The sequence below is a fragment of the Mycobacterium sp. E1214 genome (genome assembly GCF_001666755.1).
Taxonomy (GTDB): Bacteria; Actinomycetota; Actinomycetes; order Mycobacteriales; family Mycobacteriaceae; genus Mycobacterium.
Genome location: NZ_LZJC01000095.1, coordinates 1 through 55,059, shown reverse-complemented (window position 1 = coordinate 55,059; position 55,059 = coordinate 1). Strand labels below are relative to the sequence as shown.

Genomic DNA, 55,059 nt, shown 5'->3' with positions numbered 1-55,059 from the left:
CGTCGACCTCATGCAGCGCCTGAGTGCCGGGCAGCGCTGGGGCCTGGCCGCGAAAGGCTATGCGGCCAAGGGAGGATGGGGCCCCGGGGTGCGGGGCGAGTACCTGGTCCGGCAGTTCGGCATCGTGCCGACGCCGTCGGGGCAGTGGGGCGTGGCGCTGGCGGCCGAGGTGCACGACGGCGTCTTCGAGACCGGCGTCGCGGTGCTCGACACTTTGTCGGAGTGGCTGCTGAGCCGGCTGCCCGGGTTAGCCCGTTATTGAGGGGACGACCGCCTCGATCAGATGCGGTCCCGGCTCGGCGAAGGCCGCGCGCAGGGCTTCGGTGAACTCCTCGGCGGTGCTGGCGCGCCGGGCCGGCACGCCCATGCCCTCACTGATCTTCACGAAATCCATTGTGGGCCTTGCCAAATCCAGCAGGTTCAGCGCCTTGGGCCCGGGTGCCGATCCGGCGTCCACCCGCGCCAGTTCGATCCGCAAGATGTCGTAGGCGCTGTTGTTGTAGACCACGGTCGTGACGTCGAGGCGCTCCCGCGCCTGGGTCCACAGTCCCGAGATCGTGTACATCGCCGAGCCGTCGGACTCCAGGCACAGCACCGGTCGACCGGGCGCTGCCACCGCAGCCCCGATCGCGGCGGGAATGCCGTAGCCGATCGCCCCACCGGTCAGCGTCAGCCAGTCGTGGGCCGGCGCTCCCGCGGTGGCCGTCGGCAACAGCACCCCGGACGTGTTGGCCTCGTCGACCACGATCGCCCGCTCGGGCAGCAGCGCCCCGATCACGGCGGCCGCCGATGCGGCCGTCAAAGCGCCGGTGGGCTTTTCGGGGCGCGACGCGGCCGCCACCGACGCGCTCGTTCCGGGTGCCACCTCGTCGGCCACCGCGCTCAGCGCCTCGGCGGCGCCGCTGTGCTCGGCGAGCAGGTGCACCTCGCAGCCGGCGGGCACGAGGTCGCTCGGCATGCCCGGGTAGGCGAAGAACGACACCGGCGATTTCGCGCCGGCCAGCACGAGGTGCTTGGCGCCGTCGAGTTGCGCGGCGGCGGCCTCGGCGAAGTACGCGAGGCGCTCGACCGCGGGAACACCGGCGCCGCGTTCCAGCCGGGTGGGGAACGTCTCACACAGCAACCGCGCCCCGGTCGCCTGCGCGATGCGCGACGCGGCGGCCAAGCCGGGGCCGCGGGTGGCGTCACCGCCGATCATCAGCACGGTGGGCTCCCCCGAGCGCAGCACCTCGACCACCTCGAACGCCAACCGCGGCTCGGCGCCCGCCGGCTGCGCGGGCAGCGGCCCGGCCGGCCGCGCCCCGTCGGACCAGGACACGTCCGCGGGCAGGATCAGGGTGGAGATGCGCGGACCCGACCGGCTCGCCGCGATGGCCTCGGCCGTGTCGGTGGCGACGGCGGCGGTGCTCGTCGTGCGGCGCGCCCACCCCGACACCGTGCCCGCGACGGCGTCGATGTCGGATTCCAGTGGGGCGTCGTACTTTTTGTGATAGGTGGCGTGGTCGCCGACGACCACCACCATCGGCACCCGGGCCCGCCGTGCGTTGTGCAGGTTGGCCAGGCCGTTGCCCAGCCCCGGGCCCAGGTGCAGCAGCACGGCGGCGGGCCGATCGGCCATGCGGGCGTAGCCGTCGGCGGCTCCCGTGGCGACGCCTTCGAAAAGGACCAGCACGCCGCGCATGTCGGGAACGTCGTCCAGAGCCGCGACGAAGTGCATCTCCGACGTGCCCGGGTTGGCGAAGCACACGTCGATCCCCCCGTCGACCAGGGTGTTGATCAACGCCTGCGCACCGTTCACGCGATTCCCTCCAGGTTGAAGACGCCCACGGCGTTGTCGTGCAGAAAGTCGCGGCGCGCCGCGTCGGTCAGGCCCAGCCCGTCCAGTCCCGCCAGCGCATGCTGGTGGGCGATCATCGGATAGTTGGTGCCAAACAACACCTTTCGTTGACCGGTGCCGGTCTTCATGAATCTGACGAGCTCGTCGGGCAACCGCTTCACGGTGTAGGCGGAGGTGTCGATGTAGACGTTCGGGTGTTTGCGGGCCACGGCGACCATCTCCTCGGTCCACGGGTAGCCGACGTGCCCGCAGACGATCACCAGCTCCGGGAAGTCCAGGGCCACCTGATCGATGTAGGGGATCGGACGGCCGGTTTCGGAGGGGCGCAGCGGGCCGGTGTGCCCCACCTGGGTGCAGAACGGCACGCCGAGCTGCACGCACTCGGCGAACAGGGGGTAGTAGCGGCGGTCGGTGGGCGGCGCGTTCCACAACCACGGCACCACCCGCAGGCCCCGGAATCCTTCGCCCACCCGGCGCCGAAGTTCCCGCACGGCCGCCATGGGGCGGTCCAGGTCCACCGCCGCCAGGCCGACGAACCGGTTCGGCTGCGACCGAATCCACTGCGCCACCTCGTCGTTGGAGACCAGGTCCTGCCCGTTGGGGCCCTGCCAGGCGCTGAGGATGCCGAGTCCGACACCGGCGGCGTCCATCGCCGCGACCGTCGCCTCGATCGGGATGTCGCCGTCGGGGAGTGCATCACCGGTCCAGCGGCGCAGGGACGCCAGCATGTCGCTGCGCAGGAACCGCGCGGTGGGATGCTGCATCCAGACGTCGATCGTCATCGGCTCCAACCTAGCTGAGCCGGTCAGGCGGCGAGCGCGGCGCGGGCGGCGGCCTCGGTCTGCCGCGCATACCCGCCGCCGAACAACACGACGTGTGCCAGCAGCGGGAACAGCTGATGCAGCCCGATCCGGTCGCGCCAGCCTGCCCGCAACGGGCGCACCCGCCCATAGGCGTCCAGAATCTCATCGAGGTGCGGGCAGCCGAACAGCGCCAGCATGGCCAGGTCGGTCTCGCGGTGCCCGCTGTGCGCGGCGGGATCGATCAGCACCACCCCGGCCGGCGTCCACATCACGTTGCCGCTCCACAGGTCGCCGTGCAGCCGCGCCGGGTGCTCGTCGTCGTCGAAATCGCCGGCCCGGCAGCGCCGCCCAACCGCGTCGAGCGCGGCCCGCGTCGACGCGTCGAGCCGAGGCGCGGCGAGCTCGGCCATGGGCGTCAGCCGCTCGTCGGCGTAAAACTCGCCCCAGCGCTCGCGTCGGCGCAGCGACATCGGCAGTGGCTGCGCCAGCGGGCCGAAGAAGCCCGGCCCGTCCCAGCCGTCGGGCCCCGCCCCGAACGCGGCTCCGCCGGCGTCGTGCGTCACGGCCAACCGGCCACCGAACTCGCGCGCCGCCGCGGGGCTCGGGGCCACCGATTCCAGCCGCTGCAGCGTCAGGCTGCTCGCGTCGTGAGCGACGACACGGGCGCACGGCACACCGCCGTCGACGCTCGCCAACCAGCGCAGCCCCGCGGCCTCCCAGCCGAAGAAACCCTCGGGCGCGTCGGGGTGCCGCTTGACGAAGTCGGTCAAGTGTCAGGCGGTCACGTGGCTCGCGTGCACGTCGTCGGCCGGGCGCGCCTCGGTCTGTTCCTTGGCCCACCGGTAGTCGGGCTTGCCGGCCGGCGACCGCTTGACCTCGTCGACCAGCCACAGGCTGCGCGGCACCTTGTAGCCCGCGATCTCGGAGCGCACGAACGCGTCGAGGTCCGCCAGCGACGGCCGGCAGCCGGCCCGCGGCTGCACGACCGCGGCCACGTGCTGGCCGTAGCGGGGGTCGGGCACGCCGACGACCAGGGCGTCGAACACGTCGGGATGGCCCTTCAGCGCCGCCTCGACCTCTTCGGGGTAGATCTTCTCGCCGCCGCTGTTGATCGACACCGACCCGCGGCCCAGCATGGTGACGGTGCCGTCCTCCTCGACCAGCGCCCAGTCGCCCGGGATGGCGTAGCGCACCCCGTTGATCGTCTTGAACGTCTCGGCGGTCTTCTTCTCGTCCTTGTAGTAGCCGACGGGGATGTTGCCCTTCTTGGCGATGAACCCGCGGACGCCCGAGCCCGGCTTGACCTCGTTGCCGTCGTCGTCGAGCACGACCGTGCGGTGGTCGATGGTTACCCGCGGCCCGCCGCTGTGCGGGGCGTCCTGGGCGACGATGCTGGTGCCGCCGAAGCCGGTCTCCGAGGAACCGATGGAATCGGTGATCACCCGGTTCGGCAGGAGTTCCAGCAGCCGCTCCTTGATGCTCGGCGAGAACAGCGCGGCGGTCGAGGCGAGCAGGAACAGCGAAGAGAGATCGTATTCGTTGCCCTTGTCTTGATGGGCCAGCAGCGCATCGAGCAGCGGCCGGGCCATGGCGTCACCGGTGAAGAAGAGCAGGTTGACCTTGTGGTCGTGGATGGTGCGCCACACCGCGTCGGCGTTGAATTCCGGTGCCAGGACGGTGGTTTGACCGGAGAAGATGGACATCCAGGTGGCCGACTGGGTGGCGCCGTGGATCATCGGCGGAATCGGGTAGCGCACCATCGGCGGGTTGGCGGCCGCGGCCTTCGCCAGGTCGTACTCGTCGGCGATGAATTCGCCCGTGGCGAAGTCGGTTCCGCCGAACAGCACCCGGTAGATGTCCTCGTGGCGCCACATCACGCCCTTGGGGAAGCCGGTGGTGCCGCCGGTGTAGAGCAGGTAGATGTCGTCGGCGCTGCGCTCGCCGAAGTCGCGCTCCGGCGAGCCCTGCGCGATCGCGGAGTAGAACTCGACGCCGCCGTAGCGCTGGTAGTCGTTGTCGCTGCCGTCCTCGATCACCAGGATCGTCTTGACGTCGGGCGTGTCCGGCAGCACGTTGGCCACCCGGTCGGAGTACTGGCGTTCGTGCACCAGCGCGACCATGTCCGAGTTGTCGAACAGGTAGCGCAGCTCGCCCTCGACGTAGCGGTAGTTGACGTTGACCAGAATGGCGCCGGCCTTGACGATGCCCAGCATCGCGATGACGATCTCGATGCGGTTGCGGCAGTACAGGCCGACCTTGTCGTCCTTGCGCACGCCCTGGTCGAGGAGGTAGTGCGCCAGCCGGTTGGCCTTCTCCTCGAGTTCGGCGTAGGTCAGCTTCTCGTCACCGCAGATCAGGGCGACACGGTCGGGCACAGCGTCGATGGCGTGCTCTGCGAGATCGGCAATATTCAGGGCCACGGCCACCAAATTAGAACGTGTTACATTTCTTGACAAGCTCATGCTCATTGACGAGGGAAAGGCGGCAGCCGTGGTCGAGGCTCCAGCAAACGAACAATCGGGTCCCGACGCGATCGTCGAGCAGCGCGGACACACCCTCATCGTCACCCTGAACCGGCCGCACGCGCGCAACGCGCTGAGCACGGAAATGATGGAAATCATGGTCCAGGCCTGGGACCGCGTCGACAACGATCCCGACATCCGGTGCTGCATCCTGACCGGCGCCGGTGGTTACTTCTGCGCCGGCATGGACCTCAAGGCGGCAACCAAGAAGCCGCCGGGCGAATCCTTCAAGGACGGCAGCTACGACCCGTCACGAATCGACGCGCTGCTCAAGGGCCGCCGGCTCACCAAACCGTTGATCGCCGCCGTGGAAGGGCCCGCCATCGCCGGGGGCACCGAGATCCTGCAGGGCACCGATATCCGCATCGCCGGCGAGAGCGCCAAGTTCGGCATCTCCGAGGCCAAGTGGAGCCTGTACCCGATGGGCGGCTCCGCGGTACGGTTGGTGCGCCAGATCCCCTACACCGTGGCCTGTGACCTGCTGCTGACCGGGCGGCACATCACCGCCGCGGAGGCCAAGGAGATGGGCCTAGTGGGGCACGTCGTCCCGGACGGGCAGGCGCTGGCCAAGGCGCTGGAGATCGCCGAGATCATCGAGAACAACGGGCCGCTGGCCGTGCAGGCGATCCTGCGGGCGATCCGCGAGACCGAGGGCATGCACGAGAACGACGCCTTCGAGATCGACACCCAGATCGGCATCAAGGTCTTCCTGTCCGACGACGCCAAGGAAGGCCCCCGCGCGTTCGCCGAGAAGCGCAAGCCCAACTTCCAGAACAAGTAGCCGGCCGCTCGCGGGCAAAGGCATCATCGCTCGCGAGCGTAAGGCCACTGCGGAAATCTCCGCGAGTTCTCGCAGTGGCCTTACGCTCGCGACCAGAACGCGTCAGCTCAGCAGCGGCGCGCTGGGGGTGAACACCACCGGCATCGACTCCAGGCCGCTGACGAAGTTCGCCGGGCGCAGCGGCAGCGTCGAGTCGTCGTCGGCCAGCCTCAGGTCGGGCAGTCGCTTGAGCACTCGCTCGGTCATCATCGACAACTCCAGCCGGGCCAACTGGTTACCCAGGCAGAAATGCGACCCGAACCCGAACGCCATGTGGCTGTTCGGGTTTCGCCGAATGTCGAAAGCATCCGGGTCGTCGAACACGTTCTCGTCGAAGTTGCCCGACTCGAAGAGCAGCATGATCTTCTCGCCCTCGCGCAGCGCCGTGCCGTGAAAGTCGGTGTCCGCCGTCAGGATTCGGCACATGTTCTTCACCGGCGAGGTCCAGCGCAGCATCTCCTCGATGGCGCCCGGCAGCAACGACGGATCACGCACCAACGCGTCCCACTGGTCGCGGTGGCGCACCAGCTGCTCGGTGCCGCCGCTGAGGGTGTGCCGGGTGGTCTCGTCACCGCCGATGAGGATCAGCAGCGTCTCCATGACGATCTCGTCGTCGGACATCCGCTGCCCCTCCACCTCGGCGTTGACCAGGATGGAAAACAGGTCCTCGGTGGGCTCGGAGCGCCGCTTGGCGATGATGTCCATGGTGAACGCGGTGTAGGCGGCGAAGGCGTTCATCACCGTCTGGAATTCCGTTGAGGCGGGGTCGATGTGCGAACTCAGCCCGCACACCAGGTCGTCCGACCACTTCAAAAGCATGCCGCGCTCCTCGGGCAGCACGCCGAGCATGTCGCCGATGACCGCCATGGGCAGCGGGGCCGCGATGTCGCGCACGAAGTCGCACTCGCCGCGCTCACACACCGCGTCGATCAGGGTGTCACACAGCGTGGCGATCGACGGTTCCTTCTCCTTGACCCGCTTGCGGGTGAAACCGGCGTTGACGAGCTTGCGCCGCAACAGGTGTGCGGGATCGTCCATGTCGATCATGTACGGCATCCCCGGCTGGTCCGGGCGGATCCCGCCGGTGCTCGAGAACAACTCCGGGTTACGCTCGGCGTCGAGGATGGCTTGATACGTGGTGGCGCCGGCCAACCCATTGCGATCGCGGAACACCGGCTGGTTGGCGCGCATCCAGCGATACGCCTCGCGCGAAGCGGCCCGATCGGCATAGAAGTTGCCGTCGGCCAGGTCGATGTCGCGGATCGCGTCGGGGATGGTCGTCGTCATTGAGGGCCTCCAAAGGTTAACGAAAGGATTACAGTAACCGCCATGCCTAGTTCACAACACATCGTCGCCGGGACGGTGCTCACCATGCCGGTGCGGATCCGCAAGGCCGACGTGCACACCGCGATGTTTTCCGTCGATGCCCAAGCGGCCCAGCGGCTTATCGACTACAGCGGGTTGCGAGTGTGCGAACACCGCCCGGGGCGCGCCGTCGTCAACCTGATGCTGGTGCGCTACGTCGACGGTGATCTGGGGCAGTACCACGAGTTCGGTACCGCGGTGATGGTCAATCCGCCCGGGTCGAACGCGCGGGGGCTGCGGGCGCTGGGTGCGGCGGCCGCGCTGATCCACCACCTGCCGGTCGACCAGAGCTTCACTCTCGAGGCGGGGCGCTCCATCTGGGGTTTCCCGAAGATCATGGCCGAGTTCACCGTTCGGGAACACGGGGGCCGGTTCGGGTTCGACGTCAGCGCCGACGGCGCGCACATCGCCGGCATCGACTTCGGCCGGGCCGTGCCGGTGCCGTCGGTGCTCACCTCGCGCCCGCAGGTGCTCAAGACCTACACGCACGCCGACGGCACCACCCGCGAGGTGCCTTGGGAGATGCGGGTCCGCGGCGCGCGCGGCCGGCTCGGCGGCGCGACGTTGCGGTTGGGCGAGCACCCCTACGCCAAGGAACTCGCGTCGTTGGGACTGCCGCGGCGGGCGATGGTAAGCGGTTCGGTCGGCCACGTCGAGATGACCTTCGACGACGCCCACCCGCTCGGCTGACCGCCCGGCCCCGGGTCGACCGCCCGGCGCGTCGCCGCGCGGCGGCGTGCTCGGGCGTGTCATCCGGACAATCTAGAACGCGTTCTAAGCCGCTGGCAAGGAAAATAGAACGTGTTCTACTCGGTGGCGCGCGTCGGTCAGATCAGGGTCGCCAGCTCTTGGACCTGCTCCGTACTGCGTCCCGACACCACCATCATCGTTACTCCGGCGGCCTCCCACGCCTTGATCTGCTTACGCACGTAGTCGACATCGCCGACGATCGCGGCGTCGTCGATGACCTCGTCGGGGATGATCTCGGCGGCCTTGTCCTTCTGATTGCTACGGAACAGCCTGGTGACGTCGTCGACCACTTCCGCGTAACCCATCCGGCGATAGACGTCGGCGTGGAAGTTGGTGTCCTCGGCGCCCATCCCGCCCATGTACAGCGCAATGTAGGGCTTCATGGCCGCGAACGCGGCGGGCCGGTCCTCGGTGATGACGATGTTGGCCGTCGCGCAGATCTCGAAGTCCTCGCGGCCGCGGCGCGCGCCGGGCCGCGCGAAGCCCTCGTCGAGCCACTCGTTGTAGGTGTCGGCCATGCGCGGCGTGTAGAAGATGGGCAGCCAGCCGTCGCAGACCTCGGCGGCCAGCGCGACGTTCTTCGGGCCCTCGGCCCCGAGCATGATCGGGATGTCGGCGCGCAGCGGGTGCGTGATCGGCTTGAGCGGCTTGCCCAGGCCCGTGGTGCCCTCGCCGGTGCGCGGTAGCGGGTAGTGCGGGCCGTCGCTGGTCACGGGCTTCTCCCGGGCCCACACCTGGCGGATGATGTCGACGTATTCGCGGGTGCGGGCCAACGGCTTGGGGAACGACTGGCCGTACCAGCCCTCCACCACCTGCGGGCCCGAGACGCCGAGGCCCAGGATGTGGCGACCGCCGGACAAGTGGTCGAGCGTCAGCGCGGCCATGGCGCACGCCGTCGGGGTGCGCGCGGACAACTGCACCACCGACGTGCCCAGCCGCAGCCGCTGGGTCGACGAGCCCCACCAGGCCAGCGGCGTGTACGCGTCGGACCCCCATGCCTCGGCGGTGAAGACGGCGTCGAATCCAGCCGCTTCGGCGGCGGCGACCAGTTCGGCGTGGTTCTGCGGCGGCTGCGCGCCCCAATACCCAAGTTGCAGTCCCAGCTTCATAGTCCTCGCCCTTCCGGCAGACCCGATGTTGAAACGGTTCTTAGAACCTGTTCTACTCGATGGCGTGACAGCCACTTCGAGCGGCCCGACCACCATCGATCACTCCGAGCCGCCTCTCTCCGCGCCGTTAACCCTGTCCTTCGACTACACCCGTTCGGTCGGTCCGACGCTGGGCAAGTTCTTCACCGCACTGCGCGACCGTCACGTGCTGGGGGTACGCGGATCCGATGGCCGGGTGCATGTTCCGCCGGCGGAATATGACCCGGTCACCTACGAGCCGCTGGGCGAGATGGTACCGGTGTCCAGCGTCGGCACCGTCGTGTCCTGGGCGTGGCAGCCCGACCCGATCGAGGGCCAACCGCTGGACCGGCCGTTCGCGTGGGCGCTCATCACGCTCGACGGGGCGGACACGCCGCTGCTGCATGCGGTGGACGCCGGCGAGCCCACGAACATTCGCACCGGCTCCAGGGTGCACGTGCACTGGGCCGACGAGCCGGTGGGCGCCATCACCGACATCGCCTACTTCGAGTTGGGCGACGAGGCGGAACCGGTGTCGGAACAGGCTGGCGCCGAACAAGATCCGGTTACCATGGTGGTCACGCCGATCTCGCTGACCATCCAGCACACCGCCTCGCACGAGGAGAGCGCCTACCTGCGCGCCATCGCGCAGGGCCGGCTGCTGGGCGCCAAGACCGGCGAACACGGCAAGGTCTACTTCCCGCCCCACGGCGCGGACCCGGCCACCGGCCAGCCGACCACCGACTTCGTCGAGCTGCCGGACAAGGGCACGGTGACGACGTTCGCCATCATCAACATCCCGTTCCAGGGTCAGCGCATCAAGCCGCCCTACGTGGCGGCCTACGTGCTGCTCGACGGCGCCGACATCCCGTTCCTGCACCTGGTCGCCGACATCGACGCGCACGAGGTGCGCATGGGCATGCGGGTCGAGGCGGTCTGGAAACCTCGCGACGAGTGGGGATTTGGGATCGACAACATCGAGTACTTCCGGCCGACCGGGGAACCGGACGCGGAGTACGACACCTACAAGCACCACCTGTAAAGGGCTTAGAACACATGAGCGCTCGCAACGTTGCGGTGGTCGGCTTTGCCCACGCCCCGCATGTCCGCCGCACCGACGGCACCACCAACGGCGTGGAGATGTTGATCCCGTGCTTCGGCCAACTGTACGAGGACTTGGGCATCACCAGGGCCGACATCGGTTTCTGGTGCTCGGGCTCCTCGGATTACCTTGCCGGCCGGGCTTTCTCGTTCATCTCGGCCATCGACTCGATCGGCGCCGTGCCGCCGATCAACGAGTCGCACGTCGAGATGGACGCGGCCTGGGCACTTTACGAGGCCTACATCAAGATCCTCACCGGTGAGGTCGAGACCGCGCTGGTGTACGGCTTCGGAAAGTCCTCGGCCGGGATCCTGCGTCAGATCCTGTCGCGCCAGACCGACCCCTACACGGTCGCGCCGCTGTGGCCGGACTCGATCTCGATGGCCGGGCTGCAGGCCCGGATGGGCCTCGACGCCGGCAAGTGGACGCAGGAGCAGATGGCGCGGGTGGCCTTCGACTCCTTCGCCAACGCGCGCCGCGTGGACAACGTGGAGGGCTCGATCAGCGTCGCGGAGCTGCTCGAGCGGCCGTTCTTCGCCGAGCCGTTGCGCCGGCACGACATCGCGCCGATCACCGACGGTGCCGCCGCAATCGTCCTGGCCGCCGACGACCGGGCGCGGGAACTGCGCGAAAACCCGGCCTGGATCACGGGAATCGAGCACCGCATCGAGTCCCCCGCCCTGGGTCTGCGCGACCTGACCGAGTCGCCGTCGACCAAGGCGGCGGCACATGTCGCCACGGGTGGCCGGACCGACAACCTCGACGTCGCCGAAATCTGCGCGCCCTTCACCCATCAGCACCTGATCCTGGAGGAGGCCATTCGGATTCCGGGGCCGACCAAGGTCAACCCGTCCGGTGGCGCGCTGGCGGCCAACCCGATGTTCGTCGCAGGTCTGGAACGTATCGGCTTTGCAGCACAACATATCTGGAGCGGATCGGCCGAGCGTGTGCTGGCGCACGCCACCAGCGGCCCCGCGCTTCAGCAGAACCTGGTTGCGGTCATGGAAGGGAAAAACTGATGGCCGGTGCGGGAGCGAACCTCGCCGCGGTACTGGGTACCGGACAGACGAAGTATGTGGCCAAGCGCCAGGACGTTTCGATGAACGGGTTGGTGCGCGAGGCGATCGACCGCGCCCTGGCCGACTCGGGATCGACCTTCGACGACATCGACGCCGTCGTGGTGGGCAAGGCCCCCGACTTCTTCGAGGGCGTGATGATGCCGGAGCTGTTCATGGCCGACGCCGTGGGCGCCACGGGCAAGCCGCTGATCCGGGTGCACACCGCCGGTTCGGTCGGCGGCTCCACCGGCGTGGTGGCCGCCAGCCTGGTGCAGTCGGGCAAGTACAAGCGCGTGCTGGCGATGGCGTGGGAGAAGCAGTCGGAGTCGAACGCCATGTGGGCGTTGTCGATTCCGATTCCCTTCATCAAGCCGGTGGGCGCCGGTGCGGGTGGCTACTTCGCCCCGCACGTGCGTTCCTACATCCGCCGCTCCGGCGCGCCCACCAACATCGGGGCCATGGTCGCGGTCAAGGACCGGCTCAATGGCAGCAAGAATCCGCTGGCGCACCTGCAGCAAGCCGACATCACCGTGGAGAAGGTGATGGCATCGCCGATGCTGTGGGACCCGATCCGCTACGACGAGACCTGCCCGTCGTCCGACGGCGCGGCCGCCGTCGTGATCGGTGACGAGCAGGCCGCGGAAGCCCGGCTGTCGCAAGGACATCCGGTGGCGTGGATTCACGCGACCGCGTTGCGCACCGAGCCCCTGCAATTCGCCGGGCGCGACCAGGTCAGCCCGCAGGCCGGCCGCGACGCGGCCGCCGCGCTGTGGAAGGCCGCCGGCATCGAGAGCCCCATCGACGAGATCGACGCGGCCGAGATATACGTTCCGTTCTCCTGGTTCGAGCCGATGTGGCTGGAGAACCTCGGCTTTACCCCCGAGGGCGAGGGCTGGAAGCTCACCGAGGCGGGCGAAACCAAGATCGGTGGTCGGCTGCCGGTCAACCCCTCGGGCGGCGTGCTGTCGTCGAACCCGATCGGCGCGTCGGGCCTGATCCGCTTCGCCGAGGCGGCGATCCAGGTGATGGGCAAGGGCGGCGACCACCAGGTGCCCAACGCGCGAAAGGCGTTGGGGCACGCCTACGGCGGCGGCTCGCAGTACTACTCCATGTGGGTGGTCGGGGCGGACAAGCCGACGCCCGAAAAAGTCGGTGCGTGAATGACTGAGCACCCCGCGCACGAGGCGGGCCGCCGCTCCCGCGAGGCCGTCGCGGCGCGGGACAAGCAGGCGTGGCTGGCGGTGTTCGCCGACGACGCCGTCGTCGAGGACCCGATCGGGCCGTCGGCCTTCGATCCCGAGGGCAAGGGCCACCGCGGCCGGGCCGCGATCTCGGACTTCTGGGACAAGGCCATCGCCCCCACCACCAAGATCGAATTCGTCTTCAACGACACCTACCAGTGCGGCAACGAGGAGGCCAACGTCGGCCACATCCTCATCACCACCGGTGACTACGTCACGACCGCCGAGGGCGTGTTCACCTACAAAGCCAACGACGAGGGCCAGCTGGTCGCCCTGCGCGCCTATTGGGAGATGGAGCGCGCGGCGGCCAACACCCGCAAGGCCTAGATCGGCTCGAGGCCGGCCAGGTGCCGCTGCGCGAGGTCGCGGTAGGCCTGCGGGTTCACGTTGATCCACATCTCCGCGCCGGTTCCCGCGATGGGCCCCTTCACCTGCGCCGGCGAGCCAACCGCCAACACGCCAGCGGGGATATGCGTGCCGGCGACCACCAGCGAGTGCGCGGCGATCAGGCTGCGCGCGCCGATCACGGCCCCGTCCAGCACGGTGGCGTGGTTGGCGATGAGCGCCTCGGGCCCGACGTGCACGCCGTGAATGACGCACAGATGCGCCACGGTGGCCCCGGGCCCGATGTCGACCGGGATGCCCGGCGGCGCGTGCAGCACCGAGCCGTCCTGGACGTTGGCGCCCTCCCGCACCACAATGGGGCCGTAGTCGCCGCGCAGGACGGCGTTGAACCAGATGGAGGCCCCGGCCTCGACGGTGACGTCGCCGATCAGGGTGGCGGTCGGGGCGACGAACGCGGTGGGATCGACCCGCGGCGCCCGCCCCTCGAAGGCATACAGCGGCATCGTCTAGATATACACCAACGCGCATATGTCGCAGCCGGCGCGGCCGTCACCGCATGCCGCCGCCGTTGCCGGAGGCGTCCGTCACGGGCCGCCGCCGTTGCGGGAGGCGTCAGTCACGGGCCGCGTCGTTGCGCGCCCCCGCCGCAAAACTGTAACGTGTTCTAGTTAGAGGTCCTGCGAGTTGGAGGTGACTGGTGAGTACCGACACCAAGGCGGTCGGCATCCGGGAGATCGATCCCGGCGCCCTGCCGACCAGGTACGCCCGCGGCTGGCACTGCCTGGGCGTCGCGAAGGACTTCCAGGACGGCAAGCCGCACCCGGTGGAGGCGTTCGGCACCAAGCTGGTGGTCTTCGCCGACTCGCAGGGCGACATCAAGGTGCTCGACGGCTACTGCCGGCACATGGGCGGCGACCTGTCCGAGGGCACCATCAAAGGCGACGAGGTCGCCTGCCCGTTCCACGACTGGCGCTGGGGCGGTGACGGCCGTTGCAAGCTGGTGCCGTACGCGAAGCGGACGCCCAAGACGGCGCGGACCCGGGCGTGGACGACCGACGTGCGCGGGGGCCTGCTGTTCGTCTGGCACGACCACGAGAACAACCCGCCCGACCCTGCCGTCCGCATCCCCGACATCCCGGAGTCGCACAGCGACGAGTGGACCGAGTGGCGGTGGAACCGCATCCTCATCGAGGGCTCCAACTGCCGCGACATCATCGACAACGTCACCGACATGGCGCACTTCTTCTACATCCATTTCGGGTTGCCGACGTACTTCAAGAACGTGTTCGAGGGTCACATCGCCTCGCAGTACCTGCACAACGTGGGCCGGCCCGACGTCAACGACCTCGGCACGTCTTACGGTGAGGCGCATCTGGACTCCGAGGCGTCCTACTTCGGGCCGTCGTTCATGATCAACTGGCTGCACAACAGCTACGGCGGCTACAAGGCCGAGTCGATCCTGATCAATTGCCACTATCCGGTGACCCAGAATTCGTTCGTGCTGCAATGGGGCGTGATCGTCGAAAAGCCCAAGGGCATGGACGAGAAGATGACCGACAAGCTGTCGCGCGTCTTCACCGAGGGCGTCAGCAAGGGCTTCCTGCAGGACGTCGAGATCTGGAAGCACAAGACCCGCATCGACAACCCGCTGCTGGTCGAGGAGGACGGTGCCGTCTATCAGCTGCGCCGCTGGTATCAGCAGTTCTACGTCGACGTCGCCGACATCGAGCCGGAGATGGTGGAGCGCTTCGAGATCGAGGTGGACACCACCAGGGCCAACGAGTACTGGAACGCCGAGGTCGAGCAGAACCTCAAGGCCCGGGAAGCCGAGTCGGAGGCGGCCGAAGACGTTCCCGCCGAACAACACTGACGCCCATGCCTGACGATCAGTCGGCGGTGCCCGACGTCGACCAGCTGGCGCGGTCGATGCTGTTGCTGCACGGCGACGGGCACGACCACGAGGAGAGGCCGGCCCGCGAGGGCGGGTCTCGATCCTGGTCGAAGTCAAGGGATTTCGCGAACGACCCGGAGCGGGCGGCCGCGGTCCGTGAGGCCAGCCGCGCGGACCGCGAGCGGTATCTCACGTCGGGGCTGCTGCCGGTCGACTGCCGGTTCTGCCACGTCAGCGTGACGGTCCGCCGGCTCGGGCCCGGGCACACCGCGGTGCAATGGAACACCCAGGCGTGGCAGCGCTGCGCCTACTTCACGGAGGTGCGCGAGTCCGGCGGCGACACCGCCCGGACGCGCTCGTGCCCGAAACTGAGCGACAGCATCGAGCACGCGGTCGCCGAGGGCTATCTCGACGGCGCCCCGGACGACGAGGACTGACTCTGGTCCCACCGGTCCCATGGGCCGCACCGGCCCCGGCCAGCAGGGCATATCGGTTTGTGCCCGCCTCATAGCGACAACGCCTAGCGGCAAGCGCGGCGGCGAGCGCGGCAAGCGCGGCGAGCGGCAGGGCACCCCGGCAGGCAGTCACCCCGGCGCGGCGCTCACAGGCCCGCGAAGCGCTCCTTGACCTCTTCGGCGGTAAGGCCGTAATCGGCCAGCGAGTACTTGTGCTTGGGGGCCCGCGCGCCGGTCTGGCTCTCGGCGTGGCTGTCCTCCATGGCCTTTCGGGCCTCGTCGGTCAGCTCCAGGCCGAAGTGGCGGTACACGCCGGCGACCGTCCCGAGCGGATCGGCGATCAGGTCGTGGTAGTCGACGTCATAGAACTGGGCCGCGTCGTGTTTGGCGCGCTCGGTGTTGAAGCGCTGTAAGCCCCGCGACCAGGTCTCCATGGCGTCGGCACCGATCTGGGCACCGGAGAACGTCGTCGACCAGCCCTCGGCGGTGTGCTGGGCCAGCGAACACATCGACGCCAGGATGGTCTCCACCGGCCGGTGGGTCTGGATCACCAACGCGTCGGGATACGTCGCCAGCAACGCGTCGAGGGCGAACAGGTGGCTGGGATTCTTGAGCACCCACCGCTTGCCGGCGTCGTTGAGCCCGATCAACTGCAGGTTGCGCCGATGCCGCTGATACGACGGTGTCCAGTCCTGCCGCGACAGCCACTGCGAATAGGTGGGCAGGTGCGCCAGCGTCTCGTAGGACACCGAATGTAGCGACTGCCGCAGCAGCTGCCAGCACTCCTCGAGCTCGTAGGCGGCCATGAAATGCAGGCCGGTGTACTCCGGATTCTCGGCGTGAGCCTTGTCGAACTGGGCGTTCAATTGGCTGTACCACGGATTGGAATCCCAGGTGTCGCGCGGCGGCCGCGGCTGCGGGAACTCCGCCAGCCACAGGTGCAGGCCCTGGTGCAGCGGGTCCGCGCCCAGGAGCCGGTGCAGGATCGTGGTGCCGGTGCGCGGCAGCCCGGTGACGAAGATCGGCCGCTCGATGCCGACGTCGGCGTGCTCCGGGTACTGCTTCCAGGCGGACTCGGAGAACAGCCTGGCCACCAGCGCGCCGCGCAGGAAGAACCGATTCATCTTGCTGCCGAACTCGGTGAGTCCCGCGTCGCGCTGGTAGGACTCCAACAGCACGGCGAGGGCCTCGCGGTAGTTGTCGTCGTCGACCCCGAAGTCATCGAGGCCGACCAGCTTGGTCGCCGACGCGTGCAGGTCCTCGACGGTGCCGACGTTGGTGCGCTCACCCGTCATCTCCGCCATCTCCTTCTCATCGCCTCGCGCTCTGCATCGTCGATGGCGGCATCAGGTGTGGTACTCCCCGCAATTGACATCCAGGGTCTGTCCGGTGATGCCGCTGGACAGGTCGCTGGCCATGAACAGGATCGCCGAGGCCACCTCGTCCTCGGTCGGCAGTCGCTTCAGGTCGGAGCCGGCGGCAGTGGCCTGGTAGATCTGCTCGGCGGTGGTGCCGTACTTGCCTGCCTGGTGGTTGAAGTAGCCCTGCAGCGTCTCACCCCAGATATAGCCCGGCGCAACGGAATTGACCCGGATTCCCTGCTCGCCCAGCTCGGTGGCCAGCGAATGCGACATCGACAGCAGCGCCGACTTGGCCATTTTGTAGGCGCCGTACTTCGCCTGCGAGTGCCGCAGCACCATGGAGTTGACGTTGACGATCGAGCCCTTCGACTCGGCCAGCGCCGGCGTGAACCCCTGGATGAGCCGCAGCGCGCCCAGCGCGCTGAGCTCGATCGCGTCGCGAATATGCTGAAAGCTGGTGCCGGAGAACGGCTTCAGTGACGGCACGCGGAACGCGTTGTTGATCAACACGTCGACTTTGCCGTAGGCCTCCAGGGTGGCGTCGACGAGGTTGCTGACCTGGTCGTCGTCGGTGATGTCGGTGCGCACCGTGACGGCCCGGCCTCCGAGGTCGGCGATCTGTTTGGCGACGTCGTCCAGGCGTTCCGGCGTGCGGGCAGCCAGGACCAGGTCCGCGCCTTCGCGCGTGCACCGGTGCGCCAGCGTGGTGCCCAGGCCGGGGCCGACGCCGCTGATGACCACCACCTTGCCGTCGAGCAGCTTCGTCATCCCAACATCCTTGCCTGAATCTGTTGCTGGCGCAGGGCGATTCGAGCGCGCCAATCGTCTTCGGAGATCTTATTCTGCTCGAAGTAGGGCAGCTTGCTTGCCACCGCGTCGAGGTCGACCAGCTCGACGGTGGGCCCGTCGGCCTCGGTCAGCTCGCGAGACACCCGCTGCCAGCGAAATTGCAGGTAGCCGCGTCGGTGATCGAGGGTTTCCACCCAGTTCGTGACACCCGGGTTACCGTCCGAGACGACGATGCGGACCTTGCCATCCGGATCCGCTTGTGCCTGAGTGTTATTCAGCGAGGTCTGGTGGTTGATGTAGTCCAGCGAGATGTACCACAGGCTGCCCAGCTGGAAGCCGAGGTAGGGGGCGTCGCTGACCGGGATGGTGATGATCAGCGCCTGGTCGGGTCGCAGGTCCCAATGACCCACCGAGGAATACTGGGTCGCCAGCCCGCCCGGGGTCAACCGCGGCGCCACCATGGTGTTGACCGGCAGATTGTCATAGAACCACTGCGGAAACTGTAGCCAGGTCTTCACCCGCTGCACCAGTTGCTTTCCGGCTGTGGCGTAGCGCTTTTCGATCAGCTCGCGAGTCAGCGGCGGCGGCGCGGTGCCGGCGGTGTCGAGCCTGGAGATGGCGAGCGTGCCGCGCTGGGCCGCCCAGTCGCCGTAGACCTCGCGGATCACCAGCTGTCCCGCGTTGGTCGGTCGGACCCGCCACTCGAACGCGCCGTCCGCGTCGATCTGCAGCTCGCGGTCGTCGAAGGCGGCCTGGCTGACGGGCACGAAGTCGTCGGTGTACTCACCGCCGAGCAGCTGGAAGCTCAGGTCGGTGGTGGTGCCGCGCCGGCCGGTGACCACGTACTCGTGGCCGGCGTGCACACGGGTGCCGAAGTAGAGCGTGTCCGGGTTGTCCAGGCCCATCTTGGTGAACGGCCCGGTGCCCGACTGCAGGAAGGGGTGATCGCGGTCGTAGTCGAACGCCAGATGCACACAGCCCGAGACGCAGCCGGCGAGGTACTGCAGCCCTTCCAGCAGGTCGGCCTCGGACTCGATGAACGGCGCGGCGGCCACCAGAGCCTCGGCCTCGGCGATCGCGGACGTCAGGGGTTCAGAGAACACGCCTTGACGCTAGAACGTGTTCTACTTTTTCGTCAATGGCGAACATTCCCGCGTGTCGTCCGCGGTCATCGACGACGAGCGCGGCTCACTACGACGTGCACCGCTGCGACAGGTCGATCAGGTGCTGCCGCACGTCGGGATGCCGGTTCAGGTAGTCCAGGACGTTGGGGCCGCCGCCCTCAGCCTCGGACCTGGCTTGCAGCTGCGCGTGAATGTCGGGATGCCGTTGCAGGTACGAGTCGATCGACTGCCCCACGGTCTGGTTGCAGGGGGCCGCGTCGGCGGTGCCCGCCACGGGCAGCGCGATCACGGTCGCGGCGGTCGCCACCAGCAGCCCCCGGGCGATCAGGCCGGCCACTTTGGATGTCGTACGCATGCACCAAAGATTACCCGCGGTCGCTATGCGTGGCCTGTGCGCTTTGCCGGGCCGGTCAGCGGCCGGCCGAGGCGCCTGCCTGCTGCTCGCGTTTGATCTCCAGCGCGATGTCGATGAGCTGGTCCTCCTGACCGCCGATGAGCTTGCGCTGACCAGCCCGGTGCAGCAGCTGGTGCGCCGGCACCCCGTAGCGCTCGGACTGGCGGATCGCGTGCTTGAGGAAGCTCGAGTACACCCCGGAGTAACCCATGATCAGGGCGTTGCGGTCCAGCAGGCACTCGGCGGGCATCGCCGGGGCCACCACCTCCTCGGCGGCGTCGGCGATGTCGAAGAAGTCGATGCCGGTCTTGACGCCGATCTTGTCGAACACCCCGATGAGCGCTTCGACCGGCGCGTTGCCCGCGCCGGCGCCGAACCGGCGGCACGAGCCGTCGATCTGCTTGGCGCCCGCCCGCACGGCCTCCACGCTGTTGGCCACGCCGAGCCCGAGGTTCTCGTGCCCATGGAAGCCCACCTGGGCGTCGTCGCCGAGCTCGGCGACCAGCGCCGCCACCCGGTCGCGCACGCCCTCGAGGACCAGCGCACCGGCGGAGTCCACGACGTAGACGCACTGGCATCCCGCGTCGGCCATGATGCGGGCCTGCTCGGCCAGCTTCTCCGGCGCGATGGTGTGCGACATCATGAGGAACCCGACGGTTTCCAGCCCCAGCTCTCGGGCCAGGCCGAAATGCTGGATGGAGACGTCGGCCTCGGTGCAGTGCGTGGCGATCCGGCAGATCGAGCCGCCGTTGTTCTGGGCCTCCTTGATGTCCTCCTTGGTGCCCACGCCAGGCAGCATCAGGAAGGCGATCTTGGCCTCTTTGGCGGTCTGCGCGGCGAGCTTGATCAGCTCCTGCTCCGGGGTTTTGGAGAACCCGTAGTTGAAGCTGGAACCGCCGAGCCCGTCGCCGTGGGTGACCTCGATGACCGGCACGCCGGCAGTGTCGAGGGCCGCCACGATGGCCCCGACCTCCTCGGCGGTGAATTGGTGGCGCTTGTGGTGCGAGCCGTCGCGCAGCGACGTGTCGGTCATCCGGACGTCCCAGATGGGGTTGAAGAAGATATCGGAGGTCATGCCTGGGCTCCTTGCGTGGCGGCGCCGAGGGATTCCCGGGCGATCTCCTCGCCGACCTTGGTGGCCGCGGCGGTCATGATGTCGAGGTTGCCGGCGTAGGGGGGCAGATAGTCCCCGGCGCCTTCCACCTCGACGAAGGTGGTGACGACGGCCTGGCCGCCGGAATGCACCGACGGCTCGTCGAACTGGGGCTCGTTGAGCAGCCGATAGCCGGGCACGTAGGTCTGCACTTCGGCCACGACGTCGCGGATCGACTGCGCGATCGCGTCGCGGTCGGCGTCGGTGGGGATGGCGCAGAAGATGGTGTCGCGCATGATCATTGGCGGGTCGGCCGGGTTCAAGATGATGATCGCCTTGCCGCGCCGAGCGCCGCCGATGGTCTCGACGCCCCTGCTGGTGGTCTTGGTGAACTCGTCGATGTTGGCGCGGGTGCCGGGTCCGGCGGACACCGACGCCACCGACGCCACGATCTCGGCGTAGGGCACCTCGACGACGCGGCTCACGGCGTAGACGATCGGGATGGTCGCCTGACCCCCGCAGGTGATCATGTTGACGTTGGGCGCGTCGAGGTGCTCGCGCAGGTTGGCGGGCGGGATGACCGCCGGGCCGACGGCGGCCGGGGTCAGGTCGATCGCCCGGATCCCCGCGGCCTCGTATTTGGGCGCGGCGTCGCGGTGCACGTACGCGCTGGTCGCTTCGAACACCAGGTCGGGCTTGTCCGGCTGGGCCAACAGCCAGTCGACCCCTTCGTGCGTCGTCTCCAGACCCAGCTTGCGGGCCCGGGCCAGGCCCTCGCTCTCGGGGTCGATGCCCACCATCCAGCGCGGTTCCAACCAATCCGACCGCAGCAATTTGTAGAGCAGGTCAGTGCTGATGTTTCCCGACCCGACAATGGCCACACTCGCCTTAGCCGGCATGTAATCGCTCCTGTATTCAGCTATTGAATTCACGAATCGCTCGTAATTATTCGAACGACAACCTGACGGCACCGAGGCCAGTGAAGTCGGCGACGAATTCGTCGCCGGCGTGTGCATCTATCGCCCGCATGCATGACCCCGGCAATACCACGTCGCCTTTGTGCAACCGTACGCCGAAGCCGTCCACCTTGCGGGCCAGCCAAGCCACCGCGGTCACCGGGTTGCCCAGCACCGCGTCGCTGCGGCCCTGCGCGACCACCTCGCCGTTGCATTTGAGGACGGCGTCGATCGCCTTGAGATCGATGTCGTGGGGGGATACCCGACCCTGTCCGAGCACGAATCCCGCCGACGACGCGTTGTCGGCGATGGTGTCGCAGAGTTCGATTTTCCAATCGGTGATGCGGGTGTCGATCAATTCGATGGACGGGCAGACCGCCTCGGTGGCCGCCAACACGTCGTCCTCGGTGCAACCGGCGCCGGGCAGGTCCGCCTTCAGGATGAAGCCGACCTCCACCTCGACACGGGGATACAGGTAGCGGCTGGCCCGCACCGGGGTGTCTTCGAACAACTGCATCTCGTCGAGCAGGTGGCCGTAGTCGGGCTCGTCGACGCCCATCATCTGCTGGATCGCCTTCGACGACAGCCCGACTTTGTGGCCCAGCACCCGGGCGCCCTCGGCGACCCGCTGGCGGATGTTGATCAGCTGGATCTCGTAGGCGTCGACGACGTCGATCTCCGGGTGAGCAGCGGTGAGCGGGGCAATCGGTTCACGGCTCCGCTCGGCCTGCGCCAGCTCGGCGGCAAGCTCGTCACGTATCGCAACGTTGAGCATCTACGGAAGTCCCCTCGTACGGTTGACCGGCCCAGTAGCGCCCGGCCCGAGCAATTCTATAACGTGTTCTACATGACAGCACAGGAGCTCGACGTCGTCGTAGTCGGGAGCGGCGGAGCCGGCATGGTGGCCGCTCTCACGGCCGCGCATCAGGGACTTTCGACGGTAGTGATCGAGAAGGCTCCCCATTTCGGCGGCTCCACTGCGAGGTCGGGCGGCGGTGTCTGGATCCCCAACAACGACGTTCTCAAACGCGCCCGCGTCAAGGACACCCCGGAGGCGGCGCGCACCTATCTGCACGGGATCGTCGGCGACGTTGTCGAGGCCGAACGCATCGACACCTACCTCGAACGCGGACCCGAGATGCTGTCGTTCGTGCTCAAGCATGCGCCGCTGAAGATGTGCTGGGTGCCGCGGTATTCCGACTACTACCCCGAATCGCCCGGCGGCCGCGCCGAAGGCCGCTCGATCGAGCCGAAGCCGTTCGACGCCCGCAAGCTGGGCCCCGACGAAGCCGGGCTCGAACCCGCCTACGGCAAGGTGCCGCTCAACGTGGTCGTCATGCAGCAGGACTACGTGCGGCTCAACCAGCTCAAGCGGCATCCCCGCGGGGTGCTGCGCAGCCTCAAGGTGGGCGCGCGCACCATGTGGGCGAAGTCGACCGGTAAAAACCTCGTCGGCATGGGCCGCGCCCTGATCGCGCCGCTGCGGATCGGGTTGCAGCGGGCCGGTGTTCCGGTGCTGCTCAACACCGCGTTGACGGACCTCTACGTCGAGGACGGCGTGGTGCGCGGCGTCTACGTCCGCGACACCGGGGCTGCGGAGTCCGCGGAGCCGCGGCTGATCCGTGCCCGGCGCGGGGTGATCCTGGCCAGCGGCGGGTTCGAACACAACGAGCAGATGCGGGTGAAATACCAGCGCGCACCCATCACGACCGAGTGGACCGTCGGCGCGGTGGCCAACACCGGTGACGGCATCGTCGCTGCCGAAAAGCTGGGTGCCGCATTGGAATTGATGGAAGACGCCTGGTGGGGCCCGACGGTCCCGCTGGTGGGGGCGCCGTGGTTCGCGCTCTCGGAGCGCAACTCCCCCGGCTCGATCATCGTCAACATGTCGGGCAAGCGGTTCATGAACGAGTCGATGCCTTACGTCGAGGCGTGCCATCACATGTACGGCGGGGAGTACGGGCAGGGGCCGGGCCCCGGTGAGAACATCCCGGCGTGGCTGGTGTTCGACCAGCAATACCGCGACCGCTACATCTTCGCCGGATTGCAGCCCGGACAACGTATTCCACGCAAGTGGCTGGAATCCGGCGTCATCGTGCAGGCCGACACCCTCGAGGAGCTCGCCCAGAAGGCGGGGCTGCCGACGGCCGAGTTGTCGGCGACCGTGGAGCGATTCAATGGGTTCGCCCGGTCCGGGGTCGACGAGGACTTCCAGCGCGGGCTGAGCGCCTACGACCGCTACTACGGCGACCCCACGAACAAGCCGAATCCGAACCTCGGCGAGCTGCGGCACGCGCCGTATTACGCCGCCAAGCTGGTGCCCGGCGACCTGGGCACCAAGGGTGGGGTGCGCACCGATGTCCACGGCCGGGCGCTGCGCGACGACGGCAGCGTCATCGAGGGGCTGTATGCCGCGGGCAATGTCAGTTCCCCGGTGATGGGCCACACCTACCCGGGACCGGGCGGCACCATCGGACCGGCGATGACGTTCGGCTACCTGGCGGCGCTGCACATCGCGAAGGGGAATTGAGATGCCGATCGACGTTGACGTCGCGCTGGCGGCCGAGCTGGATCCCATCGAGTTCGCTTGGGAGAGCAGCGATGTGCAGCTCTACCACCTCGGACTCGGCGCCGGGGCGGACCCGATGAGCCCCCGAGAGTTGCGCTACCTCGTCGACGACACCCCGCAGGTGCTGCCGACGTTCGGCAACGTCGCGGCCACCTTCCACGTCACCAAGCCGCCGACGGTGCGCTTCCCCGGCATCGACATCGAACTGGGCAAGGTGCTGCACGCCAGCGAGCGGGTCGAGGTGCCGGCGCCGCTGCCCCCGTCGGGTTCGGCCACGGCGGTCACCCGGTTCACCGACATCTGGGACAAGGGCAAAGCCGCGGTGTTGTGGAGCGAGACGACGGTGAGCGCCCCCGACGGGACGCTGCTGTGGACGCAGAAGCGGTCGATCTTCGCCCGCGGGGAAGGCGGCTTCGGCGGCGAGCGCGGGCCGTCGACGTCCGACGCGACGCCGGACCGGGCGCCCGACCTGGAGGTCACGGTGCCGATCCTGCCGCAGCAGGCCCTGTTGTACCGGCTCTGCGGCGACCGCAACCCGCTGCATTCCGACCCCGAATTCGCTGCGGCGGCAGGCTTTTCGCAGCCCATCCTGCACGGGCTGTGCACCTACGGCATGACGTGCAAGGCGATCACCGACGCGGTGCTCGACGGCGACGCCACGGCCGTCGCGGCCTACGGCGCGCGCTTCGCCGGGGTCGCGTTCCCCGGCGAGACGCTGCGGGTCGGCATCTGGAAGGACGACGGCCGCTTCCTGGCGAGCGTTGTCGCGCCCGCGCGCGACAACGCCGTGGTGCTCAGCGGCGTCGAGTTGGTGCCGGCTTAGGTCCTCGCGGTCTAGGGCTCGGGGCACCCGACCCCACCCGAGCCCACCACCCGAGTGCGAAGTTAGCTTCACGTTCGCCTGCCAGCGTGAAAGTAGCTTCACGCTCGACGGGCACGGGCGGCGCGTACTCGTCGGACGATATCGGCGGGGCGGTCACCAGCGACCACCCGGATGACGATCCAGCCGAGACCCTCGAGCATCTCCAATCGCCGGACGTCCCAGGTGTATTGCCGACGGTCGTTGCGGTGTTGCTCACCGTCATACTCGGCCGCGACTTTGACGTCTTCCCAGCCCATATCCAGATAAGCCACCGGCTCACCGAAGTGATCGAAAACTGGGATCTGCGTCTGAGGCGGCGGTAAACCCGCCTGGACGAGCACGACGCGCAGCCACGACTCCTTCGGAGACTGTGCCCCACTATCGAAAAGTGCGATGGCCTCCCTTGCCTGCACGATGCCGCGGCGGCCCGAGTACCGTTCCGCGAGCAACTCGACATCCGCGGCCTTGATTCGTGTGGCTCGAGCCAATGCGTCGATGCCCGCAACCGCGGCGGTGATCGGATACCAGCAGCCGATATCCAGAGCCGTCCTGGCTGGTGAGGTCACGGAGATCCCGGCGATGGCGGTGATCTCGTCTTCCTCGATACGGTCCGCGTGAGCCCGAATGCCGGCTTGACGGTGGCGGTTGTCGTGAATGAGGTCCACCACGGTCTCGCCCTCGACCCATTTGCTCCCGTGTAGCGCCGCTGCGGAAAACCCGGCGACCACACCCTGACGGCCCGTCCAAAGCCATCCGGCCCGCGCGCGCAGGGCGGCAGTAACGTCGGCATCTCGACTGACGTAGACGTCTCGGAAAAGTCGGGTATAGCCGCCGGACAACTGACCCCTGGTTAGTGAGCCTCGAGCGATGGCCTCGCTACCAAGGAATGGCTCACCCACGACCGCAGCGTCGCACGAGTCACTCGCTTCGTCACTTCACTGGTACGAGTGTGCCGTTAGTTTCACACTCGACGCCGAGCGTGAAACTAAGTGCACGCTCGGCGGTAAAGCGAGGCGCGCCGACGAGGCGCGCCGCCGAAGCGCGCCGACGAAGCGCGCCGGCGACTCAGCCCAGGATCAGGCCCGAGGTCGGCACGCCGGTGCCGGCGGTGACCAGCACGTGCTCGACGTCGGGCACCGGGTTCACCGACGTGCCGCGCAGCTGCCGCACGCCCTCGGCGATGCCGTTCATGCCGTGGATGTAGGCCTCCCCGAGCTGCCCGCCGTGGGTGTTGATGGGCAACCGGCCGCCCACCTCGATCGCGCCGTCGGCGATGAAGTCCTTCGCCTCGCCGCGCCCGCAAAACCCCAACTCCTCCAACTGAATCAGGGTGAACGGGGTGAAGTGGTCGTAGAGGATCGCCGTCTGGATGTCGGTCGGCCGGAGACCGGACTGTCCCCACAGCTGCTGCCCGACCACGCCCATTTCGGGCAGGCCGAGCTCGGGGCGGTAGTAGCTCACCATCGTGTACTGGTCGGGGCTCGACCCCTGGGCCGCCGCCTCGATGACCGCCGGCCGCTGCTTGAGGTCGCGCGCCCGCTCGGGCGAGGTCACCACGATCGCCACCGCCCCGTCCGTCTCCTGGCAGCAATCCAGCAGCCGCAACGGCTCGGCGATCCACCGCGAATTCTGGTGATCCTCGATGGTGATCGGCTTTTCGTAGAAATAGGCCTTCGGATTCTTGGCGGCGTGCTTGCGGTCGGCGACCGAGATCGCGCCGAAGTCACGGCTGGTCGCGCCCGAGAGGTGCATGTAGCGCTGGGCGATCATCGCCACCTGCGCCGCGGGCGTGGACAGGCCGTGCGGATAGGAGAACGAATTGTCCGCCGTCGTCGAATCGGCTTGCACGCCAGCGCTTCCGGCCAACCGGGTCTGCACCTGACCGAACCGCATGCCGGAACGCTCGTTGAACGCCCGGTACGCCACCACGACGTCGGCCACCCCGGTGGCCACGGCGATCGCGGCCTGCTGGACGGTCGCGCACGCGGCGCCCCCGCCATACCCGATCTGCGAGAAGAACTTCAGGTCCCCGATGCCGACCGCGCGCGCCACGGCCGTTTCGTTGTTGGTGTCCATGGTGAACGTCGTCAGGCCGTCCACGTCGGACGGGCTCAACCCGGCGTCGTCCAACGCGTCCAGCACGGCCTCGGCGGCCAACCGCAATTCGCTGCGCCCGGAGTCCTTGGAGAAGTCGGTGGCGCCGATGCCGACGATCGCGGCCTTACCCGACAACATCTACGCGTCCCCGATCGTCAGCGTCGCCGTCGCGACGACGTGGTCACCAAGGCTGTTGCGGCCCACGATCTTGCACGTGATCAACCCGTCCTGGACGTCGGTCACCTCCCCGGAGAACGTCACCGTGTCGTAGGCATACCACGGCACCCCGAGCCGCAGGCCGATCGATTTGATCAACGCCGACGGCCCGGCCCAGTCGGTGATGTAGCGCTGCACCAGCCCGGTGTCGGTGAGGATGTTGACGAAGATGTCCTTGGAACCCTTGGCCTGCGCCAGGTCGCGGTCGTGGTGGACATCCTGGAAGTCGCGGGTGGCGATCGCCGTCGAGATGATGAAGGTAGGGTCGCCGTAGAGCTTGAGCTCGGGCAGCGTCGTGCCCACTTCCACGGTTGGCGCGGTCATGCGTCAGGCTCCCAGGCGTAGAGGGTCCATTCCGGTCCGGAGTCACCGGCCGGGAAGTCGAGATACGTTGCGCGTACCGGCAATCCGATTCGCACCTCGGCGGGGTCGACGCCGCGCAGCTCACCGAGCATGCGCACGCCCTCCTCGAGCTCGACCAGCGCGATGACGAACGGCAACGTGCGGCCCGGCACCTTCGGCGCGTGGTGCACCACGAAGCTGAACACCGTGCCCTTGCCGCTGGCCACGACGTAGTCGATCGGGGCGGACTTGTCCTGCCACACCGCCGGCACCGGCGGGTGCTGCAGGCTGCCGTCGGGCCGCCGCTGAATCCTCAGCTCGTGCGCGTTGACGCCCTCCCAGAAGAAGGCGGTGTCGCGTGACATCGCGGGCCGCATCATGGCGTCGGGGTCCAGGTCCGCCGGGACCGCCGCCGCCGACGACTCCGCTTCCCGCGGCTTGAATTTCAGGATGCGCCAGTTCATCTCGGCGACGTCCTCGTCCCCGACCCGCCAGATGATGTGCTGGTTGATGAAGTAGCCCTCGCCCAGCCCGGTCTGCTTGGGACCGACGACGTCACCCATCTCGGAGGTGATGCTGACCTGCTCGCCGGGCCGCAGGTAGCGGTGGTAGGTCTGCTCGCAGTTGGTGGCGACCACGCCGATGTACCCGGCGTCGTCGAACAGCTGCATCATCGGGCCCATGGGGTCGTCGGTCGGCCGCTCGCCGCCCAGCCCGAACATAGTCCACACCTGAATCATGGCCGGGGGCGCGACGATTCCCGGGTGGCCGACGGCGCGGGCCGCCGCCTCGTCGACGTAGATCGGGTTGCGGTCGCCGAGCGCCTCCACCCAGTTGTTGATGATCGGCTGGTTCACCGGGTCGCGGCCCGCCCGCGGCTTGGGGCCGCCGGCGGCCTTGATCTCGGCGATGGCCTCCTGGATGTCGGTCATCGCGGCACCCGCGGCACCTTGAGGCCGGACGCGGCGATCATCTCCCGCATGACTTCGTTGACGCCGCCGCCGAAGGTGATGACCAGGTTGCGCTTGGTCTGCGAGTCCAGCCAGTCGAGCAGCTCGGCGGTTTCCGGCTCGGCGGGGTTGCCGAACCGGCCGACGATCTCCTCGGCGAGCCGTCCGATGTATTGGATGCGTTCGGTACCAAAGACTTTCGTGGACGCGGCGTCGGCCACGTTGATGTCCTCGCCGGCGGCGGCGACCTGCCAGTTCAGCAGCTCGTTGATCCGCCACATGGAGTAGATCTCACCGAGCGCGCGCTTGACCTCGGAGTGGTCGATGGGCGTGACGCCGTCGCCGCCGGGCTTGGACGCCCACGCGTGCAGCCGGTCGTAGATTCCCGCGATGCGCCCCGCCGGTCCCAGCATCACCCGCTCGTTGTTGAGCTGCGTGGTGATCAGCCGCCAGCCGCCGTTCTCCTCGCCGACCAGCATGTCGGCCGGCACCCGGACGTCGTTGTAGTAGGTCGCGTTCGTGTGGTGCGCGCCATCGGACAGGATGACCGGCGTCCACGAGAATCCGGGGTCCTTGGTGTCGACGATGAGGATCGAAATCCCCTTGTGTTTCACGGCTTCGGGATCGGTGCGGCAGGCCAGCCAGATGTAGTCGGCATCGTGGCCGCCGGTGGTCCACATTTTCTGGCCGTTGACGATGTACTCGTCGCCGTGGCGCACGGCGGTGGTGCGCAGCGACGCCAGGTCGGTGCCGGCCTCGGGCTCGCTGTAGCCGATCGCGAAGTGCACCTCGCCGGCCAGGATCGCGGGCAGAAACTTCTTCTTCTGCAGTTCGCTGCCGAACTGCTGCAGCGTGGGGCCGACGGTCTGCAGGGTCACCGCGGGCAGCGGCACGTCGGCCCGCTGCGCCTCGTTGACGAAGATCGACTGCTCGATGGGGCCGAAACCCAGACCGCCGAACTCCTTGGGCCAGCCCACGCCGAGCTTGCCGTCGCGGCCCATCCGGCGGATGACCGCGCGGTAGGCCTCGTTGTGCCGGTCCTGCTCCATCGCCTTCATCTCGTCGGTCGAGATCAGGTTCGAAAAGTACTGGCGCAGTTCGGCTTGCAGCTGTCGCTGCTCGGGGGTCAGTTCGATGAACATTGCGCTCCCACCAGGTCGAGGCGATGCGACGGCCCGCCCAGCAGCCGGGTCAGGTCTTTGATCGTGGAATAGTACCGGTGCATCGGATAAGTGATGTCCATGCCCATGCCGCCGTGCAGGTGGTGGCAGGTCTGCATGACCGGCGGTGCCTGCGAGGTGAGCCAGTAGCCGAGGACGTCGAGGTCCGCGTCGGCGTCGCGGCCCTCCGAGAGCCGCCACACCACCGACTTCGCCACCAGATCGATGGTGCGCGAGGCGATGTAGACCTCGGACAGTTGGGCCGCCACGGTCTGGAACGTCGACAGCGGCTTGCCGAACTGCTTGCGGTTGGCCACGTAATCGGCGGTCAGCCGCAGCGCCCCGGCCACCAGCCCGTCGGTGTAGGCGCCGATCAGCGCCAGCGCCAACTGGTTGACCCGGTGCGGTGCGGCGCCGGCCAGCACGTCGGACTCATCGACCGCCACGTCGGCGAAGGTGACCGTGTACTCCTGCGAGGCGTTCGACGTCGGCGTCTTGGCGAGCCGCACACCGTCGGCCCTCGGGGAGACCACGACGACCGCGTTGTCGGCGGTCACGACGATCCAGTCCGCCGAGTCGGCGTAGGGCACAGCGACTTTCGTCCCCGACAACCGGCCGTTGGCCAAGGTGGTCGACGGGCGGTCGGGCAGCGCGGCACCCGGCTCGCTGAGCGCGGCCGTCAGCAGGCCGCCCTTGGCGACGTCGGCCAGGAACCGGTCCTGCTGCTCGTCGGTGGCCAGGTCCAGCAGCGGCACCACACCGAAACCCAGCGTGGCCAGCGCCGGGGTGATGGCGCCGTGGCGGCCCACCTCGGTCAGGACCGTCGCGACCTCGGGCAGACCGACGCCGTCGCCGCCGAGGCGTTCGGGCACCGGCAGCGCAGCGACGCCGCCGCTGACCAGCGCGTCCCAACTCAGATCCCGGTTCAGGACGGACGTCACCACGTCGGCGACGGCCTGCTGCGTCGCAGTGAGATTGAAGTCCATCAGGACGTCACCGCATGCTTGCCGCTGTAGTCGACCTGCCAGTGCTTGATGCCGTTGAGCCAGCCCGACCGCAACCGCTCGGGCTCGCCGATCGGCTTGAGGTCCGGCATGTGATCGGCGACCGCGTTGAAGATCAGGTTGATCGTCATCCGGGCCAGGTTGGCGCCGATGCAGTAGTGGGCGCCCGTGCCGCCGAAACCGACATGCGGGTTGGGGTCCCGCAGGATGTTGAAGGAGTGCGGGTCGTCGAAGACCTCTTCGTCGAAATTGGCCGAGCGGTAGGACATTACGACCCGCTGGCCCTTCTTGATCCGCACCCCGGCCAACTCGGTGTCCTCGTTGGCGGTGCGCTGGAAGGCCGACACCGGAGTCGCCCACCGGATGATCTCGTCGGCCGTGGTCGTCGGGCGCTCCCGCTTGAACAGCTCCCACTGGTCGGGGTGGTTCGCCATGGCGATCATGCCGTGGGTGATCGAGTTGCGCGTGGTTTCGTTGCCCGCCACCGCGAGCATCACGACGAAGAACCCGAACTCGTCGTCGGAGAGCTTCTCGCCGTCGATGTCGGCCTGGATCAGGGTGGTCACGATGTCGTCGGTGGGGTTTTGGTTGCGCTCGGCGGCCATGGCCATCGCGTAGGTGATCAACTCCAGCGACGACTGCGCGGGGTCGACGTCGGCGTACTCGGGGTCGGTGCCGCCGGTCATCTCGTTGGACCAGCGGAACAGCTTGTCGCGGTCCTCCTGCGGGACGCCGAGCAGGCCGGCGATGGCCTGCAGCGGCAGTTCACACGAGACCTGTTCGACGAAGTCGCCGCTGCCCTCCGTCGCCGCGGTCTTGGCGATGTTATGGGCGCGTTGAGCCAACTCGGCCTCCAACCGGCCGATGGCCCGCGGCGTGAACCCGCGCGAGATGATCTTGCGCAGCCGGGTGTGGTGCGGCGCGTCCATGTTGAGCATGACGCTGCGCTGCAACTCCACCTGTTCCCGCTTCATCTCCGGCGGCCAGGTCGGGATGGCGCCGTTCAGCCAGCTCGAGAAGATGTCGCTGCGCTTGGACACCTCCTTGACGTCGGCGTGCTTGGTCACGAGCCAGTAGCCGTAATCCTCGAAGCCGCCGGCGCCGTTGGGGATGTCGACCCAGTGGATCGGCTCCGCCTTGCGCAGCTGGGCGAGTTCCTCGACCGGCAGGCCGGCGAGGTTGACGTCGGGGTCCAGGAAATCGAAGTCGGCGGGGATGTTGGGGGGTGCCATGTGAAGTGAGCTCCTTTTACAACACTAATTGCAACGTGTTCTAGTGCCAGTAAAACACGGCTCCTGCGCAGATAAAAGGCAGGTCATCATCCTCGCTTGTCAGACTAATGAAACGTGTTCTAGCCTGACGGAATGGGTATCCCGGTAATCGTCGAAGCAACTCGCAGCCCGATCGGCAAGCGCAACGGATGGCTGTCGGGGCTGCACGCCACCGAGCTGCTGGGCGCCGTGCAGAAGGCCGTGGTGGACAAGGCCGGCATCGACGCGGGCGACGTCGAGCAGATCGTCGGCGGCTGCGTGACACAGTACGGCGAGCAGTCCAACAACATCACCCGGGTTAGCTGGCTGGTGGCCGGGTTGCCCGAGCACGTCGGGGCGATGACCGTGGACTGCCAGTGCGGCAGCGGCCAGCAGGCCAACGGCTTGGTCGCCGGCCTGATCGCCGCGGGCGCCATCGACATCGGCATCGCGTGCGGGATCGAGGCCATGAGCCGCGTCGGCCTGGGCGCCAACGCGGGCCCGGACCGCAGCATCCTGCGGCCCGCCTCCTGGGACATCGACCTGCCCGACCAGTTCACCGCCGCCGAGCGAATCGCCAAGCGCCGCGGCATCACCCGCGAGGACATCGACCAATTCGGCTACGACTCGCAGGCCAAGGCCCGGCAGGCCTGGGACGAGGGCCGGTTCGACCGCGAGATCTCCCCGATCGAGGCGCCCGCCCTCGACGAGAACAAGCAGCCGACGTCGGAGCGCGTCACCATCTCGCGCGACCAGGGGCTGCGCGAGACGACCCTGTCGGGCCTGTCCGCGCTGAAACCGGTGCTGGACGGCGGGATTCACACGGCGGGGACGTCGTCGCAGATCTCCGACGGCGCGGCCGCCGTGCTGTGGATGGACGAGGACAAGGCCAAGGCACTCGGCCTGCGGCCGCGGGCCCGCATCATCAGCCAGGCGCTGGTCGGTGCCGAGCCCTACTACCACCTCGACGGGCCGGTCCAGTCGACGGCCAAGGTGCTCGAGAAGGCCGGTATGAAGATGGGCGACATCGACCTCGTCGAGATCAACGAGGCGTTCGCGTCGGTGGTGTTGTCCTGGGCGCGGGTGCACGAGCCGGACATGGCCAAGGTCAACGTCAACGGCGGCGCCATCGCCTTGGGCCACCCGGTCGGCAGCACCGGCAGCCGGTTGATCACCACCGCGCTGCACGAGCTCGAGCGCACGGACCAGACGACCGCGTTGATCACCATGTGCGCCGGCGGCGCGCTGTCCACCGGCACGATCATCGAGCGCATCTAGTCCTTGGTGACCGTTCCCGACGAACGCCGGATCGCCGCGGCGCAGTCCTACATCGACGCGCTGGTCAGCCACGACGGCGCGGCCGTTCCGTTCGCGCCCGGCTGCGTGCGCATCGAACAGGGCATCAAGACCGGATTTTCCGGAAAACACCTGCGGCGCAGCCTCACTCGCGGACCGCAGTACCGGGTCATCGCCGCGGCGACACCCCCGGAGTTCTCCATCGCCGGTGACGAGGTGCGCGCCGTGTACGACGTGGTGACCAAGGCCGCCCTCGGCGGCCGCCGGGTCGCGGCGCACGTCGACGAGACGTTCGTCATCCCCGCCCAGAGAGCCGGCGGTGACGCCCAGATCCAGCACATCACCGTACGTTTGCAGCCGTTCCTGCGGCGGGAGGCCTGAGATGGAAAAACCGAAGTCCCTCAACGCGCCCTGGGTCACGTTCTTGATGAAGTGGATGGCCAAGGGCAACACGTGGATCTACCGGCGCAGCAACGGACGCTTCGGCGGCACGTTCCAGAAGGCCCCGGTGGCGCTGCTGACCACGATCGGCCGCAAGAGCGGTGAGCCGCGGGTGAGCCCGCTGCTGTACCTGCGCGAGGGCGATCGCGTCGTGCTGGTTGCCTCCCAGGGCGGCCGCGACAAACACCCGCTGTGGTATCTGAACCTCAAGGCCAACCCGGACGTCACGGTGCAGATCAAAAACGAGGTGCTGCGGCTGCGGGCCCGCGACGCCAACGCCGAAGAGCGCGAAGAATATTGGCCGAAACTGGAGGCCATGTACCCCTCGTTCAAGGACTACCAGTCCTGGACCGATCGGGTGATCCCGATCGTGCTCTGCGACCCTCGCTAGGCCCCATAGACCGGCACCGGCCGGCGCGCCTTGGCGAGCAGGTCGGCGACCACTCGCCCGAGCTCGGCGGGGTCCCATCTCGCGCCCTTGTCGATCTCCGGGCCGTGCGCCCAGCCCTCCGCGACGCGGATCTTGCCGCCCTCGAGCTCGAAGACCTTGCCGGTGACGTCGCGGGCCTCCGCGCTACCCAGCCAGACGACCAACGGCGCGATGTTCTCGGGCGCCATGGCGTCGAATTCCTGGTCCTGCGTGGACATCATCTCGGCGAATACCGTCTCCGTCATGCGGGTGCGGGCCGACGGCGCGATGGCGTTGACGGTGACGCCGTAGCGGCCCATCTCGGCCGCGGCCACGAGCGTGAGCGCCGCGATGCCAGCCTTGGCCGCGCTGTAGTTGCCCTGCCCGACGCTGCCCTGCAACCCGGCGCCGGAGCTGGTGTTGATGATGCGGGCGTCGACGGTCTCGCCCGCCTTGGACTGCGCCCGCCAGTAGGCGGCGGCGTGCCGCGTGGTGGCGAAGTGCCCCTTGAGGTGCACGGCGACGACGGCGTCGAACTCTTCCTCGCTGGTGTTGGCGATCATCCGGTCGCGCACGATGCCGGCGTTGTTCACCAAAACGTCCAAGCGGCCGAAGTTGTCGACCGCGGAAGCGATCAGGCCCGCCGCCTGGTCCCAGTCCGCGACGTTGGACCCGTCCGCGATGGCCTCGCCGCCCGCGGCGGTGATCTCGTCGACCACACCCTGGGCGGCGCTGCCGCCACCGGCCGGCGAGCCGTCCAGGCCCACCCCGATGTCGTTGACCACCACGCGCGCGCCCTCTTCGGCGAAGGCCAGCGCATGCGCGCGACCGATCCCGCCGCCGGCCCCGGTGACGATGACGACGCGGCCGTCAACTATTCCCATTTTCCGCCCATTCTGTTCGGATCCTCTACTTGATCGCGCTGGCGTTCGTGGTGGCCAGGTAGTGCGGCGGCTCCCCGCCGCCGTGCACCTCCAGCGACGCGCCACTGATGTACGACGCGGCGTCCGAGGCCAAAAAGGCCGCGGCCCAACCAATGTCGGTCGGCTGGGCCAACCGGCCCAGCGGTACGTTTCGCGAAATCGCGGCGATCGAGTCGGCGTCGCCGTAGAACAGCTCGGACTGCTCGGTCTCCACCATGCCGACCACGCAGGCGTTCACCCGGACCTTGGGCCCCCATTCGACGGCCAGGGTCTGCGTCAGGCTTTCCAGGCCGGCCTTCGCGGCCCCGTACGCCCCGGTTCCGGGGGACGGGCGGCGGCCGGACAGGCTGCAGATGTTGACGATCGAGCCACCCCCGGCCTGGGCCTGCATCTTCTCGTTGGCGCACTGCGAAACCAGCAGCGCACCAATCAGATTGAGTTCGATGATCTTACGGTTGAACTTGGCGCTGGACTCTGCGGTCAGCACGAACGGCGAGCCCCCGGCGTTGTTCACCACGGCGTCGAGCCGACCGTGATTGTCGACGATCGAATCGATGAGCGCCGTCACGGCCTCGTCGTCGCGGACGTCGCAGGAGTGAAACTCATACGGCAAGCCCTCCACCGGCCGGCGGGCGCAGGTGATCACCGTCGCGCCCTGCTGGGCGAAGACCGCGCTGATCCCCGCGCCGACGCCGCGCACGCCGCCGGTCACCAGAACCACCCGTCCGGCCAATCCCAGGTTGATGGCGTCGGGTGCTTCGGCGCGAGTCACTGTGCTAGCGTACCAAGCAAGTGCTTGCTTAGGTAGTTGCCCCACCCGCCCCACAAGGAAGTGGCACCGTGACCATCACCCCCACCACCGTCGAACCGGGCATCGTCGCGGTCACCGTCGACTTCCCGCCCGTCAACGCCATCCCGTCGCGCGGCTGGTTCGAGCTCGCCGACGTCGTCACCGCGGCCGGCCGGGACCCCGCCACGCACGTCGTCATCTTGCGCGCCGAGGGCCGCGGCTTCAACGCCGGTGTCGACATCAAAGAGATGCAGCGCACCGAGGGCTTCACCGCCCTGATCGACGCGAACCGCGGCTGCTTCGCCGCCTTCCGCGCGGTGTACGAATGCGCGGTGCCCGTCGTCGCCGCGGTCAACGGCTTCTGCGTCGGCGGCGGCATCGGCCTGGTCGGCAATTCCGACGTCATCGTCGCCTCCGACGACGCCACCTTCGGCCTGCCCGAGGTGGAGCGGGGCGCGCTCGGTGCGGCCACCCACCTCTCCCGGTTGGTACCGCAGCACCTGATGCGCCGGCTGTTCTTCACCGCCGCCACGGTCGACGCCGCCACCCTGCATCACTTCGGTTCGGTGCACGAGGTGGTGCCGCGCGCGGAGCTCGACGAGGCCGCGCTGCGGGTGGCCCGCGACATCGCGGCCAAGGACACCCGCGTGATCCGGGCGGCCAAGGAGGCGCTGAACCTGATCGACGTGCAGCGGGTGAACTCCAGTTACCGCATGGAGCAAGGGTTCACGTTCGAGCTCAACCTCGCGGGGGTGGCCGACGAGCACCGCGACGCATTCGCCGGCACCGCGAAGGGCAAGAAGTAATGGCCGACAAGCGGACCACGCTGGACGAGGCCGTCGCGCAACTGCGCAGCGGCATGACCATCGGCATCGGCGGCTGGGGGTCGCGGCGCAAGCCGATGGCCCTGGTGCGCGCGCTGCTGCGCACCGACGTCACGGATCTGACGATCGTCACCTACGGCGGCCCAGACCTGGGGCTGCTGTGTTCGGCCGGCAAGGTCAAGCGCGTGTACTACGGATTCGTCTCGTTGGACTCGCCGCCGTTCTACGACCCGTGGTTCGCCAAGGCCCGCACCACCGGGGCGATCGAGGCGCGCGAGATGGACGAGGGCATGCTGCGGTGCGGCCTGCAGGCGGCCGCGAACCGGTTGCCGTTCCTGCCGATCCGCGCCGGCCTGGGCAGCTCGGTGCCCGACTTCTGGGAGGGCGAGCTGGCCACGGTGACCAGCCCGTACCCCGCCCCCGATGGCGGGCACGAGACGCTGATCGCCATGCCCGCGCTGCGGCTCGACGCGGCCCTGGTGCACCTGAATCTCGCTGACGCCCAAGGCAATGCGGCGTACACGGGCATCGACCCGTACTTCGACGACCTGTTCCTCATGGCCGCCGACAGGCGACTGCTCTCCGTCGAGCGGGTGGTCGCCACCCAGGAGCTGGTCAAGGCCGTGCCACCGCAGGCGCTGCTGGTCAACCGGATGATGGTCGACGCGGTCATCGAGGCGCCCGGCGGCGCCCACTTCACCACGGCGGCACCGGATTACGGGCGCGACGAGAAGTTCCAGCGGCATTACGCCGAGGCGGCCGCCACCGACGAGGGCTGGCAACGGTTCGTCCAGACCTACCTGTCGGGCAGCGAAGAGGACTACCAGGCGGCAGTGCGCACGTTCAACAAGGAGGCTCACCAGTGAGCAGCACCCTCGCCGAAGTCTGCGCCGTCGCCTGCGCCGAATTGTTCCGGGACGCCGGCGAAATCATGATCAGCCCGATGGCGAATATGGCGTCGGTGGGCGCCCGGCTGGCCCGCCTGACCTTCTCCCCCGACATCGTGCTCACCGACGGCGAGGCCCAATTGCTGGCCGACACCCCGGCGCTGGGCGCGGCGGGTGCGGTCGAGGGCTGGATGCCGTTTGGCCGGGTCTTCGAGACCCTGTCCTGGGGGCGGCGGCACGTGGTGATGGGCGCCAACCAGGTCGACCGGTTCGGCAACCAGAACCTGTCGGCGTTCGGCCCGCTGCAACAGCCGACCCGCCAGATGTTCGGCGTCCGGGGGGCACCCGGCAACGCCGTCAACCACGCGACCAGCTACTGGGTGGGCAACCACTCAAAGCGGGTGTTCTGCGAGGCCGTCGACATCGTGTGCGGCATCGGCACCGACAAGATCGACGCGGACAACCCAGCCTTCCGCTTCGCCAACCCGTACCGGGTGGTGTCCAACCTCGGCGTGTTCGACTTCGACGGCCCGGACCGGACCATGCGGGCGCTGAGCCTGCACCCCGGGGTATCCCCCGACGACGTGCGCGAGGCCACCTCCTTCGACGTCGCCGGCCTGGACGAGGCCGAGGAGACTCGGCTGCCCACCGACGACGAGCTGCGCCTGATCCGCGAGGTTATCGACCCGAAGTCGTTGCGGGACAGGGAAATTCGCTCATGACCGGCCGGCACCCACATCGCTTCGCGCTGCGCCGTCGGCGGTGGCTATGAGATTGCGCACGCCGCTGACCGACCTGATCGGCATCGAGCACCCGGTGGTGCAGACCGGCATGGGCTGGGTGGCCGGTGCGCGCCTGGTCTCGGCCACCGCCAACGCCGGCGGCCTGGGCATCCTGGCCTCGGCCACGATGACCCTGGACGAACTCGCGACCGCCATCGCCAAGGTCAAGGCCACCACCGACAAGCCGTTCGGGGTGAACATCCGCGCCGACGCCGCCGACGCGGGCGACCGCGTCGACCTGATGATCCGTGAGGGCGTCAAGGTGGCCTCGTTCGCGCTGGCCCCCAAACAGGAACTCATCGCGAGGCTCAAAGAGGCCGGGGCCGTGGTCATCCCGTCGATCGGCGCCGCCAAGCACGCCCGCAAGGTTGCCGCGTGGGGCGCCGACGCGATGATCGTGCAGGGCGGTGAGGGCGGCGGCCACACCGGTCCCGTCGCCACCACCCTGTTGTTGCCTTCGGTCCTCGACGCCGTGCAGGGCAGCGGAATCCCGGTGATCGCCGCGGGCGGCTTCTTCGACGGGCGCGGCCTGGCCGCGGCGCTGTCCTACGGCGCCGCCGGGGTCGCGATGGGAACCAGGTTCCTGCTCACCTCCGACTCCACCGTGCCCGACGCCGTCAAGCGCCGGTACCTGGAGGCCGCGCTGGACGGCACCGTCGTCACCACCCGGGTCGACGGCATGCCGCACCGCGTCCTGCGCACCGGCTTGGTCGAGAAGCTGGAGAACGGTTCGCCCATCCGGGGTTTGACCGCGGCCGTGCGCAACGCCGCGAAGTTCAAGAAGATGTCCCACATGACGTGGCGCTCCATGATCGCCGACGGCATGGCGATGCGGCACGGCAAGGAGCTGACCCTGGCTCAGGTGGTGATGGCGGCCAACACGCCGATGTTGTTGAAAGCCGGCCTGGTCGAAGGAAACACCGACGCCGGTGTGCTGGCCTCCGGTCAGGTGGCCGGCATCCTCAACGACCTGCCGTCGTGCGCCGAGCTGATCGAGGCGATCGTCGCCGACGCCGTCAAGCACCTGCAGTCGGCCGCCGCGCTCGTGCAGTAGGTCAGGACTCGACCACCAGCAGCGTGTGTCCCGTCGGATCGCGAAACCAGAACATCGGCGGCACCGGGTCGCCCATGCGGGATACCTGCGCGTCGACGTCGACGCCCAGCTCCTTCATCGCCGCGTGAGTAGCGTCGATGTCGTTGGTGGTCAACGTGATACCGGTGTTGGTCGGTTGCACCGGGCCGGCCTCCTCGGGTGGTGGGGCGAGCGCGACGCCCGTCGTCCCCGCGGGCGGATACACCTCGATCCACCGGTAGCCGCCGCCGAACGGGGTATCGGTGCGCTTTTCGAACCCGAGCGACTCGTAGAAGGCGACCGCCTTGTCCTGGTCGGGTGTCGCCACGCACACCAGGCTGATGGCCGTCAGGCCGGTCGTCGTGGTGGTCATCTCGCTCCTTCTGGTTGGGCGTCGGCGCCGTAGGCCCGCGCGATCTCCTTCGACCCGGCCCACCCGCTGTAGGTGGGCCGCTGGGGCCAGCCGTCCGGCGAGTCCTGCCACTGCTCCTGCCGGCCGTAGGGCAACACGTCGATCAGGGCGAACGAGTGGCCCAGCTGTTCGCACCCGCGGCCGTCGGTGTGCCAGGTGCGGAACGCCCGATCGCCGTGGCGCAGAAAGACGTTCACGGCGAAACCACCTCCCGGCGGAGCGCCGACGTCCGCGCCGAATGCGCTGTTGGCCGTCGAGTACCAGGTCATCGCGTTGCCCACCCGCCGCCGGTATTCCAGCGCCTCGTCGATGGGGCCTTGGGTGACGATGACGAAGCGCGCGTCGTAGTTGTCCAGGAACTCCAGGCGGGTGAACTGCGACGTGAAGCCGGTGCAGCCCGGGCACTGCCACTGCTCGCCCGGGAACCACATGTGGTTGTAGACAATCAGCTGCGACTTGCCGTCGAACACGTCGACCAGCCGCACCGGCCCGTCCGCGCCCTCGAGGATGTAGTCCGGCATGGCGACCATGGGCAGCCGTCGGCGCTGCGCGGCGATCGCGTCGAGCTCCCGGGTGGCCGCCTTCTCCCGCACGCGCAGCGCGTCCAATTCGCGCTGCCACACCTGCCCGTCCACGACGGGCGGCAATCCCACGCTGTCCACCACGAACCCTCCGGCAATGTTCACGCTGTCAACATGCTAATGTTCACACCGTACACTTGGCGGCCGAGAAGGGTCAAGAGTTGAGCACGCGCAAGACCGGTTACCACCACGGCGATCTGCGCGCGGCGTTGATCGACGCCGGCCTGCACCTGACCCGCACCGGGGGCCCGGAGGCCCTCACCATTCGGGAAGCGACTCGGCGCGTGGGCGTTTCGCCCAACGCGGCCTACCGCCACTTCGCCGACCGCGAAGCTCTGCTGGGCGCGGTGGCCATCGCGATCCAGCACCGGATGGCCGCGCGGATGCGGGTGCGTCAGGCGGGTCCGACCGAGCTGTTGCGGGCCGTCGGGACCGGCTATATCGAGTTCGCGCTTAACGAGCCGGGGTGGTTCGCGGTGGCGTTCTTCGGGAGCAGCGACACCAGCGAAACATCAGCCGCCGCACCGTATCTCGCGTTGGTCGAGGCGCTCGACGCGATGCGGAAGGCGGGGGTATTGACGCGCGACCAACGCGACGGCGCCGAATGGCCCTGCTGGTCGGCGGTGCACGGCTTCGCCGAACTCGCCCTGCGGGGTCCGCTACGGCACGCGCGCCGTCAGGAGGTCGAGGCGCTGGCCGCGCGCACGGTCGACGACATCATCGCCGGGATTACAGCCGCTCGATGATGGTGACGTTGGCCGTGCCGCCGCCCTCGCACATGGTCTGCAGGCCGTAGCGGCCGCCGACACGCTCGAGCTCGTTGAGCATAGTGGCGAACAGTTTCGCGCCGGTGGCGCCCAGCGGGTGACCCAGGGCGATCGCGCCGCCGTTGGGGTTGACCTTCGCCGGGTCGGCCTTGATCTCCTTGAGCCAGGACAGCACCACCGGGGCGAACGCCTCGTTGATCTCCACGGTGTCGATGTCGTCGATCGACAGCCCCGTCTTCTCCAGCGCGTGGCGGGTCGCGGGGATGGGGCCGGTCAGCATGAACACCGGGTCCGCGGCGCGCGCGCTGATGTGGTGGATGCGGGCCCGCGGCGTCAGGTTGTGGTCCTTGACCGCCTGCTCGGAGGCCAGCAGCACCGCGCTGGCGCCGTCGGAGATCTGGCTGGCCATGGCCGCCGTCAAGCGGCCGCCGTCGACCAGCGTCTTGAGCCCGGCCATCTTCTCCAACGACGACTCGCGCGGGCCCTCATCGACGCGGAACGGCCCGGATTCGGTTTCCACGGTGATGATTTCGTTGTCGAAGTGGCCGCCGCGAATCGCCGCGAACGCGCGCTCGTGGCTGGTCAGCGCGTATTGCTCCATCTCCTCGCGGGAGATATTCCACTTCTCGGCGATCAGCTCCGAGCCGCGAAACTGCGAGATCTCCTGGTCACCGTAGCGGTGCAGCCACTGCTTGGACTCGTTGGTCGGCGAGGTGAATCCGAATTGCTCGCCGACGGTCATCGCCGACGAGATGGGGATCTGGCTCATGTTCTGCACGCCACCGGCGACGATGAGGTCGGCGGTGCCGGCCATGATCGCCTGCGCGCCAAACGAAATGGCCTGCTGGCTGGAGCCGCATTGCCGGTCCACGGTGACGCCGGGGACCTCCTCGGGGTAACCGGCGGCCAGCCAGGACAGCCGGGCGATGTTGCCCGCCTGCGCCCCGATGGCGTCGACACAACCGGCGATCACGTCGTCGACCGCGGCCGGGTCGACGTCGATCCGGTCGAGTAGCCCGCGCCACCCCAGCGCGCCGAGGTCCACGGGGTGCACGCCGGCCAGCGATCCGTTGCGCTTGCCGACCGCGGTACGTACAGCGTCGATGACGTACGCCTCAGCCATGGTGTCGCTCCTTCTCATCACTTCGTTGTGCGTCCTCGCCGATACGAGCCATGTTCAGACTCCCCTACCGTCGGGACAATCTTTGGTGATCCCGCCGAGCACGATGGCGAGGTATTGCTGGCCCACCTGTTCCGCGGTGAGCGGGCCGCCGGGTTTGTACCAGCGCACCGACACCCACGTGGTGTCGCGGATGAAGCGGTAGACCAGGTCGACGTCGAGGTCGGGCCGGAAGTAGCCGCCGTCGATGCCCTGGTGCAGCACCTCCAGCCACATCTTGCGCTGTTGCCGGTTGCGGTCCTCGAGGTAGGCGAACCGGGGCTGCGACAGCAACCGCTGGGCCTCGTCCTGGTAGATGACGACCTGGGCATGCCGGTCCTCGATCGCCTCGAAGGACGTCATGAACAGACCCCGGAGCCGCTCCAGCGGATTGGATTCGACCTCGACGATCTCGCGGTAGCGGGCGAACAGCCAGTCCAGGAAGTCGCGCAGCAGCTCGTCGACCATCTCCTCTTTGGACGAGAAGTGGTGATACAGGCTGCCGGAGAGAATTCCGGCGCCGTCGGCGATGTCGCGCACCGTCGTGGCGCGCAGGCCCCGCTCGGCGAACATGGTCGCGGCGAGCCCCAGCAGCTCGTCGCGCCGGCTGTTCGCCTGACCGGTGACTCGGTCCACCCGGCAAGGATATCAACCAAGCGCTTGCTTGGCGAATGGCCAGCGCGGTCCGGGCTACGTCAGCGCAGCGACACCGCCGGCGGGGTCTGCGACTCGTCGGCGGTCCCGGACACGAACGCGTTGACGACGCTCGTCTTGGTGTCGCCGGACCGCGTCTTGGCCGTCAGCGGGAACGTGACCTGCCCGGCGAAGTTGGCCTCGAGACGGTACGGGTCGAACACGGTGATCTTGACGCCCCCGACGTCCGGCGGGCCCCAAACCGCGGTCCCGTCCGCGAGGTCGTAGTCGTAGGCGTGCTGCGGGCAGTCGACCGGCCGCAACAGGTTGGACTGCGTGCACGCGGCCAGCGCGGCCGAGATCGCGGAGGCGGTCGCGGACAGTCCCTTGTCGCTGAGTTTGAAGTCGAGGTCGTTGAAGTACGAGCCGGAGATCGTCAGATTGTCCAGCAGGAACGGCTTTTTCGGGGCGACGGCCAAATTCGAGTTGGTGCTGCCGACGTCCACCCAACCCGGGAAGATGTACGCGGGCGCCGACCCGACCGGCCTGCCGAAGAACGTCGCGGTCTTCACGGCGGCCTGGTCGAGGCCGGCGTTGAGGGTGTCCACCTTGATCGCGGAGTGGTCCAGTTTCCAGTCCTTGCCCGACTTCTTGATCGACATGGTGACGTCGGAGGTGTTGTCGCCGAACTTCGCCGACACGTGCACCTGCGCGTAGCCGAAGCTGTGGGCCGAGTTGTCGTCGAGGATCTTGATGTCGGTGATCGGCCAGCGGGCGATCTGCCGCTTGAGGACGTCGTCGGTGAGGAAGTCCTTGGACGCCGGTTGGTCGGTGCTGTAGGTCAGGGCGGACTGGGCGTCGCCGCGGGCCAGCGCCTCCAGGTACCCCTTGACGGCGTCACCGGCGTTGCCCTTGGCGCCACCGCCGCTCGAGAGGGCGATGACGACGATCACGACGATCACCAAGACCGCGGCGCCCACACTGAGCCCGATGATCAGCGGCTTGCGGTTGCGCGGCGCGCCGGGTGGCGCGTTGAAGCCCGCGACCGTCACCGGCGGCTGCTGCGCGGGCCATCCGCCGTAGGCGGGTGGCGCGGCCTGACCCCATTGGCCAGGCCACGTTCCGTCCGATTGCCAGGGGCTGCCCGGCGGGGGATTGGGCTGAGCGCCCCACGGATTGAAACCCGGGCCGTCGCTCACAACACCCTCCTACCAGCGTCGACTGTGTCGGTCGCTCATTGTATGCACGGTGCGTGGCCGCGCCAGTCAGCGCTGCCGGGCCTTACGGGTGCTGGCTGGAGACGGAGATGACCTCGCCGGTGAGGTAGCTGGAGTAGTCGCTGGCCAGGAAGGCGATGGTCGCCGCCACCTCCCACGGCTCGGCGGCCCTTCCGAACGCCTCGCCGGCCGAGAGCCGGTCGAGCAGGTCGGCCGACGACGTCTTCTCCAGGAACTTGTGCCGCGCGATGCTCGGGGACACCGCGTTGATCCGGACGCCGTACTCGGCGGCCTCGATCGCGCTGCACCGGGTCAGCGCCATCACCCCCGCCTTGGCGGCCGCGTAATGCGATTGCGAGTGCTGCGCCCGCCAGCCCAGGACGCTGGCGTTGTTGACGATCACCCCGCCGTGCGACGCGTCACGGAAGTACCGCAGGGCCGCCCGGGTGGCACGGAACACCGACGTCAACGTCACGTTCAGCACGCGGTCCCACTCCTCGTCGGTCATGTCGACCACCGGCGTCTGCCCCCCCAGCCCGGCGTTGTTGACCAGCACGTCGAGCCGGCCCAGGCGCGCGGTCGTCGAGGCGATCAGGGCGTCGAGCTGGGCGGTCGAGGTCACGTCGCAGACCACGCTCTCGACGCGGCCCAGGCCCAGCCCGGCCAATTCGGCCGCCGTCTCGCCCAAGCGGCGTTCGTGATGGTCGGAGACGACGACGTCGGCGCCCTCCGCCAGCGCCCGCCGCGCCGTGGCCGAGCCGATGCCGGTGCCCGCGGCCGCGGTGACGACCACGACCTTGCCCTGCAACAGCCCGTGGCCGGCAATCTCTTTCGGAGCCTCGGACAGACTCATGCTTCCTCCTGTGTCTTCGCGCAAGCGCTCATCCACGAACTTCTCGAGGTAGGCCGAGCACGCGTTCGGCGATGATGTTGCGCTGAATCTCGTTGGAGCCGCCGTAGATGGTGTCCGCGCGGGTGAACAGGAACAGCCGCTGCCACTCGTCGAACTCGCCGTCGCGCAACGCCAGCCCCGGCTTGCCGATGACGTCCATCGCCAACTCGCCCAGATCGCGATGCCAGTTGGCCCACAACAACTTCGACACATTGTCTTTCCCGGCGGCCTGGCCGCCTCCCTCGACGTCCATGGTGGCCAGGGCGTACGAACGCATGGCCCGCAGGCCGGTCCACGCCCGGGTCAGCCGCTCGCGGATCACCGGGTCGTCGGCGGCGCCGGTGCGTTGAGCAAGCTCGGCGAGGTTGGAAAGCTCACGGGCGTAACGGATCTGCTGGCCGAGCGTCGAGACGCCGCGCTCGAACGTCAGCGTGCCCATCGCGACCCGCCAGCCGTCACCCGGCTGGCCGACCACCAACGAGGCGTCGGTGCGGGCGTCGTCGAAGAACACCTCGTTGAACTCCGAGTCGCCGGTCAGCTGGATGATCGGGCGCACCTCGACCCCCGGTTGGTCCAGGGGCACCAGCAGATAGGACAGCCCGGCGTGCCGCTTCGAGCCCTTCTCGGTGCGCGCGACCACGAAGCACCACTGCGCCCAGTGCGCCAGCGACGTCCACACCTTCTGGCCGTTGATCACCCACTCGTCACCGTCGAGCTCGGCGGTGGTCGCGACGTTGGCCAGGTCGCTGCCGGCGCCGGGCTCGGAATAGCCCTGGCACCACAGCTCGGTGACGTCGCGGATGGGCGGCAGGAAGCGGTGCTGCTGTTCGGGGGTGCCGAACGCGATCAGCGTCGGGCCAAGCAGCTCCTCGCCGAAGTGGTTGACCTTGTCCGGGGCGTCGGCGCGCGCGTATTCCTCGTAAAAGGCCACCCGGTGCGCGGTGGACAACCCGCGCCCGCCGTGCTCGACGGGCCAGCCCAGGCAGGTCAGCCCCGCCGCGGCGAGATGCTGGTTCCACGCCCGGCGCTCCTCGAACGCCTCGTGTTCGCGGCCGGGGCCGCCGAGGCCCTTGAGCGCCGCGAAGTCGCCGACCAGGTTCTCGGCCAGCCAGTGGCGTACCTCCGCCCGAAACTCCTCGACGTCCTGCATGCCCTGTAGGCTAACCTACCAAGCACTTGCTTTGTTAGGCCGTCGGCGACCTCGCGGGCGGAACCCTCGAGGAGCATTCGATGACGAACGATCCCCGCACCGTGCCCGCGGCGCTGGATCGCTTCGCGCACCAATATCCCGATCACCCCGCGCTGCTCACCGACGAGCGATCCTTCACCGCCGCCGAGCTGCGCGCCGAAGTGCACCGCGCCGCGGCCGCGCTGATCGCCCTCGGCGTCCAGCACGGCGACCGGGTGGCCGTGTGGTCCCCCAACACCTGGCACTGGGTGGTGGCCTGCCTGGCGATCCACCACGCGGGCGCCGCGATGGTGCCGTTGAACACGCGCTACACCGCCGCCGAGGCCACCGACATCCTGGCCCGCACGAAGGCGCCGGTGCTGTTCGCGATGGGCCGCTTCCTCGGCCACGACCGCGTCGCGGACCTGGACCGCTCCGCGCTGCGGAAGCTGCGCCACATCGTGCGCATCCCGATCGACGCGGCCGACGGCACCTGGGACGAATTCCTGGCCCGTGGAACGGATCCGGGGACGGTTGCCGAACGCGCCGCCGCCGTCACGCCCGACGACGTCAGTGACATCCTGTTCACCTCCGGCACCACCGGCCGCAGCAAGGGCGTGCTGTGCGCGCACCGGCAGTCGCTGTCGGCCTCGGCGTCCTGGGCCGCCAACGGCAAGATCACCAGCGACGACCGCTACCTGTGCATCAACCCGTTCTTCCACAACTTCGGGTACAAGGCAGGCATCCTGGCCTGCCTGCAGACCGGCGCCACGCTGATCCCCCACCTCACCTTCGACCCGCTACGCGCGCTGCAGGCGATCGAACGACACCGCATCACCGTATTGCCGGGCCCGCCAACGATTTACCAGACACTGTTGGATCATCCCGCGCGCGGTGACTACGACCTGAGCTCGCTGCGCTTCGCGGTGACCGGCGCCGCCACCGTCCCGGTGGTGCTGGTGGAGCGCATGCAAACCGAGCTCGACATCGACATCGTGCTCACCGCTTACGGCCTCACCGAGGCCAACGGCATGGGCACGATGTGCCGCGCCGACGACGACGCCGTCACCGTCGCCACCACGTGCGGCCGGCCGTTCGCCGACTTCGAATTGCGCATCGATGCAACCGAACCCGGATCGGACACCGGAGAGGTGCTGCTGCGCGGACCAAACGTGATGCTCGGCTACCTCAACGACCCGGCGGCCACCGCCGCCGCGATCGACGCGGACGGCTGGTTGCACACCGGCGACATCGGCGCGCTCGACGCGGCCGGCAACCTGCGCATCACCGACCGGCTGAAGGACATGTACATCTGCGGCGGCTTCAACGTCTACCCGGCCGAGATCGAGCAGGTGCTCGCCCGCCTCGAGGGGGTGGCCGACGCGGCCGTGATCGGGGTGCCCGACGAACGGCTGGGTGAGGTCGGCCGGGCCTTCGTGGTCCCCCGGCCGGGCGCCCGGCTCGACGAGGAGTCCGTGATCGCCTACACCCGAGAACACCTGGCGAACTTCAAGGCGCCGCGCTCAGTGCGGTTCGTCGACGAACTGCCCCGCAACGCGGGCGGCAAAGTGCTCAAACCACAACTGCGAGAGCTGACCTGATGGATCTGAATCTGGACGAGGGGACGCTGGCCTTCGCGGCCGAGGTGCGGAATTTCCTGTCGGACAACGCCGAAGCCATTCCGACGAAGTCTTATGACAACGCCGAGGGCTTCGACCAGCACCGGCGCTGGGACCGGGTGCTGTTCGACGCCGGCCTGTCGGTGATCACCTGGCCGGAGAAGTACGGGGGCCGCGACGCGCCGCTGCTGCACTGGGTGGTGTTCGAAGAGGAGTACTTTCGCGCCGGGGCGCCGGGGCGGGCGAGCGCCAACGGCACGTCGATGCTGGCGCCCACCCTGTTCGCGCACGGCACCTCCGAACAGCTGGACCGCATCCTGCCGAAGATGGCCAGCGGTGAGCAGATCTGGGCGCAGGCCTGGTCGGAGCCCGAATCGGGCAGCGACCTGGCGTCGTTGCGGTCGACCGCGACGCAGACCGACGGGGGTTGGCTGCTCAACGGCCAGAAGATCTGGAGTTCCCGGGCGCCGTTCGCGGACATGGGATTCGGCCTGTTCCGCTCGGACCCGTCCGGGGAGCGGCACCGCGGCCTCACCTATTTCATGTTCGACCTCAAGGCCAAGGGCGTCACGGTGCGACCCATCGTGCAGCTCGGCGGCGACACGGGCTTCGGCGAGGTCTTCCTCGACGACGTCTTCGTGCCCGACGAGGACGTGATCGGCACCCCGCACGACGGCTGGTCCGCGGCGATGAGCACGTCGAGCAACGAGCGCGGCATGTCGCTGCGCAGCCCGGCCCGCTTCCTGGCGGCCGCCGAGCGGCTCGTGCGGTTGTGGAAGGACTGCGGCTCGCCGCCGGAATTTACCGATCGCGTCGCGGACGCCTGGATCAAGGCGCAGGCCTACCGGTTGCAGACCTTCGGCACCGTGACCAGGCTGGCCGCCGGTGGGGAGCTGGGCGCCGAGTCGTCGGTGACCAAGGTGTTCTGGTCGGAGCTCGACGTCGAGGTGCACCAGACCGCGCTCGACATCCTGGGCGCCGGCGGTGAACTCGCCGGCCCGTGGACCGAGGGCCTGCTGTTCGCCCTGGGCGGCCCGATCTACGCGGGCACCAACGAGATTCAGCGCAACATCATCTCGGAACGCCTGCTGGGTCTCCCGAGGGAGAAGAAATAATGGAATTCACGCTCGATGAGCAGCAGCGCGACTTCGCGGCCAGCATCGACGCCGCGTTGAGCGCGGCGGACGTGCCCGGTGCGGTGCGCGCCTGGGCTGCCGGCGACACCGCCCCCGGCCGCAAGGTGTGGGAGCAGTTGGCGAACCTGGGCGTCACGGCCCTGGCCGTGCCGGAGAAGTTCGACGGCATCGAGGCGCACCCGGTGGACCTGGTGGTGGCCGTCGAGCGGCTCGGGCACTGGGGCGTCCCCGGCCCGGTGGCGGAATCCATCGCCGTGGCACCGGTGTTGCTGGCCGCCGACCAACGCTGCGGCGAGATCGCCTCGGGCGAGCTGATCGCCACCGTCGCGTCCGCGCCGCACGCACCGCGCGCGGTGGACGCCGACGCGGCGGGGTTGGTGCTGGTCGCCGGCGACGAGGGCGTGCGTGAGGCGGCGGCCGGCGCCGCGCACGCCTCCGTCGACCCGAGCCGCCGGCTGTTCGACGTGACCCCGACCGGCGCCGCCTGGCAGGCGGACGTGCGGCGCGCCAACGAGTTCGGCGCTCTGGCCACCGCGGCGCAACTGGTCGGCGCCGCCGAGGCGCTGCGCGACGCCTCGGTCGCCTACGCCAAGCAGCGCAGCCAGTTCGGCCGGCTGATCGGCTCCTACCAGGCGATCAAGCACAAGCTCGCCGACGTCCACATCGCCGTCGAGCTGGCCCGCCCGCTGGTGTACGGCGCCGCCCTGACGCTGGATCCCCGCGACGTCAGCGCGGCCAAGGCGGCGGCCTCCGAGGCGGCCCTGCTGGCGGCGCGCTCGGCGCTGCAGACCCACGGCGCCATCGGGTTCACCCAGGAGCACGACCTGTCGCTGCTGCTCCTGCGGGTGCAGGCCCTGCGCTCGGCCTGGGGCACCCCCGAGGCGCACCGGCGGCGAGTGTTGGAGGCGCTGTGAGCACGACCGAAGAACGCGAACTGCTCCGCGAGACCGTGGCCGCCCTGGTGGCCAAGCACGCCAACCCGGCGGCGGTGCGCGCGGCGATGGAATCCGACCGCGGTTACGACGAGTCGCTGTGGCGACTGCTGTGCGAGCAGGTCGGCGCCGCCGCCCTGGTCGTCCCCGAGGAATTGGGCGGCGCCGGCGGCGAACTGGCCGACGCCGCAACGGTTCTGCAGGAGCTGGGCCGCGCCCTGGTGCCCTCGCCGCTGCTGGGCACCACGCTGGCCGAACTGGCGCTGCTGGCAGCGCCGGAGCCCGACGCCGAGACGCTGGAGGCGCTGGCCGAGGGCCGCTCGATCGGCGCGCTGGTGCTCGACGCCGACTACGTCGTCAACGGCGACATCGCCGACGTCGTCGTGGGCGCCGCCGGCGGCGAGCTCACCAGGTGGACCCGCTTCGGCGCGCAGCCCGTCGCCACCATGGACCCCACCCGCCGGCTGGCCCGGCTGACGCCCGACGACACCGAACCGCTGGGCGCCGACCCGGGGATCGCCGACGCGGCGGCGCTCCTGCTGGCCGCCGAGCAGGTTGGCGCGGCCGAGCGCTGCCTGGAACTCACGGTCGACTACGCCAAGGACCGCGTCCAATTCGGGCGCCCGATCGGCAGCTTCCAGGCGCTCAAGCACCGGATGGCCGACCTGTACGTCGCCGTGGCCGCCGCCAAGGCGGTGGTGGCCGAGGCGTGCGCCGAGCCGACCCCGACCGGCGCGGCCACGGCCCGGCTGGCCGCCACCGAGGCGCTGTCGCTGGTGGCCGGTGAGGGCATCCAACTGCACGGCGGGATCGCGATCACCTGGGAACACGACATGCACCTGTATTTCAAGCGCGCGCACGGCAGCGCGCACCTGCTCGAGACGCCGCGGGAACTGGTTGGTCGGCTGGAATCCGAGGTACTCCCCGCGTCGTGACTGACCACGTCTCGCTGCGCTCGGGCATCCCGCCGTTTTACGTCATGGATGTCTGGCTGGCCGCCGGGGAGCGCCAACGCAGTCACGGCGACCTGGTCAACCTGTCGGCGGGCCAGCCGAGCGTGGGGGCGCCCGAGGCGGTGCGGGCGGCCGCGGCGGCGGCCCTGCACGCCAACGAGCTGGGCTACACGGTGGCGCTGGGCACCCCCGAGCTGCGCGCCGCGATCGCGGCAGATTACGTGCGCCAGCACGGGATCGAGGTGGAGCCCGACGCCGTGGTGGTGACCACCGGGTCCTCCGGCGGCTTCCTGCTGGCCTTCCTCGCGTGCTTCGACGTCGGCGATCGGGTGGCGTTGGCCAGCCCGGGCTACCCCTGCTACCGCAACATCCTGTCGGCCCTGGGGTGCGAGGTGGTCGAGATCCCGTGCGGCGCCGACACCCGGTTCCAGCCCACGGCGCAACTGCTCGCCGAGCTCGACCCGCCGGTGCAGGGCGTCATCGTCGCGAGCCCGGCCAATCCCACCGGGACGGTGATCGCGCCGGCCGAGCTGGCCGCCATCGCGTCCTGGTGCGACGCGACCGGCGCGCGGCTGATCAGCGACGAGGTGTACCACGGCCTGGTCTACGACGGCGCCCCGAAGACCAGTTGCGCCTGGCAGACCTCCCGAAACGCCGTGGTGGTCAACAGCTTTTCGAAGTACTACGCGATGACGGGCTGGCGGCTGGGCTGGCTGCTGGTGCCGCCCGAGCTGCGCCGGGCGGTGGACTGCCTCACCGGGAATTTCACCATCTGCCCGCCGGTGCTGTCGCAGATCGCCGCGGTGGCGGCCTTCACTCCGGAGGCGACCGCCGAGGCCGACGGCCACCTGCACCACTACGCGAGGAACCGCTCGCTGCTGCTGGACGGCCTGCGCGGCATCGGCATCGAGCGCCTGGCGCCCACCGACGGCGCCTTCTACGTGTACGCCGACGTCTCGGACTTCACCGACGACTCGATCGCGTTCTGTTCGTCGCTGTTGTCCGACACCGGCGTCGCGATCGCCCCCGGCATCGACTTCGACACCGCGCGGGGCAACTCGTTCGTGCGCCTGTCGTTCGCCGGGCCGACGGCCGACATCGAGGAATGCCTGCGCCGCGTCGGGCCCTGGCTGGCCGGCCGCTGACGCCGCGCTAGGGCGTGGCGGCGAGCAGCCGATCGAGGCGCGGGCGCAGGGCGCCGTCGCCGCCGACGCCGCGCACGTCGATGCCGAAGCGGTCGGTGAGCGCGTCGACGAGGGCGTCCGCGTCGTCCAGGCGCAGCTTCTCGGTGTCCCCGCCGCGGTGGATCGCCAGGTTGCCGTTGGCCAGGTTCAACCGGGCGTCGGGCGTCACGATCGCCACCATGAGGTCGGTGACGAAATGCGACGCCGGATTCGTCGACACGTACCAGCTGCCCACCCGAAGATCGATGTCCGGCGCGGTTCGGGTGCTGAACTCGTAGAGCGCCTGCCACTCGCCGCGCACCTCGGCCTGCAGCACCAGGCCGTCGCCCCGGTCGGTCAGCCGGTAAGGCTCGTGGGTGGTCTGCTGGACGGTCTGCGTCTCGAGGCGCAGCGGCGACGTCGGCGTCTGGCCGCCGAAGCCGACGTCGACCAGGAAGGCACCGTGGGATCCGGGGAACGTCACCGCGAGCACGGTGTGGGTCTGCGCCGGCAGGGGCGCGTCGGGCGCGACCATCCAGACCACCCGCCCGGCCAGGCGCCGCACCCGGAATCCGATGTCCGCCAGCGCGTACCCCATCAGACCGTTCTGTTCGAAGCAGAACCCGCCGCGGCGGCGCCGCACCAGCTTGTCGAACAGCGCCGCCGGGCCCAGATCGTCCACGGGCACCCCGAGCAGCGGGTCGAGGTTCTCGAACGGGATCGCCTGCGTGTGCGCGGTGACGAGGCCTTGCAGCACCTCGAGCGTCGGTTCGCTGGCACCGCGATAACCGATGCGCTCGAAGTAGGCGCTCAGGTCGAAAGCCATACCCACATTCTGGCCGAAGCGCCCGGCGTGCGGCCGCCGCGGCCGGCCGGACGCACCCGACCGACTGTTTTATTTCTGTCGAATATGGGGATCCGACCGCCATGAACGCCAACACCACATGGATCGTGATCGCCGTTGTCGCGCTTCTGGTGATCGTCGCGCTGGCCTTGGTGGCGGGCCGGGCGCGCGGTCGGCGCCGGCAACGGCAGGCCGAACAGATCCGCGAGCACGCCAGGTTGCAGGCCGCGAAGGTCGAACGGCGCGAAGCGCTCGCGGAGGAGACGGCCGCGAAGGCGCGCGCCGCGAAGGCCGAGGCCGAAGCCAAGGCCGCCGAGGCGGCCCGGTTGCAGGACCGCGCCGACGCACACCAGACCGAGGCCGCCTCGGCGCGCGAACACCTGCAACAGCAGTGGGACCACGCCGACCGGCTCGACCCCGGGGCCGACAAGCGGGCCGGCCGCGACGACCCCAACACCGCCTGGTCTTCGGAGCACTACGACCCGACGACCGACGTGCAGGCCGTCCGGCACGAGACCTACCGCGGCGCCCCGGAGTAGGCCCCGCGCCGGCGCCGGGCCGTCACAGCCAGGTGTCTTGCGTGGTGGCGGTGAGGAAGGCTTCCAGGTCGTCGCGCCACTGCGCGGGTGTCGTCTTGTCCGGCTCGATGCCCGTGTACTCGCCGCGGTAGAACAGCAGCGGCCGCGGCTTGATCTTGGGCGCTTCGGACAGGGCGTGCACCGCGCCGAAGACCACAAAATGGTCGCCGCCATCGTGGGCGGACGCCACCGTGCAGTCGATGAAGGCCAGCGAGTTGTCGATGACCGGCGACCCGAGATCCGAGAGATGCCAGTCGATTCCGGCGAACTTGTCGGGTTCCCGGGAGCCGAACCGCGCCGAGACGTGCTTTTGCTGCTCGGTCAGCACGTTGACGCAGAAGCGCCCGCTGGCCTCGATGGCCTTCCAGGACCGCGACACCTTGGTCGGGCAGAACAACACCAGCGGCGGGTCCAGCGACAACGCCGCGAACGACTGGCACGCGAACCCCACCGGAACCTCGTCGTGCACGGTGGTGATGATGGTGATCCCGGTGCAGAACTGGCCCAGCACCTGCCGGAAGGCCCGCGGATCGATCGGGGCTGCCATGGCTCAGCCGCGCATGCCGACCGTGAAGTCGTGGCCCCACAGGCTGACCGCCGTGCTCTCCCGCGCGACCCAGTCGCGGTCCTCGACGACCCTTCCCTCGCAACCGAATTCGACGTCGAAACCGCTGGGGGTCTTCATGTAGAAGGACAGCATCAGGTCGTTGACGTGCCGGCCCAGGCTGGCCGACATGGGCACCTTGCGGCGCAACGCCCGGTCCAGGCACAGGCCCACGTCGTCGGCGTTCTCCACCTCGATCATCAGGTGCACGATGCCGCTGGGGGTCGGCATCGGCAAGAAGGCCAGGCTGTGGTGCCGTGGGTTGCAGCCGAAGAACCGCAACCAGGCCGGCGCCCCGTCGGCCGGCCGGCCGACCACCTGCGGCGGCATCCGCATCGAGTCGCGCAGCTTGAAGCCGAGCACGTCGCGGTAGAAGTGCAGCGCCTCGTCGTCGTCGCGGGTGGACAACACCACGTGGCCCAGGCCCTGCTCGCCGGTGACGAACTTGTGGCCGTAGGGACTGACGACCCGGCGATGCTCCAGGGCGACGCCGTGGAACACCTCCAGGCAGTTGCCTGACGGGTCGGAGAACCGGATCATCTCGACCACCCGCCGATCCGCCAGCTCGGCGGCCGTCGCCTCCTTGTACGGGATGCCCTCCACCTCGAGCCGGTGCCGAACGTCTTGCAGCCCTTCGGCATTGGCGCACTCCCAGCCGGCTTCCAGCAGCCGGTCCTGCTCGGCCGGGACGATCACCAGCCGGGCCGGGAAGTCGTCCATGCGCAGGTACAACGCGCCCTCGGTGCTCCCTGAGCCCTCCACCATGCCCAGCACCTTCAGGCCGTACTCGCGCCAGGCCGCCATGTCGGTGGCCCCGATGCGCAGATAGCCCAGTGACCGAATCCCCGTCGCGTCGCTCATCACGCACCTCCCAAGAAATCGACGGTCAGCTTGTTGAATTCGTCGAACTTCTCCACCTGCGCCCAGTGACCGCACTGCCCGAACACGTGCAGCTGCGCGCGTGGAATCGTCTTCAGCGCGACCAGCGCGCCGTCCAGCGGGTTGACCCGGTCCTCGCGCCCCCAGATCAACAGCACCGGCTGACGTAGCTTGTACACCTCTCGCCACATCATGCCGAGCTCGAAATCGGCCCCCGCGAACGACATTCCCATCGCCCGGGTGGCCGTCAGCGATTCCGGCGTGCTGGCCAACGCGAACCGCTGGTGGGCAATTCGCTGGGCGGGGGCACCGCGGTGCGGTTCGCCCTGGACTACCCGGATCGCGCCGGGCGCCTGGTGCTGATGGGGCCTGGCGGCCTGAGCGTCAACCTGTTCGCGCCCGACCCGACCGAGGGTGTCAAACGGCTCGGCAAGTTCTCGGTCGACCCCACCCGGGAGAACCTCGAGGCGTTCCTGCGGGTGATGGTCTACGACCAAAAACTGATCACCCCCGAGTTGGTGGACCAGCGGTTCGCGTTGGCCAGCACGCCGGAATCGCTGACGGCCACCCGGGCGATGGGAATGTCGTTCGCGGGGGCCGATTTCGAGCTCGGCA

59 protein-coding genes and 1 pseudogene (1 of these 60 only partly in view) are annotated in these 55,059 nt (G+C 68.9%); 26 read left to right on the top strand and 34 right to left on the bottom strand.

The window, feature by feature from the left end:
- Positions 1–262: the 3' end of a serine hydrolase gene (locus tag A5700_RS13675; protein ID WP_068065944.1), read on the top strand. Its footprint begins 452 nt before the window's first position; 262 of the gene's 714 nt are visible here — the last part of the coding sequence; its start codon lies beyond the left edge, outside the window; it ends in the stop codon at positions 260–262.
- Here A5700_RS13675 and A5700_RS13670 read toward each other — a convergent pair.
- From A5700_RS13670 to A5700_RS13655, 4 genes are read right to left on the bottom strand one after another with little or no spacing between them, the layout of a single operon-like run.
- Complete coding sequence (locus A5700_RS13670; RefSeq protein WP_068065941.1) at positions 248–1,798, bottom strand: acetolactate synthase large subunit; 1,551 nt, start codon at positions 1,796–1,798, stop codon at positions 248–250. The two genes, A5700_RS13675 and A5700_RS13670, sit on opposite strands and share 15 nt — an antisense overlap.
- Positions 1,795–2,619: an amidohydrolase family protein gene (locus tag A5700_RS13665; RefSeq protein WP_068065938.1), complete on the bottom strand. Its 825-nt coding sequence runs from the start codon at positions 2,617–2,619 to the stop codon at positions 1,795–1,797. The genes A5700_RS13670 and A5700_RS13665 overlap by 4 nt, the downstream gene beginning before the upstream one ends.
- Before the next feature lie 23 nt (positions 2,620–2,642).
- Positions 2,643–3,410 (bottom strand): fructosamine kinase family protein, encoded by a 768-nt coding sequence (locus A5700_RS13660; RefSeq protein WP_068065931.1) that lies wholly within the window; start codon positions 3,408–3,410, stop codon positions 2,643–2,645.
- 3 nt (positions 3,411–3,413) lie between these two features.
- Entirely contained in the window at positions 3,414–5,066 is a 1,653-nt protein-coding gene (locus tag A5700_RS13655; protein WP_068065927.1) for an acyl-CoA synthetase, read from the bottom strand.
- A gap of 34 nt (positions 5,067–5,100) precedes the next feature.
- Between A5700_RS13655 and A5700_RS13650 the strand changes: the two genes are divergently transcribed.
- Positions 5,101–5,943: a crotonase/enoyl-CoA hydratase family protein gene (locus tag A5700_RS13650; RefSeq protein ID WP_156671213.1), complete on the top strand. Its 843-nt coding sequence runs from the start codon at positions 5,101–5,103 to the stop codon at positions 5,941–5,943.
- Between the two features lie 102 nt (positions 5,944–6,045).
- Here A5700_RS13650 and A5700_RS13645 read toward each other — a convergent pair whose 3' ends face one another.
- Positions 6,046–7,269: a cytochrome P450 gene (locus A5700_RS13645; RefSeq protein ID WP_068065923.1), complete on the bottom strand. Its 1,224-nt coding sequence runs from the start codon at positions 7,267–7,269 to the stop codon at positions 6,046–6,048.
- A gap of 42 nt (positions 7,270–7,311) precedes the next feature.
- Here A5700_RS13645 and A5700_RS13640 point away from each other — a divergent pair, with 42 nt between their 5' ends.
- A complete protein-coding gene (locus tag A5700_RS13640; protein WP_068065920.1) occupies positions 7,312–8,037 on the top strand; it encodes an acetoacetate decarboxylase family protein in 726 nt (241 codons plus the stop codon).
- A gap of 137 nt (positions 8,038–8,174) precedes the next feature.
- Here the strand turns inward: A5700_RS13640 and A5700_RS13635 are convergent, their stop codons facing one another.
- Positions 8,175–9,206 (bottom strand): LLM class F420-dependent oxidoreductase, encoded by a 1,032-nt coding sequence (locus tag A5700_RS13635; protein WP_068065917.1) that lies wholly within the window; start codon positions 9,204–9,206, stop codon positions 8,175–8,177.
- 64 nt (positions 9,207–9,270) lie between these two features.
- On the opposite strand from A5700_RS13635, the gene A5700_RS13630 reads away from it, so the two are divergent.
- From A5700_RS13630 to A5700_RS13615, 4 genes are read left to right on the top strand one after another with little or no spacing between them, the layout of a single operon-like run.
- Positions 9,271–10,266 (top strand): Zn-ribbon domain-containing OB-fold protein, encoded by a 996-nt coding sequence (locus A5700_RS13630; protein WP_068065914.1) that lies wholly within the window; start codon positions 9,271–9,273, stop codon positions 10,264–10,266.
- A gap of 14 nt (positions 10,267–10,280) precedes the next feature.
- Positions 10,281–11,345, top strand: a complete 1,065-nt coding sequence (locus A5700_RS13625; protein ID WP_068065910.1) for a thiolase domain-containing protein — start codon at positions 10,281–10,283, stop codon at positions 11,343–11,345.
- On the top strand, positions 11,345–12,544 hold the full coding sequence (locus A5700_RS13620) for a thiolase domain-containing protein (protein WP_068065907.1): 1,200 nt from the start codon (positions 11,345–11,347) through the stop codon (positions 12,542–12,544). The genes A5700_RS13625 and A5700_RS13620 overlap by 1 nt, the downstream gene beginning before the upstream one ends.
- Complete coding sequence (locus A5700_RS13615; protein ID WP_068065904.1) at positions 12,545–12,952, top strand: nuclear transport factor 2 family protein; 408 nt, start codon at positions 12,545–12,547, stop codon at positions 12,950–12,952.
- Here the strand turns inward: A5700_RS13615 and A5700_RS13610 are convergent.
- Positions 12,949–13,473, bottom strand: a complete 525-nt coding sequence (locus A5700_RS13610; RefSeq protein WP_068065901.1) for a gamma carbonic anhydrase family protein — start codon at positions 13,471–13,473, stop codon at positions 12,949–12,951. The two genes, A5700_RS13615 and A5700_RS13610, sit on opposite strands and share 4 nt — an antisense overlap.
- A 194-nt stretch (positions 13,474–13,667) precedes the next feature.
- On the opposite strand from A5700_RS13610, the gene A5700_RS13605 reads away from it, so the two are divergent.
- A complete protein-coding gene (locus tag A5700_RS13605; RefSeq protein ID WP_068065897.1) occupies positions 13,668–14,840 on the top strand; it encodes a Rieske 2Fe-2S domain-containing protein in 1,173 nt (390 codons plus the stop codon).
- A 5-nt stretch (positions 14,841–14,845) separates the two neighbouring features.
- Positions 14,846–15,298 (top strand): hypothetical protein, encoded by a 453-nt coding sequence (locus tag A5700_RS13600; RefSeq protein WP_068065894.1) that lies wholly within the window; start codon positions 14,846–14,848, stop codon positions 15,296–15,298.
- Between the two features lie 164 nt (positions 15,299–15,462).
- On the opposite strand, the gene A5700_RS13595 is transcribed toward A5700_RS13600, so the two are convergent.
- From A5700_RS13595 to A5700_RS13565, 7 genes are all read right to left on the bottom strand, one after another.
- Entirely contained in the window at positions 15,463–16,611 is a 1,149-nt protein-coding gene (locus tag A5700_RS13595) for a sulfotransferase (protein WP_068065959.1), read from the bottom strand.
- A gap of 51 nt (positions 16,612–16,662) precedes the next feature.
- Positions 16,663–17,445, bottom strand: coding sequence for an SDR family oxidoreductase (locus A5700_RS13590; protein WP_068065892.1), 783 nt, complete (start codon positions 17,443–17,445; stop codon positions 16,663–16,665).
- Positions 17,442–18,569: a hypothetical protein gene (locus A5700_RS13585; protein ID WP_068065889.1), complete on the bottom strand. Its 1,128-nt coding sequence runs from the start codon at positions 18,567–18,569 to the stop codon at positions 17,442–17,444. The genes A5700_RS13590 and A5700_RS13585 overlap by 4 nt, the downstream gene beginning before the upstream one ends.
- Positions 18,570–18,657: 88 nt before the next feature.
- Complete coding sequence (locus A5700_RS13580; RefSeq protein ID WP_068065887.1) at positions 18,658–18,945, bottom strand: hypothetical protein; 288 nt, start codon at positions 18,943–18,945, stop codon at positions 18,658–18,660.
- 55 nt (positions 18,946–19,000) lie between these two features.
- Complete coding sequence (dmpG, locus tag A5700_RS13575) at positions 19,001–20,059, bottom strand: 4-hydroxy-2-oxovalerate aldolase (RefSeq protein ID WP_068065883.1); 1,059 nt, start codon at positions 20,057–20,059, stop codon at positions 19,001–19,003.
- Positions 20,056–20,976, bottom strand: a complete 921-nt coding sequence (locus A5700_RS13570; RefSeq protein WP_068065879.1) for an acetaldehyde dehydrogenase (acetylating) — start codon at positions 20,974–20,976, stop codon at positions 20,056–20,058. The genes dmpG and A5700_RS13570 overlap by 4 nt, the downstream gene beginning before the upstream one ends.
- A gap of 46 nt (positions 20,977–21,022) precedes the next feature.
- The gene (locus tag A5700_RS13565; RefSeq protein WP_068065877.1) at positions 21,023–21,808 is read right to left on the bottom strand and encodes a 2-keto-4-pentenoate hydratase; all 786 of its coding nucleotides are present in this window, start codon (positions 21,806–21,808) and stop codon (positions 21,023–21,025) included.
- A 72-nt stretch (positions 21,809–21,880) separates the two neighbouring features.
- Here A5700_RS13565 and kstD point away from each other — a divergent pair, with 72 nt between their 5' ends.
- Together kstD and A5700_RS13555 are read left to right on the top strand one after the other, a co-directional pair.
- Positions 21,881–23,563: a 3-oxosteroid 1-dehydrogenase gene (gene kstD, locus A5700_RS13560; RefSeq protein WP_068065956.1), complete on the top strand. Its 1,683-nt coding sequence runs from the start codon at positions 21,881–21,883 to the stop codon at positions 23,561–23,563.
- A gap of 1 nt (position 23,564) precedes the next feature.
- Positions 23,565–24,425, top strand: a complete 861-nt coding sequence (locus A5700_RS13555; RefSeq protein ID WP_068065874.1) for a MaoC family dehydratase — start codon at positions 23,565–23,567, stop codon at positions 24,423–24,425.
- Between the two features lie 98 nt (positions 24,426–24,523).
- Here A5700_RS13555 and A5700_RS13550 read toward each other — a convergent pair whose 3' ends face one another.
- The 7 genes from A5700_RS13550 to A5700_RS13520 all read right to left on the bottom strand — a co-directional run bounded on the left by A5700_RS13550 (position 24,524) and on the right by A5700_RS13520 (position 31,465).
- Positions 24,524–25,363, bottom strand: a complete 840-nt coding sequence (locus A5700_RS13550; RefSeq protein ID WP_068065872.1) for a hypothetical protein — start codon at positions 25,361–25,363, stop codon at positions 24,524–24,526.
- 166 nt (positions 25,364–25,529) lie between these two features.
- A complete protein-coding gene (locus tag A5700_RS13545; RefSeq protein WP_068065869.1) occupies positions 25,530–26,699 on the bottom strand; it encodes a lipid-transfer protein in 1,170 nt (389 codons plus the stop codon).
- On the bottom strand, positions 26,700–27,101 hold the full coding sequence (locus A5700_RS13540) for a MaoC family dehydratase (RefSeq protein ID WP_068065866.1): 402 nt from the start codon (positions 27,099–27,101) through the stop codon (positions 26,700–26,702).
- Positions 27,098–28,051, bottom strand: a complete 954-nt coding sequence (locus tag A5700_RS13535) for a bifunctional MaoC family dehydratase N-terminal/OB-fold nucleic acid binding domain-containing protein (RefSeq protein WP_068065864.1) — start codon at positions 28,049–28,051, stop codon at positions 27,098–27,100. The genes A5700_RS13540 and A5700_RS13535 overlap by 4 nt, the downstream gene beginning before the upstream one ends.
- On the bottom strand, positions 28,048–29,211 hold the full coding sequence (fadE29, locus tag A5700_RS13530) for an acyl-CoA dehydrogenase FadE29 (protein WP_068065862.1): 1,164 nt from the start codon (positions 29,209–29,211) through the stop codon (positions 28,048–28,050). The genes A5700_RS13535 and fadE29 overlap by 4 nt, the downstream gene beginning before the upstream one ends.
- Positions 29,196–30,215, bottom strand: coding sequence for an acyl-CoA dehydrogenase family protein (locus A5700_RS13525; RefSeq protein ID WP_068065858.1), 1,020 nt, complete (start codon positions 30,213–30,215; stop codon positions 29,196–29,198). The genes fadE29 and A5700_RS13525 overlap by 16 nt, the downstream gene beginning before the upstream one ends.
- Complete coding sequence (locus A5700_RS13520; protein WP_068065855.1) at positions 30,215–31,465, bottom strand: cytochrome P450; 1,251 nt, start codon at positions 31,463–31,465, stop codon at positions 30,215–30,217. The genes A5700_RS13525 and A5700_RS13520 overlap by 1 nt, the downstream gene beginning before the upstream one ends.
- Positions 31,466–31,597: 132 nt before the next feature.
- Here A5700_RS13520 and A5700_RS13515 point away from each other — a divergent pair, with 132 nt between their 5' ends.
- Genes A5700_RS13515 through A5700_RS13505 form a run of 3 tightly spaced genes read left to right on the top strand, consistent with a single transcriptional unit; the run spans position 31,598 to position 33,611 of the window.
- The gene (locus tag A5700_RS13515; RefSeq protein WP_068065852.1) at positions 31,598–32,761 is read left to right on the top strand and encodes a steroid 3-ketoacyl-CoA thiolase; all 1,164 of its coding nucleotides are present in this window, start codon (positions 31,598–31,600) and stop codon (positions 32,759–32,761) included.
- A gap of 3 nt (positions 32,762–32,764) precedes the next feature.
- Positions 32,765–33,160, top strand: coding sequence for a hypothetical protein (locus A5700_RS13510; RefSeq protein WP_197502723.1), 396 nt, complete (start codon positions 32,765–32,767; stop codon positions 33,158–33,160).
- Position 33,161: 1 nt separating this feature from the next.
- The gene (locus A5700_RS13505; RefSeq protein ID WP_068065846.1) at positions 33,162–33,611 is read left to right on the top strand and encodes a nitroreductase family deazaflavin-dependent oxidoreductase; all 450 of its coding nucleotides are present in this window, start codon (positions 33,162–33,164) and stop codon (positions 33,609–33,611) included.
- On the opposite strand, the gene A5700_RS13500 is transcribed toward A5700_RS13505, so the two are convergent.
- Positions 33,608–34,513, bottom strand: coding sequence for an SDR family oxidoreductase (locus A5700_RS13500; protein ID WP_068065844.1), 906 nt, complete (start codon positions 34,511–34,513; stop codon positions 33,608–33,610). The genes A5700_RS13505 and A5700_RS13500 overlap by 4 nt on opposite strands.
- 25 nt (positions 34,514–34,538) lie before the next feature.
- Positions 34,539–35,324 carry an SDR family oxidoreductase gene (locus tag A5700_RS13495; RefSeq protein WP_369828271.1) on the bottom strand — a complete coding sequence of 262 codons (786 nt, stop codon included), beginning with the start codon at positions 35,322–35,324 and terminating at the stop codon, positions 34,539–34,541.
- Positions 35,325–35,392: 68 nt separating this feature from the next.
- Between A5700_RS13495 and echA20 the strand changes: the two genes are divergently transcribed.
- From echA20 to ipdC, 4 genes are read left to right on the top strand one after another with little or no spacing between them, the layout of a single operon-like run.
- Entirely contained in the window at positions 35,393–36,148 is a 756-nt protein-coding gene (echA20, locus tag A5700_RS13490) for a (7aS)-7a-methyl-1,5-dioxo-2,3,5,6,7,7a-hexahydro-1H-indene-carboxyl-CoA hydrolase (RefSeq protein ID WP_068065842.1), read from the top strand.
- Positions 36,148–37,032, top strand: a complete 885-nt coding sequence (gene ipdA, locus A5700_RS13485; RefSeq protein WP_068065837.1) for a cholesterol ring-cleaving hydrolase subunit IpdA — start codon at positions 36,148–36,150, stop codon at positions 37,030–37,032. Before echA20 ends, ipdA begins: the two co-directional genes overlap by 1 nt.
- Complete coding sequence (ipdB, locus tag A5700_RS13480) at positions 37,029–37,775, top strand: cholesterol ring-cleaving hydrolase subunit IpdB (protein ID WP_068065835.1); 747 nt, start codon at positions 37,029–37,031, stop codon at positions 37,773–37,775. The genes ipdA and ipdB overlap by 4 nt, the downstream gene beginning before the upstream one ends.
- 40 nt (positions 37,776–37,815) lie before the next feature.
- Positions 37,816–38,889, top strand: a complete 1,074-nt coding sequence (gene ipdC, locus A5700_RS13475; RefSeq protein WP_369828270.1) for a (3aS,4S,5R,7aS)-5-hydroxy-7a-methyl-1-oxo-octahydro-1H-indene-4-carboxyl-CoA dehydrogenase — start codon at positions 37,816–37,818, stop codon at positions 38,887–38,889.
- A 1-nt stretch (position 38,890) separates the two neighbouring features.
- Here the strand turns inward: ipdC and A5700_RS13470 are convergent, their stop codons facing one another.
- On the bottom strand, positions 38,891–39,280 hold the full coding sequence (locus A5700_RS13470) for a VOC family protein (protein ID WP_068065831.1): 390 nt from the start codon (positions 39,278–39,280) through the stop codon (positions 38,891–38,893).
- Positions 39,277–40,005: a DUF899 family protein gene (locus A5700_RS13465; protein ID WP_231973693.1), complete on the bottom strand. Its 729-nt coding sequence runs from the start codon at positions 40,003–40,005 to the stop codon at positions 39,277–39,279. The genes A5700_RS13470 and A5700_RS13465 overlap by 4 nt, the downstream gene beginning before the upstream one ends.
- Before the next feature lie 56 nt (positions 40,006–40,061).
- Here A5700_RS13465 and A5700_RS13460 point away from each other — a divergent pair, with 56 nt between their 5' ends.
- Positions 40,062–40,646, top strand: coding sequence for a TetR/AcrR family transcriptional regulator (locus A5700_RS13460; RefSeq protein WP_068065949.1), 585 nt, complete (start codon positions 40,062–40,064; stop codon positions 40,644–40,646).
- Here the strand turns inward: A5700_RS13460 and fadA6 are convergent.
- The 5 genes from fadA6 to ipdE1 form a co-directional block, all read right to left on the bottom strand.
- Positions 40,630–41,790, bottom strand: coding sequence for a steroid 3-ketoacyl-CoA thiolase FadA6 (gene fadA6, locus A5700_RS13455; protein ID WP_068065829.1), 1,161 nt, complete (start codon positions 41,788–41,790; stop codon positions 40,630–40,632). The genes A5700_RS13460 and fadA6 overlap by 17 nt on opposite strands.
- Before the next feature lie 54 nt (positions 41,791–41,844).
- Positions 41,845–42,462, bottom strand: coding sequence for a TetR family transcriptional regulator KstR2 (gene kstR2, locus A5700_RS13450; protein WP_068065826.1), 618 nt, complete (start codon positions 42,460–42,462; stop codon positions 41,845–41,847).
- A gap of 59 nt (positions 42,463–42,521) precedes the next feature.
- Positions 42,522–43,658: a DUF4878 domain-containing protein gene (locus A5700_RS13445; RefSeq protein WP_068065824.1), complete on the bottom strand. Its 1,137-nt coding sequence runs from the start codon at positions 43,656–43,658 to the stop codon at positions 42,522–42,524.
- A gap of 82 nt (positions 43,659–43,740) precedes the next feature.
- Positions 43,741–44,529: a (5R,7aS)-5-hydroxy-7a-methyl-1-oxo-2,3,5,6,7,7a-hexahydro-1H-indene-carboxyl-CoA reductase gene (gene ipdF, locus A5700_RS13440; RefSeq protein ID WP_068065821.1), complete on the bottom strand. Its 789-nt coding sequence runs from the start codon at positions 44,527–44,529 to the stop codon at positions 43,741–43,743.
- Positions 44,530–44,557: 28 nt separating this feature from the next.
- Positions 44,558–45,718: an acyl-CoA dehydrogenase IpdE1 gene (gene ipdE1 / locus A5700_RS13435; protein WP_068065817.1), complete on the bottom strand. Its 1,161-nt coding sequence runs from the start codon at positions 45,716–45,718 to the stop codon at positions 44,558–44,560.
- An 80-nt stretch (positions 45,719–45,798) separates the two neighbouring features.
- Between ipdE1 and fadD3 the strand changes: the two genes are divergently transcribed.
- Genes fadD3 through A5700_RS13410 form a run of 5 tightly spaced genes read left to right on the top strand, consistent with a single transcriptional unit; the run spans position 45,799 to position 51,521 of the window.
- On the top strand, positions 45,799–47,337 hold the full coding sequence (fadD3, locus tag A5700_RS13430) for a 3-((3aS,4S,7aS)-7a-methyl-1,5-dioxo-octahydro-1H-inden-4-yl)propanoate--CoA ligase FadD3 (RefSeq protein WP_068065814.1): 1,539 nt from the start codon (positions 45,799–45,801) through the stop codon (positions 47,335–47,337).
- Positions 47,337–48,470, top strand: a complete 1,134-nt coding sequence (locus A5700_RS13425) for an acyl-CoA dehydrogenase family protein (RefSeq protein ID WP_068204796.1) — start codon at positions 47,337–47,339, stop codon at positions 48,468–48,470. Before fadD3 ends, A5700_RS13425 begins: the two co-directional genes overlap by 1 nt.
- On the top strand, positions 48,470–49,405 hold the full coding sequence (locus tag A5700_RS13420; RefSeq protein ID WP_068071230.1) for an acyl-CoA dehydrogenase family protein: 936 nt from the start codon (positions 48,470–48,472) through the stop codon (positions 49,403–49,405). The genes A5700_RS13425 and A5700_RS13420 overlap by 1 nt, the downstream gene beginning before the upstream one ends.
- Entirely contained in the window at positions 49,402–50,358 is a 957-nt protein-coding gene (locus A5700_RS13415; protein ID WP_068071232.1) for an acyl-CoA dehydrogenase family protein, read from the top strand. The genes A5700_RS13420 and A5700_RS13415 overlap by 4 nt, the downstream gene beginning before the upstream one ends.
- Positions 50,355–51,521, top strand: coding sequence for a pyridoxal phosphate-dependent aminotransferase (locus A5700_RS13410; RefSeq protein WP_068071234.1), 1,167 nt, complete (start codon positions 50,355–50,357; stop codon positions 51,519–51,521). The genes A5700_RS13415 and A5700_RS13410 overlap by 4 nt, the downstream gene beginning before the upstream one ends.
- A 7-nt stretch (positions 51,522–51,528) precedes the next feature.
- Here the strand turns inward: A5700_RS13410 and A5700_RS13405 are convergent, their stop codons facing one another.
- The gene (locus A5700_RS13405) at positions 51,529–52,365 is read right to left on the bottom strand and encodes an arylamine N-acetyltransferase (RefSeq protein ID WP_068071239.1); all 837 of its coding nucleotides are present in this window, start codon (positions 52,363–52,365) and stop codon (positions 51,529–51,531) included.
- 101 nt (positions 52,366–52,466) lie between these two features.
- On the opposite strand from A5700_RS13405, the gene A5700_RS13400 reads away from it, so the two are divergent.
- Positions 52,467–52,922: a hypothetical protein gene (locus A5700_RS13400; RefSeq protein ID WP_068071241.1), complete on the top strand. Its 456-nt coding sequence runs from the start codon at positions 52,467–52,469 to the stop codon at positions 52,920–52,922.
- 22 nt (positions 52,923–52,944) lie between these two features.
- Here the strand turns inward: A5700_RS13400 and hsaB are convergent, their stop codons facing one another.
- Genes hsaB through A5700_RS27420 form a run of 3 tightly spaced genes read right to left on the bottom strand, consistent with a single transcriptional unit; the run spans position 52,945 to position 54,716 of the window.
- Positions 52,945–53,508, bottom strand: coding sequence for a 3-hydroxy-9,10-secoandrosta-1,3,5(10)-triene-9,17-dione monooxygenase reductase subunit (gene hsaB, locus A5700_RS13395; RefSeq protein WP_068071243.1), 564 nt, complete (start codon positions 53,506–53,508; stop codon positions 52,945–52,947).
- Between the two features lie 3 nt (positions 53,509–53,511).
- Positions 53,512–54,426: an iron-dependent extradiol dioxygenase HsaC gene (gene hsaC / locus A5700_RS13390; protein ID WP_068071245.1), complete on the bottom strand. Its 915-nt coding sequence runs from the start codon at positions 54,424–54,426 to the stop codon at positions 53,512–53,514.
- Positions 54,426–54,716, bottom strand: coding sequence for an alpha/beta fold hydrolase (locus A5700_RS27420; protein WP_082966232.1), 291 nt, complete (start codon positions 54,714–54,716; stop codon positions 54,426–54,428). Before A5700_RS27420 ends, hsaC begins: the two co-directional genes overlap by 1 nt.
- Here A5700_RS27420 and A5700_RS27415 point away from each other — a divergent pair.
- Positions 54,717–55,059, top strand: a pseudogene (locus tag A5700_RS27415) (alpha/beta hydrolase); the annotation flags it as partial.

Bases quoted from the DNA above. Each gene is read 5' to 3' on its own strand.
- A5700_RS13665 (WP_068065938.1), bottom strand. From the start codon at position 2,619: ATGACGATCGACGTCTGGATGCAGCATCCCACCGCGCGGTTCCTGCGC.
- A5700_RS13650 (WP_156671213.1), top strand. From the start codon at position 5,101: ATGCTCATTGACGAGGGAAAGGCGGCAGCCGTGGTCGAGGCTCCAGCA.
- A5700_RS13645 (WP_068065923.1), bottom strand. From the start codon at position 7,269: ATGACGACGACCATCCCCGACGCGATCCGCGACATCGACCTGGCCGAC.
- A5700_RS13640 (WP_068065920.1), top strand. From the start codon at position 7,312: ATGCCTAGTTCACAACACATCGTCGCCGGGACGGTGCTCACCATGCCG.
- A5700_RS13635 (WP_068065917.1), bottom strand. From the start codon at position 9,206: ATGAAGCTGGGACTGCAACTTGGGTATTGGGGCGCGCAGCCGCCGCAG.
- A5700_RS13625 (WP_068065910.1), top strand. From the start codon at position 10,281: ATGAGCGCTCGCAACGTTGCGGTGGTCGGCTTTGCCCACGCCCCGCAT.
- A5700_RS13620 (WP_068065907.1), top strand. From the start codon at position 11,345: ATGGCCGGTGCGGGAGCGAACCTCGCCGCGGTACTGGGTACCGGACAG.
- A5700_RS13615 (WP_068065904.1), top strand. From the start codon at position 12,545: ATGACTGAGCACCCCGCGCACGAGGCGGGCCGCCGCTCCCGCGAGGCC.
- A5700_RS13610 (WP_068065901.1), bottom strand. From the start codon at position 13,473: ATGCCGCTGTATGCCTTCGAGGGGCGGGCGCCGCGGGTCGATCCCACC.
- A5700_RS13600 (WP_068065894.1), top strand. From the start codon at position 14,846: ATGCCTGACGATCAGTCGGCGGTGCCCGACGTCGACCAGCTGGCGCGG.
- A5700_RS13595 (WP_068065959.1), bottom strand. From the start codon at position 16,611: ATGACGGGTGAGCGCACCAACGTCGGCACCGTCGAGGACCTGCACGCG.
- A5700_RS13590 (WP_068065892.1), bottom strand. From the start codon at position 17,445: ATGACGAAGCTGCTCGACGGCAAGGTGGTGGTCATCAGCGGCGTCGGC.
- A5700_RS13580 (WP_068065887.1), bottom strand. From the start codon at position 18,945: ATGCGTACGACATCCAAAGTGGCCGGCCTGATCGCCCGGGGGCTGCTG.
- dmpG (WP_068065883.1), bottom strand. From the start codon at position 20,059: ATGACCTCCGATATCTTCTTCAACCCCATCTGGGACGTCCGGATGACC.
- A5700_RS13570 (WP_068065879.1), bottom strand. From the start codon at position 20,976: ATGCCGGCTAAGGCGAGTGTGGCCATTGTCGGGTCGGGAAACATCAGC.
- A5700_RS13565 (WP_068065877.1), bottom strand. From the start codon at position 21,808: ATGCTCAACGTTGCGATACGTGACGAGCTTGCCGCCGAGCTGGCGCAG.
- kstD (WP_068065956.1), top strand. From the start codon at position 21,881: ATGACAGCACAGGAGCTCGACGTCGTCGTAGTCGGGAGCGGCGGAGCC.
- A5700_RS13555 (WP_068065874.1), top strand. From the start codon at position 23,565: ATGCCGATCGACGTTGACGTCGCGCTGGCGGCCGAGCTGGATCCCATC.
- A5700_RS13545 (WP_068065869.1), bottom strand. From the start codon at position 26,699: ATGTTGTCGGGTAAGGCCGCGATCGTCGGCATCGGCGCCACCGACTTC.
- A5700_RS13540 (WP_068065866.1), bottom strand. From the start codon at position 27,101: ATGACCGCGCCAACCGTGGAAGTGGGCACGACGCTGCCCGAGCTCAAG.
- A5700_RS13535 (WP_068065864.1), bottom strand. From the start codon at position 28,051: ATGACCGACATCCAGGAGGCCATCGCCGAGATCAAGGCCGCCGGCGGC.
- fadE29 (WP_068065862.1), bottom strand. From the start codon at position 29,211: ATGTTCATCGAACTGACCCCCGAGCAGCGACAGCTGCAAGCCGAACTG.
- A5700_RS13525 (WP_068065858.1), bottom strand. From the start codon at position 30,215: ATGGACTTCAATCTCACTGCGACGCAGCAGGCCGTCGCCGACGTGGTG.
- A5700_RS13520 (WP_068065855.1), bottom strand. From the start codon at position 31,465: ATGGCACCCCCCAACATCCCCGCCGACTTCGATTTCCTGGACCCCGAC.
- A5700_RS13515 (WP_068065852.1), top strand. From the start codon at position 31,598: ATGGGTATCCCGGTAATCGTCGAAGCAACTCGCAGCCCGATCGGCAAG.
- A5700_RS13505 (WP_068065846.1), top strand. From the start codon at position 33,162: ATGGAAAAACCGAAGTCCCTCAACGCGCCCTGGGTCACGTTCTTGATG.
- A5700_RS13500 (WP_068065844.1), bottom strand. From the start codon at position 34,513: ATGGGAATAGTTGACGGCCGCGTCGTCATCGTCACCGGGGCCGGCGGC.
- ipdA (WP_068065837.1), top strand. From the start codon at position 36,148: ATGGCCGACAAGCGGACCACGCTGGACGAGGCCGTCGCGCAACTGCGC.
- A5700_RS13470 (WP_068065831.1), bottom strand. From the start codon at position 39,280: ATGACCACCACGACGACCGGCCTGACGGCCATCAGCCTGGTGTGCGTG.
- fadA6 (WP_068065829.1), bottom strand. From the start codon at position 41,790: ATGGCTGAGGCGTACGTCATCGACGCTGTACGTACCGCGGTCGGCAAG.
- ipdF (WP_068065821.1), bottom strand. From the start codon at position 44,529: ATGAGTCTGTCCGAGGCTCCGAAAGAGATTGCCGGCCACGGGCTGTTG.
- ipdE1 (WP_068065817.1), bottom strand. From the start codon at position 45,718: ATGCAGGACGTCGAGGAGTTTCGGGCGGAGGTACGCCACTGGCTGGCC.
- fadD3 (WP_068065814.1), top strand. From the start codon at position 45,799: ATGACGAACGATCCCCGCACCGTGCCCGCGGCGCTGGATCGCTTCGCG.
- A5700_RS13425 (WP_068204796.1), top strand. From the start codon at position 47,337: ATGGATCTGAATCTGGACGAGGGGACGCTGGCCTTCGCGGCCGAGGTG.
- A5700_RS13420 (WP_068071230.1), top strand. From the start codon at position 48,470: ATGGAATTCACGCTCGATGAGCAGCAGCGCGACTTCGCGGCCAGCATC.
- A5700_RS13405 (WP_068071239.1), bottom strand. From the start codon at position 52,365: ATGGCTTTCGACCTGAGCGCCTACTTCGAGCGCATCGGTTATCGCGGT.
- A5700_RS13400 (WP_068071241.1), top strand. From the start codon at position 52,467: ATGAACGCCAACACCACATGGATCGTGATCGCCGTTGTCGCGCTTCTG.
- hsaB (WP_068071243.1), bottom strand. From the start codon at position 53,508: ATGGCAGCCCCGATCGATCCGCGGGCCTTCCGGCAGGTGCTGGGCCAG.
- hsaC (WP_068071245.1), bottom strand. From the start codon at position 54,426: ATGAGCGACGCGACGGGGATTCGGTCACTGGGCTATCTGCGCATCGGG.